44 protein-coding genes and 10 pseudogenes (2 of these 54 cut by a window edge) are annotated in these 57,671 nt (G+C 61.6%); 33 read left to right on the top strand and 21 right to left on the bottom strand.

Translation table 11 applies throughout. The features are described from left to right. A protein-coding gene (locus ACZ1J6_RS22805) for a tyrosine-type recombinase/integrase (protein ID WP_465127147.1) crosses the window boundary here: on the bottom strand, window positions 1–284 show its beginning. The gene continues 619 nt to the left of window position 1, outside the view; only the first 284 of its 903 coding nucleotides appear in the window; its start codon is at window positions 282–284; its stop codon lies beyond the left edge, outside the window. A 741-nt stretch (window positions 285–1,025) separates the two neighbouring features. Here ACZ1J6_RS22805 and ACZ1J6_RS22810 point away from each other — a divergent pair. After that, window positions 1,026–2,157: pseudogene (locus tag ACZ1J6_RS22810) on the top strand (IS3 family transposase); the annotation flags it as partial. Window positions 2,158–2,376: 219 nt separating this feature from the next. On the opposite strand, the pseudogene ACZ1J6_RS22815 reads toward ACZ1J6_RS22810, so the two are convergent. Further along, a pseudogene (locus tag ACZ1J6_RS22815) lies at window positions 2,377–2,814 on the bottom strand (IS110 family transposase); the annotation flags it as partial. Window positions 2,815–3,431: 617 nt separating this feature from the next. On the opposite strand from ACZ1J6_RS22815, the gene ACZ1J6_RS22820 reads away from it, so the two are divergent. The 5 genes from ACZ1J6_RS22820 to ACZ1J6_RS22840 all read left to right on the top strand — a co-directional run bounded on the left by ACZ1J6_RS22820 (window position 3,432) and on the right by ACZ1J6_RS22840 (window position 9,099). Beyond that, window positions 3,432–4,022 carry a hypothetical protein gene (locus ACZ1J6_RS22820; RefSeq protein ID WP_465128609.1) on the top strand — a complete coding sequence of 197 codons (591 nt, stop codon included), beginning with the start codon at window positions 3,432–3,434 and terminating at the stop codon, window positions 4,020–4,022. Between the two features lie 155 nt (window positions 4,023–4,177). Beyond that, window positions 4,178–4,792, top strand: coding sequence for a hypothetical protein (locus tag ACZ1J6_RS22825; protein ID WP_132269814.1), 615 nt, complete (start codon window positions 4,178–4,180; stop codon window positions 4,790–4,792). Between the two features lie 80 nt (window positions 4,793–4,872). Continuing rightward, window positions 4,873–5,643 carry a fimbrial biogenesis chaperone gene (locus tag ACZ1J6_RS22830; RefSeq protein WP_465128610.1) on the top strand — a complete coding sequence of 257 codons (771 nt, stop codon included), beginning with the start codon at window positions 4,873–4,875 and terminating at the stop codon, window positions 5,641–5,643. Between the two features lie 4 nt (window positions 5,644–5,647). Further along, complete coding sequence (locus tag ACZ1J6_RS22835; RefSeq protein WP_465128611.1) at window positions 5,648–8,143, top strand: fimbria/pilus outer membrane usher protein; 2,496 nt, start codon at window positions 5,648–5,650, stop codon at window positions 8,141–8,143. Further along, on the top strand, window positions 8,140–9,099 hold the full coding sequence (locus tag ACZ1J6_RS22840; RefSeq protein ID WP_465128612.1) for a hypothetical protein: 960 nt from the start codon (window positions 8,140–8,142) through the stop codon (window positions 9,097–9,099). Before ACZ1J6_RS22835 ends, ACZ1J6_RS22840 begins: the two co-directional genes overlap by 4 nt. A 13-nt stretch (window positions 9,100–9,112) precedes the next feature. Here ACZ1J6_RS22840 and ACZ1J6_RS22845 read toward each other — a convergent pair whose 3' ends face one another. From ACZ1J6_RS22845 to ACZ1J6_RS22855, 3 genes and pseudogenes are all read right to left on the bottom strand, one after another. Further along, entirely contained in the window at window positions 9,113–9,547 is a 435-nt protein-coding gene (locus tag ACZ1J6_RS22845) for a hypothetical protein (RefSeq protein ID WP_442045117.1), read from the bottom strand. A 418-nt stretch (window positions 9,548–9,965) separates the two neighbouring features. Continuing rightward, window positions 9,966–10,283 (bottom strand): annotated as a pseudogene (locus ACZ1J6_RS22850) (tyrosine-type recombinase/integrase); the annotation flags it as partial. A gap of 6 nt (window positions 10,284–10,289) precedes the next feature. Beyond that, a pseudogene (locus ACZ1J6_RS22855) lies at window positions 10,290–10,496 on the bottom strand (type IV toxin-antitoxin system AbiEi family antitoxin domain-containing protein); the annotation flags it as partial. On the opposite strand from ACZ1J6_RS22855, the pseudogene ACZ1J6_RS22860 reads away from it, so the two are divergent. Beyond that, a pseudogene (locus tag ACZ1J6_RS22860) lies at window positions 10,431–10,912 on the top strand (integrase); the annotation flags it as partial. The pseudogenes ACZ1J6_RS22855 and ACZ1J6_RS22860 sit on opposite strands and share 66 nt — an antisense overlap. A gap of 276 nt (window positions 10,913–11,188) precedes the next feature. Here the strand turns inward: ACZ1J6_RS22860 and ACZ1J6_RS22865 are convergent. Further along, window positions 11,189–12,298, bottom strand: coding sequence for an ATP-binding protein (locus tag ACZ1J6_RS22865; RefSeq protein ID WP_465128832.1), 1,110 nt, complete (start codon window positions 12,296–12,298; stop codon window positions 11,189–11,191). 703 nt (window positions 12,299–13,001) lie between these two features. Between ACZ1J6_RS22865 and arsC the strand changes: the two are divergent. The 7 genes and pseudogenes from arsC (at window position 13,002) to ACZ1J6_RS22900 (ending at window position 21,725) form a co-directional block, all read left to right on the top strand. Then, window positions 13,002–13,416: pseudogene (arsC, locus tag ACZ1J6_RS22870) on the top strand (arsenate reductase (glutaredoxin)). Then, on the top strand, window positions 13,413–13,949 hold the full coding sequence (locus tag ACZ1J6_RS22875) for a GNAT family N-acetyltransferase (RefSeq protein ID WP_132269829.1): 537 nt from the start codon (window positions 13,413–13,415) through the stop codon (window positions 13,947–13,949). The pseudogene arsC and the gene ACZ1J6_RS22875 overlap by 4 nt, the downstream one beginning before the upstream one ends. A gap of 27 nt (window positions 13,950–13,976) precedes the next feature. After that, window positions 13,977–14,482, top strand: a pseudogene (locus ACZ1J6_RS22880) (NAD(P)H-dependent oxidoreductase); the annotation flags it as partial. A gap of 1,009 nt (window positions 14,483–15,491) precedes the next feature. Then, a complete protein-coding gene (locus tag ACZ1J6_RS22885) occupies window positions 15,492–18,251 on the top strand; it encodes a TonB-dependent receptor (RefSeq protein WP_465128833.1) in 2,760 nt (919 codons plus the stop codon). 23 nt (window positions 18,252–18,274) lie between these two features. Beyond that, window positions 18,275–18,814, top strand: coding sequence for a DUF6250 domain-containing protein (locus ACZ1J6_RS22890; RefSeq protein ID WP_465128613.1), 540 nt, complete (start codon window positions 18,275–18,277; stop codon window positions 18,812–18,814). After that, entirely contained in the window at window positions 18,778–18,966 is a 189-nt protein-coding gene (locus ACZ1J6_RS22895) for a DUF6250 domain-containing protein (protein ID WP_465128614.1), read from the top strand. The genes ACZ1J6_RS22890 and ACZ1J6_RS22895 overlap by 37 nt, the downstream gene beginning before the upstream one ends. A gap of 14 nt (window positions 18,967–18,980) precedes the next feature. Further along, a complete protein-coding gene (locus tag ACZ1J6_RS22900; protein ID WP_465128615.1) occupies window positions 18,981–21,725 on the top strand; it encodes an exo-rhamnogalacturonan lyase family protein in 2,745 nt (914 codons plus the stop codon). A gap of 63 nt (window positions 21,726–21,788) precedes the next feature. On the opposite strand, the gene ACZ1J6_RS22905 is transcribed toward ACZ1J6_RS22900, so the two are convergent. The 4 genes and pseudogenes from ACZ1J6_RS22905 to ACZ1J6_RS22920 all read right to left on the bottom strand — a co-directional run. Continuing rightward, window positions 21,789–22,607: a hypothetical protein gene (locus tag ACZ1J6_RS22905; RefSeq protein ID WP_465128616.1), complete on the bottom strand. Its 819-nt coding sequence runs from the start codon at window positions 22,605–22,607 to the stop codon at window positions 21,789–21,791. Continuing rightward, window positions 22,601–23,614 (bottom strand): hypothetical protein, encoded by a 1,014-nt coding sequence (locus tag ACZ1J6_RS22910; protein WP_465128617.1) that lies wholly within the window; start codon window positions 23,612–23,614, stop codon window positions 22,601–22,603. Before ACZ1J6_RS22910 ends, ACZ1J6_RS22905 begins: the two co-directional genes overlap by 7 nt. Before the next feature lie 967 nt (window positions 23,615–24,581). Next, window positions 24,582–24,921, bottom strand: a pseudogene (locus ACZ1J6_RS22915) (transposase); the annotation flags it as partial. Next, window positions 24,914–25,446 (bottom strand): annotated as a pseudogene (locus tag ACZ1J6_RS22920) (tyrosine-type recombinase/integrase); the annotation flags it as partial. The pseudogenes ACZ1J6_RS22915 and ACZ1J6_RS22920, both read right to left, overlap by 8 nt. Before the next feature lie 231 nt (window positions 25,447–25,677). Between ACZ1J6_RS22920 and ACZ1J6_RS22925 the strand changes: the two are divergent. From ACZ1J6_RS22925 to ACZ1J6_RS22960, 8 genes and pseudogenes are all read left to right on the top strand, one after another. Beyond that, a complete protein-coding gene (locus tag ACZ1J6_RS22925; protein ID WP_465128618.1) occupies window positions 25,678–26,658 on the top strand; it encodes a dipeptide epimerase in 981 nt (326 codons plus the stop codon). A gap of 91 nt (window positions 26,659–26,749) precedes the next feature. Further along, window positions 26,750–27,427 carry a helix-turn-helix domain-containing protein gene (locus ACZ1J6_RS22930; protein ID WP_465128619.1) on the top strand — a complete coding sequence of 226 codons (678 nt, stop codon included), beginning with the start codon at window positions 26,750–26,752 and terminating at the stop codon, window positions 27,425–27,427. Window positions 27,428–27,764: 337 nt separating this feature from the next. Then, a complete protein-coding gene (locus ACZ1J6_RS22935; RefSeq protein ID WP_465128620.1) occupies window positions 27,765–29,972 on the top strand; it encodes a TonB-dependent receptor in 2,208 nt (735 codons plus the stop codon). Window positions 29,973–30,064: 92 nt separating this feature from the next. Continuing rightward, complete coding sequence (locus ACZ1J6_RS22940) at window positions 30,065–31,369, top strand: MFS transporter (RefSeq protein WP_465128621.1); 1,305 nt, start codon at window positions 30,065–30,067, stop codon at window positions 31,367–31,369. Between the two features lie 37 nt (window positions 31,370–31,406). Beyond that, entirely contained in the window at window positions 31,407–32,987 is a 1,581-nt protein-coding gene (locus ACZ1J6_RS22945) for a serine hydrolase domain-containing protein (RefSeq protein WP_465128622.1), read from the top strand. Between the two features lie 418 nt (window positions 32,988–33,405). Then, window positions 33,406–33,663: pseudogene (locus tag ACZ1J6_RS22950) on the top strand (transposase); the annotation flags it as partial. A gap of 149 nt (window positions 33,664–33,812) precedes the next feature. Next, on the top strand, window positions 33,813–35,045 hold the full coding sequence (locus ACZ1J6_RS22955) for an FAD-dependent oxidoreductase (RefSeq protein ID WP_465128623.1): 1,233 nt from the start codon (window positions 33,813–33,815) through the stop codon (window positions 35,043–35,045). Then, on the top strand, window positions 35,042–35,446 hold the full coding sequence (locus ACZ1J6_RS22960; protein ID WP_465128624.1) for a thiol-disulfide oxidoreductase DCC family protein: 405 nt from the start codon (window positions 35,042–35,044) through the stop codon (window positions 35,444–35,446). The genes ACZ1J6_RS22955 and ACZ1J6_RS22960 overlap by 4 nt, the downstream gene beginning before the upstream one ends. A gap of 351 nt (window positions 35,447–35,797) precedes the next feature. Here ACZ1J6_RS22960 and ACZ1J6_RS22965 read toward each other — a convergent pair whose 3' ends face one another. Then, window positions 35,798–36,838 carry a cupin domain-containing protein gene (locus ACZ1J6_RS22965; protein ID WP_465128625.1) on the bottom strand — a complete coding sequence of 347 codons (1,041 nt, stop codon included), beginning with the start codon at window positions 36,836–36,838 and terminating at the stop codon, window positions 35,798–35,800. A gap of 170 nt (window positions 36,839–37,008) precedes the next feature. Here ACZ1J6_RS22965 and ACZ1J6_RS22970 point away from each other — a divergent pair, with 170 nt between their 5' ends. Continuing rightward, window positions 37,009–37,536: a Dps family protein gene (locus ACZ1J6_RS22970; RefSeq protein ID WP_132269848.1), complete on the top strand. Its 528-nt coding sequence runs from the start codon at window positions 37,009–37,011 to the stop codon at window positions 37,534–37,536. A gap of 107 nt (window positions 37,537–37,643) precedes the next feature. Here the strand turns inward: ACZ1J6_RS22970 and ACZ1J6_RS22975 are convergent, their stop codons facing one another. The 4 genes from ACZ1J6_RS22975 to ACZ1J6_RS22990 all read right to left on the bottom strand — a co-directional run bounded on the left by ACZ1J6_RS22975 (window position 37,644) and on the right by ACZ1J6_RS22990 (window position 40,981). Further along, the gene (locus ACZ1J6_RS22975; RefSeq protein ID WP_465128626.1) at window positions 37,644–38,006 is read right to left on the bottom strand and encodes a response regulator transcription factor; all 363 of its coding nucleotides are present in this window, start codon (window positions 38,004–38,006) and stop codon (window positions 37,644–37,646) included. A gap of 61 nt (window positions 38,007–38,067) precedes the next feature. Continuing rightward, window positions 38,068–38,694, bottom strand: a complete 627-nt coding sequence (locus ACZ1J6_RS22980; protein WP_465128627.1) for a response regulator transcription factor — start codon at window positions 38,692–38,694, stop codon at window positions 38,068–38,070. Next, a complete protein-coding gene (locus ACZ1J6_RS22985; protein ID WP_465128628.1) occupies window positions 38,691–40,244 on the bottom strand; it encodes a sensor histidine kinase in 1,554 nt (517 codons plus the stop codon). The genes ACZ1J6_RS22980 and ACZ1J6_RS22985 overlap by 4 nt, the downstream gene beginning before the upstream one ends. A gap of 77 nt (window positions 40,245–40,321) precedes the next feature. Then, the gene (locus ACZ1J6_RS22990; RefSeq protein ID WP_465128629.1) at window positions 40,322–40,981 is read right to left on the bottom strand and encodes a sensor histidine kinase; all 660 of its coding nucleotides are present in this window, start codon (window positions 40,979–40,981) and stop codon (window positions 40,322–40,324) included. A 185-nt stretch (window positions 40,982–41,166) separates the two neighbouring features. Here ACZ1J6_RS22990 and ACZ1J6_RS22995 point away from each other — a divergent pair, with 185 nt between their 5' ends. From ACZ1J6_RS22995 to ACZ1J6_RS23005, 3 genes are all read left to right on the top strand, one after another. Further along, window positions 41,167–42,003 carry an alpha/beta fold hydrolase gene (locus tag ACZ1J6_RS22995; RefSeq protein WP_465128630.1) on the top strand — a complete coding sequence of 279 codons (837 nt, stop codon included), beginning with the start codon at window positions 41,167–41,169 and terminating at the stop codon, window positions 42,001–42,003. 97 nt (window positions 42,004–42,100) lie between these two features. After that, window positions 42,101–43,738 carry an FAD-dependent oxidoreductase gene (locus tag ACZ1J6_RS23000; protein WP_465128631.1) on the top strand — a complete coding sequence of 546 codons (1,638 nt, stop codon included), beginning with the start codon at window positions 42,101–42,103 and terminating at the stop codon, window positions 43,736–43,738. A gap of 96 nt (window positions 43,739–43,834) precedes the next feature. Further along, window positions 43,835–43,927 carry a hypothetical protein gene (locus ACZ1J6_RS23005; protein WP_465128834.1) on the top strand — a complete coding sequence of 31 codons (93 nt, stop codon included), beginning with the start codon at window positions 43,835–43,837 and terminating at the stop codon, window positions 43,925–43,927. 325 nt (window positions 43,928–44,252) lie between these two features. On the opposite strand, the gene ACZ1J6_RS23010 is transcribed toward ACZ1J6_RS23005, so the two are convergent. After that, window positions 44,253–44,483, bottom strand: a complete 231-nt coding sequence (locus ACZ1J6_RS23010; RefSeq protein WP_465128632.1) for a hypothetical protein — start codon at window positions 44,481–44,483, stop codon at window positions 44,253–44,255. A gap of 329 nt (window positions 44,484–44,812) precedes the next feature. On the opposite strand from ACZ1J6_RS23010, the gene ACZ1J6_RS23015 reads away from it, so the two are divergent. Together ACZ1J6_RS23015 and ACZ1J6_RS23020 are read left to right on the top strand one after the other, a co-directional pair. Further along, window positions 44,813–45,802: a cation diffusion facilitator family transporter gene (locus tag ACZ1J6_RS23015; protein ID WP_465128633.1), complete on the top strand. Its 990-nt coding sequence runs from the start codon at window positions 44,813–44,815 to the stop codon at window positions 45,800–45,802. A 90-nt stretch (window positions 45,803–45,892) separates the two neighbouring features. Beyond that, entirely contained in the window at window positions 45,893–46,042 is a 150-nt protein-coding gene (locus ACZ1J6_RS23020) for a hypothetical protein (RefSeq protein ID WP_465128634.1), read from the top strand. A 529-nt stretch (window positions 46,043–46,571) separates the two neighbouring features. Here ACZ1J6_RS23020 and ACZ1J6_RS23025 read toward each other — a convergent pair. Then, window positions 46,572–49,949 (bottom strand): PAS domain S-box protein, encoded by a 3,378-nt coding sequence (locus tag ACZ1J6_RS23025; RefSeq protein ID WP_465128635.1) that lies wholly within the window; start codon window positions 49,947–49,949, stop codon window positions 46,572–46,574. 1 nt (window position 49,950) lies between these two features. After that, window positions 49,951–51,462, bottom strand: a complete 1,512-nt coding sequence (locus ACZ1J6_RS23030; protein ID WP_465128636.1) for an ATPase domain-containing protein — start codon at window positions 51,460–51,462, stop codon at window positions 49,951–49,953. A gap of 23 nt (window positions 51,463–51,485) precedes the next feature. Here ACZ1J6_RS23030 and ACZ1J6_RS23035 point away from each other — a divergent pair, with 23 nt between their 5' ends. Next, window positions 51,486–51,686: a hypothetical protein gene (locus tag ACZ1J6_RS23035; RefSeq protein ID WP_465128637.1), complete on the top strand. Its 201-nt coding sequence runs from the start codon at window positions 51,486–51,488 to the stop codon at window positions 51,684–51,686. A 76-nt stretch (window positions 51,687–51,762) separates the two neighbouring features. Here ACZ1J6_RS23035 and ACZ1J6_RS23040 read toward each other — a convergent pair whose 3' ends face one another. Beyond that, on the bottom strand, window positions 51,763–52,338 hold the full coding sequence (locus ACZ1J6_RS23040; RefSeq protein ID WP_465128638.1) for a DedA family protein: 576 nt from the start codon (window positions 52,336–52,338) through the stop codon (window positions 51,763–51,765). 720 nt (window positions 52,339–53,058) lie between these two features. Here ACZ1J6_RS23040 and ACZ1J6_RS23045 point away from each other — a divergent pair. Further along, window positions 53,059–53,334 (top strand): HU family DNA-binding protein, encoded by a 276-nt coding sequence (locus ACZ1J6_RS23045; protein ID WP_132269870.1) that lies wholly within the window; start codon window positions 53,059–53,061, stop codon window positions 53,332–53,334. A gap of 189 nt (window positions 53,335–53,523) precedes the next feature. On the opposite strand, the gene ACZ1J6_RS23050 is transcribed toward ACZ1J6_RS23045, so the two are convergent. Continuing rightward, window positions 53,524–53,724, bottom strand: coding sequence for a DUF6771 family protein (locus tag ACZ1J6_RS23050; protein WP_465128639.1), 201 nt, complete (start codon window positions 53,722–53,724; stop codon window positions 53,524–53,526). 169 nt (window positions 53,725–53,893) lie between these two features. On the opposite strand from ACZ1J6_RS23050, the gene ACZ1J6_RS23055 reads away from it, so the two are divergent. Together ACZ1J6_RS23055 and ACZ1J6_RS23060 are read left to right on the top strand one after the other, a co-directional pair. Further along, on the top strand, window positions 53,894–54,877 hold the full coding sequence (locus tag ACZ1J6_RS23055) for a sensor domain-containing diguanylate cyclase (RefSeq protein ID WP_465128640.1): 984 nt from the start codon (window positions 53,894–53,896) through the stop codon (window positions 54,875–54,877). 465 nt (window positions 54,878–55,342) lie between these two features. Continuing rightward, on the top strand, window positions 55,343–55,501 hold the full coding sequence (locus ACZ1J6_RS23060) for a hypothetical protein (protein WP_465128641.1): 159 nt from the start codon (window positions 55,343–55,345) through the stop codon (window positions 55,499–55,501). A gap of 182 nt (window positions 55,502–55,683) precedes the next feature. Here the strand turns inward: ACZ1J6_RS23060 and ACZ1J6_RS23065 are convergent, their stop codons facing one another. After that, the gene (locus tag ACZ1J6_RS23065; protein ID WP_465128642.1) at window positions 55,684–56,112 is read right to left on the bottom strand and encodes a twin-arginine translocation pathway signal protein; all 429 of its coding nucleotides are present in this window, start codon (window positions 56,110–56,112) and stop codon (window positions 55,684–55,686) included. 1,392 nt (window positions 56,113–57,504) lie between these two features. Between ACZ1J6_RS23065 and ACZ1J6_RS23070 the strand changes: the two genes are divergently transcribed. Beyond that, on the top strand, window positions 57,505–57,671 hold the 5' portion of the coding sequence (locus tag ACZ1J6_RS23070) for a hypothetical protein (protein WP_465128643.1). 106 nt of this gene lie beyond the right edge of the window; only the first 167 of its 273 coding nucleotides appear in the window; it begins with the start codon at window positions 57,505–57,507; its stop codon lies off the right edge, out of view.

Raw genomic sequence — 57,671 nt, forward strand, 5'->3', positions numbered from 1 at the left:
GCGAGCTCGGGTCGGTCGAGCGTGTGGGTGAAGAAGAACCGCAGCGCCGCGACGATGCTGTTCATGGTCGGCGCCGGAACGCCGGCGTCCTGCTGCTCGATCTGGAACCGCCGGACATCCTCGGCGGTCGCGGTGTGCGGCGAGCGCCCCAGCCAGGTCGCAAACCGCCCGACGTCGCGCAGGTAGTTGCGCTGCGTCTCGCGTGAGAACCGGCGCATCGTCATGTCGTCGATCAGCCGCTGGCGTAGCGGGCTGATCGGGCCAACCGGAACAAGCTCGTTCATCGTTCGACTCCTCATGTTGAAGGAGCCGAAAGGGTCCGCCCATTACGGGCACTGCTCAATCCAGGCGGGACGTTCTCGTTGTCACGGATAGCTCACCACGGGCACCACTCCCGCGCAGCGGGTTCGTGCACCGACCCTTTACGGACACTCAGCCCCCGATTTTCCGATCCCATCTGCCGCCCGTCCGCTTTCGCATCTTCGTTGCTCAAAAGGGCCGGGAGGCGAAAGTCAGGTTCCGAGAGATTGACCGTCACTTGGTGCCGTTTCCCGTAAATCAGATCGTACGGTCAGATTGCGGAGTATACCAAATGCCTGTAGGTCCCGAGCCAGGAGGTGAAGCCACAGTGCAAGACTTTGCAGACGTGATCACGAACATGGCATCTGCAATATTCTGTCTGTCGTTTTGCTTCCAGAATATCAGGACCACCGCAGACTGCGCCTCATGCGCTCCGGTTCTGCAATTTTAACTGCTGTATGGCTTCTGCTTGCGGTGGTTTACCCTGTACCAGTTATGATCGAAGCTCCAGAAGAGACTAGGGCGCTTGCGGTCTATGTAACGCGCGCGGCTTTTCTCGGCAGCATCATCGTTGTCGCTGCGATTGCAGGATGGCGTCGATTTCGAGCGATATTTAGCATTTTCGGCTAATGCCGGCTTTATAGCCCTCTTGCCTGTTGATTACCACTGAGAAGTGACCCCGGGGGGGATTCGGACGAAATCTTGGACCACCATGGAGGTAGTTCATGTATTCCTACGCAGACAGGATCCGGGCGGTTGAGTTGTATCTCAAGCTCGGCAAGCGGATTAGGGCGACCATTCGCCAGCTGGGTTATCCTACCAAGAATGCGCTTAAATGCTGGTGCCGAGAGTACGAGCAGCAGCAGGATTTGCGAGAGCGCTGCGCGCCTCGATCGCCGAAGTATTCCGAGGCTGACAAGCAGGCGGCGTTGGAGCACTACCGCACTCACGATCACTGCATTGCATCGACGATGAGAGCCTTGGGTTATCCCGGTCGTGGCACCTTAAAGGCGTGGGTTCGAGAGGCGTTTCCGGATGCGAGGGCATCCATGGTCGGTCGATCCTGGCGTCCCGCGTATCCCGAAGCCTTAAAGCAGGCCGGTGTCATCGCGTTATGCTGTGGAGACGAAAAGGCGCAAGAGGTAGCGGATCGTCTGGGCGTTTGCCGACCGACATTGTACAACCGGAAAAGCCAGTTACTGAGTCATGAGGCTCTGTCAGCTATGAAGCACCGCAATACCTCTCCGCCAGCGTCGGAGCGCGAGGCGCTTGAACGCCAACTCGAAGCCTTGCAACGCGATATCCATCAACTGCAACTTGAGCATGACCTCCTGAATAAGGCCAACGAACTCTTAAAAAAGGCCTGGGCGTCGATCTGCACCTCTTGGGAAATCGGGAGAAGACACAGCTGGTTGACGCCCTCAAAGATATCTATCGGCTGCCGGAGTTGCTCACCCAGATAGGTTTGGCGCGAAGCTCTTACTTCTACCATCACGCCCGGGTGAACCTCGCTGACAAGTATGATGTCATTCGGCGCCGCATTACCGCAATCTTCGAAGCCAATCACCGCTGCTACGGCTATTGCAGAGTACAGGCGTCGCTGGCCAAACAAAGCGTGACAATCTCGGAGAAGGTTGTGCAGCGGTTGATGAAGGAGGAATGCTTTTCGTCGCCAAGCCCAAACGGCGGCACTTTGGCTCGTACTTGGGCGAGATCAGTCCTGCGCCCGAGAACCTGATCAATCGCGATTTCCACGCGAAGCCGCCTAACGAAAAATGGCTCACCGACATTACGGAGTTCCAGATCCCGGCCGGCAAGGTATATCTCTCCCCCATCATCGATTGCTTCGATGGCATGAACGCTCATCAGCCGGGCGCAAACTTCATCCGCCTTTGCCCGGTCAGTGAGAAGGCGATTGTATGCCCGCAACTGCTCCTCGATCGTCTCCATGGACGCAATGAGCGGAGCAAACAGGGCCTTCAAATCGGGACGCTGTGCATAGAACGCCATCAGGCGTTCGGTACGCCGGCCCGGCGTTCTGGCGGTGCCCATACGCAGGCCGAACAGCTTCAGGAGGCCACGCAGCTGATTGGCCATGGATGTCCGTGCGTTGATGAGCTGGGCGAGGATACGCAGGGCCGCCCTGTCTGTATGCGTGGCCGACGCTTTCATGTGGACGCGTTTGTACCAGCCCGTGCGCGCCAGCTGGGCAAGCCCTTCCGCGTCATGGACATCGCTTTTGTTCACGCGGGCAGAAAGGACGCCCTTCGCGTGCCGGGCGCAGATACATTCTATCGCGACACCACGCTCGACCAGCCCATGATACAGGAACGTCGATAACGTTCCCGTCTCCAGCACCACGCGTGTCAGATCGCTGCAATGTTTGTTAAGCCATTTGGCCAGAACATCGGGATCGCTCTCGACAACATCTCGCCGCAACACTTTCCCGTCGACGTCGACCACGCAGATATGCGTCGTCTTGTCACTCACATCCAATCCTGCGTAGATCGACATCGGTCATCCTCCAGCATTGAAGCGCCAAGGCGACTTCGTACCATGCACGAGGGTGGCTAAATCAATTACGCGGTGTCCTAACCCAAGGCGTTGCGCGTTTGTCGAAACGACTCTTTGGCGCCATTCAGACGCTAAAATCCGAAGTCAATCTGCAGACGGTCCGGTATGCGGTGCGTGTCGGCTAAAGCCAGCTCATCTTATAACCTGCAGCGAATGTTGCCGTCGGGATAGGGTAATCGATTGGGTCAGGCAAATGCACAGAGGCCTTCCGGCTTCAACTCCGGGCCCCACGAGACTGGATGGTTTGGGCCAGCGTGAAAACGCGTAACGCAGGCGTGCATTTTAGCTAACATACCGCAGGGCGACGCGGGATTCGATCTCACCAGCGATCAGCCAAGAGTGGCGAAGCCGATGGATTTCGGCGCATATTCGCGAAACTCCCTTCATAGTCATCCTACAAACTGTCCCAAAATGAGCAAAGCTGTCGTTAACTAACATTTAGCAATTGCTTACGGTGCTTAGGCTTTCTAAGCCCCCGACGGCGCCCGGTGCGGGGCGTACTGATGTGGACGACAGGGGCTACTCATGCCGTTCACACATTAAGCGGGGGCTTGATGATGATTGACTATTCATGGCGGCTGTCGCTTGCCGCCATCAAGGCCGGCAGCTTATTGCTTGCCGCGTTGCTTGTCATCGAGCCAGCAAAGGCTGCCACGGAGTCCGTGGCGATCGATGTCGTTGCCCGCATCAAGGAACGGTGCGGCTTCGCCGCCAACGGTCCAGCCAGCATCACCGCGCCGCGCGATCTCGAAGGCGCCGCCAACTTCTCTCTGGCAGTTGGGCTCGACTGCAACACACCTTATGCCCTGGGCGTAACGTCGCAGCGCGGCGCGCTGACGAATGTCGATGCGAACGACGACGGCTCGGGCTTTTCCTTCAGCAAGCGCTACCGGGTTTCGGTCATGCTCGAAACCGACAAGGGCGCCGTTCGCAGTGCGCCCTGTGCGTCCGACGAGATGGCGGATGGCGGACGGTGCGCTTTCGCAAGCCTCGTTCCCGGACGCGGCCTCAAGTCCGGCGCCGGCATCAGTGTCGGTCGCAATGCCGTGATCTCGATCGACTGGGCGGCGCAAGCTCTGAACCAGCCCCGCCTTGCGGCGGGCCGCTACAAAGACACCCTCATTCTGGTGGTTGGGCCACGCGCATAATTGCAGTCCAGCCACACGGAGGGCGGAGCGTTGGGTCGACGCACCGCTCAACCATCGGCCGCCTGTCCCGGTAGCCGGTGCAAGTCGCAAGACCCGCGAAAGCGGTCTTCAATTCTCCGACGCGTTCCTGCGTCAAAATACTCAAGGAGTTGAATATGAAGCGTTCGATCCTCGCCGCCAGCGCGGCAGCCGTTTTCGCAGTCGCCGCCGGTTCGGCTAACGCCGCCGATACGCGCATCGACATCAATGCGCAGGTCGACAGCAAGTGCGGCATCTCTTCGCAGGCTTCGTCGATCACCCTGGGCGATCTGACCGATGCCAATGCCAAGGTCCGTTCGACCGTTACCGAAGAAATCGCACAGAAGCTGACCGACGCGCGCGTCGTTGCCTTCTGCAACAACGGCGGCAGCAACGTCCGCGTCGCCCGCGCCGTGCTCGCCCTTGACGGCGCTTCCGGCACCGGCCTCGCCCAGGGCGATTTCGCCCAGTTCATCCGTTACAACCTCGACACCTCAATCAACGGCCTGGCCCTCGACTCGACCTCGACCGACGAAGGCTCGACCGTGGCGCAGCGCTTCGGCGGCCACGACAGCCTCAGCTCGGCCGCTACCCGCGTCCAGTTCGTCAAGGCTGCCAGCCAGGGCGCCGCTGTCGCCTCGTCGAACGGCTCCAGCCGCACCGCCACCAACTGGTCGTCGCTGACCGATCGTCGGCTGGCTGCCGGCAACTACTCGGGTTACGTCTCGATCGAGCTGACCCCGGCTGCCTGATGTTGCTCGGAGGCGGACGCTTGCGTCCGCCTCCAGCTTCTCCTGCCCCTGCCCTTGGCCCTGCTTCCCGAGACCCGCTCATGACCACGCCTCTTCCCCGGCGCGCATTGCGCCCGCTGCTGTCGTTCCTCGCACTGATGGCGACCACCGTCCCCAGCCTGGCTTTGAACGTGCAGCCCGTCGTGGTCGACCTCCAGACGGCAGGTCGCCGGACTTCGGCCATCGTCACGTTGCAGAACACCTTCCCCGAAACCGTGCCCGTCGAAGTGACGGTCCACCCGGTCAATGTCGTGAATGGGGAACTGCGCGAAGCTGAGGACGTCGAAAGCGACGATGTCCTCGTGTTCCCCAGCCAAGCGACCCTTGGCGGCAACCAGTCCCAGGCGTTCCGCGTCCAGTGGATCGGTCAGCCGCTGGAAGGCGAAAGCCGTCATTTCTATGTGACCATCGCCCAGCTTCCGGTTGCCATGCCGGAAAGCCAGAACGCGATTCAGGTCCTCCACCGCTTCAAGGTGCTCGTCAGCGTCGGGACGAACGACGAAGTGCCTTCGCTCAAGATCGTCGAAGCCAAGGTCGGCACGGATGCGGCCGGGAAACCGCAGCCGGTCATCACGATCGCCAACGATGGTGCCAATTACGGCTACGTCGCCACTAACCGCATGACCCTGATCGAGCGGCGCGGGGACGGTTCCGAGGCTTATCGCAAGACTTTCGAACCCGAAGAGATCCGCGAGAGCATGGGCCTCGGACTGGTGCCTTCTAAAGCCAGTCGAATTTTCCCCATCAACGTCGAACTCCCGGATGCCGGCGGCACCCTTTCGGTCGAACTGAATTCAGCCGGAAGCAAATGACGCCGTGGCGAACCGCCGTTCCCTCTATCTCCTAGGCCTTGCGGGCCTGGCGCCGGGATTGACGCTGTTCGGTTCACTCGCTGCCTATGCGCAGACGAATGTGCCCTCGCGGGCCGAAAAACCGACAACGCCGGGCGAACACCCCGCCGTTTCCCCGGAGCGCCTCAACCGAACCGGGCGCGACATCCCCATGGGAGGGCCGCTGTCCGACAACGGCTTCGTCCTGGGCGAGGTGTCCTACACGCTGACCGCAGACGACCGTATATTAGTCGACACCAAGGAGCTGCTTGCCCTGCTGCGCGGCGTCCTCTCCACCGAGGCGTGGACAAGGGTTGCCGCCGGCATCGAAAGCAAGGCTGCAATCTCTACCGGCGACATGCAGGCGCTAGGCATCGGTCTCGCTTACGACCAGGCCAGCCTCGGCCTGCTCATGACGCTGGACCCAACCCTTCGCGTGCGACAATCGATCCGCGTCATGGGCTACGACCCCGTGGCAGGGCCGATCCAGCCTGCTGAAGATGTTTCTGCCTATCTCACCGCCTTCGTTAACAGCGACTACGTGCACAAGGGAAGCCGGACCGGGTTCCAGACCCCGAACATCGTCTTCGACAGCGCGATACGGGTCAGCGGTTTCGTGCTCGAGAACGAAGGCAGTATCCAGGACAGCTTCCGGCGTGAAGGCACCCGTATCGTCTATGACGATGCGCGAGGCACCGCCAGATATACCGCAGGCGATCTGGAACCGGTATCGCGCGGGTTTTCCGGATCCAGCCCGATGGCTGGTCTCTCGCTTTCGCGGGTCTATGCCGACCTCGATCCGCAGCGCAACATCCAGCCGCGCGGTCAAAGGTCGTTCACCCTTACCCGTGCCTCCACGGTGGAAACGATCGTCAACGGGCAATCGGTGCAGGTGACCCGGCTCAATCCTGGTACTTACGACATTGGCGACTTTCCCTTCGCGCAAGGGTCCAACGACGTGAGGCTGATCGTCCGTGACGACAGCGGCCGCGAGAACGTGATCTCGTTTTCTATCAATTTCGATCGGACCCTGCTTGCCGCCGGCCTCAGCGAGTTCGGGCTCTATGGCGGCGTGAAAGCGCCGTTCGGTACAGGCGGCCGCCGCTACAGCGACGATCCGATCGCTTCCGGCTTCTATCGCCATGGCCTGACCGAGGAATTGACGGTCGGAGGAAACTTCCAGCTTCAGCGCCGGGGCGGCGTAGGCGGCGCCGAGGTTGTCTGGGCCTCGCCCGTCGGCACCCTGGCCCTCAACCTCGCCGGCTCGCATAACAAAGACGTCGGCAGCGGCTATGCCGTCAATGTCGGCTACGAGCTTTCGCGCGTTGGCACGGGCGGCAACGCCCGCTCGCTGACAGCTTCCATCCAGGCGACCAGCAGGAACTTCGCGCTGCCGGACAGCCTCTCCGCCAGCAACCCCTACGCTCTGGATCTGGGCGCAACGTACTCCCAATCCCTCGGCGCCGACCACTATTTCAGCCTCGACGGGTTCTATTCGGTTGCTCGCGGCGATCGGAAGGATCAGTCCACCGCCCGCGCCACGTACGGGTGGCGGCCCAACCAGCGTCTGCTGCTGACGGCGGAAGCATCCTACCAGAGCAGCGAACGAAGGTCCGGCCCGGGCGCCCGGGTTTCCCTGATCTACCGCTTCGACCGGAGCTCGAGCGTCACCGCCGATCTCGATAGCCAGCGCGAGCGTGCCCGCCTCAGTTACCAGCGCTCCAGCGGCACCGGCGTCGGATCCTACAATGCCTCGGCAAACATCGACCGGGTCGAGGATTCGGTAGGCGTTAATGCCGCTGCGAACGTGCTCCTCAACCGCGCGGAACTCGGCGCGGCCCACAACACATCGTTTTCGAACAGCGGCGCGATCATCGACCAGCGCACATCGCTGCGCACGGCCTTCTCGGTGGCCTATGCCGGCGGCAGTGTTGCCCTGTCCCGCCCGATCTACGACAGTTTCGCAATCGTGAAGCCCCATGCCTCACTGGAAGGCAAATCCGTCTACATCGATCCCCGCAAGGACGAGTACGTCGCCAGGTCGGGCACGTTCGGCGGCGCGGTCATGTCGCAGTTGACGTCTTATTCTCCCCGGCTGCTGACTTATGACGTGCCCGATGCGCCAGCCGGCTACGATATCGGATCGGGTATCGTCCAGTTCAGGCCGCCCTATCGCTCAGGCCATCTGGTAGAGATCGGGTCGGACTACTTCGTCACTTATACCGGCCAATTGCTGATGCCGAGCGGCGCGCCGCTCGAGTTGGTGGGCGGGAACGCTTTCGAACTCGCGGCGCCTGATCGCAAGCCGGTACAGATGTTCACCAACCGCAGCGGCCAATTCGCTGTGCAAGGTCTGCGTCCAGGCAAATGGCGCATCGAGATGCCCATGAACGATGGCAAGCTCGTCTACATGATCGACGTGACGACAACCGAAGCCGCATTGCAGCGCGGCGGTGCATTGAAGCCCGAGGGAACCCCATGAAGATCGCCGCCACGCTCCTGACCTGCGCCGTCCTCACCCTGGTTCTGCCTGGGGCGGCCAGGGCCAACTGCGCCGATTTCCGCGCCTCCGCGAGCGAACTCACCCTCGACTACGATCCGTTCAATCCGGCCGAAATCGAGCGGAACTTCACCATTCACGTCCGGCGCCTGGATCCGCGCGTCACAGCCGTGCGCCTCGTGCTTGCCAATCCCGGCGCGATCAATCGCGGCGCGGCGCTGGGGCAGAGGGATTCGGTACGCTACGATATCCGCTGGGTGCGCGATGCTGGCCGCATGGTCCTGATCTCCGGCGCGGAACAGCCCAACCCGACCAACGGGGCGGTTGTTCAGTTCGGTGCCGGCGCCAGCGGAGACAACGTCAACGAAAGCTTCCGCATCCAGATACCGGCCGGTCAGGGGATCGTCGCCGGAAACTACTATCAGCCGCTCGAACTGCGGTTCGTATGCCTTGCCGGCCGCGACGAACTTGACCGCGGCATGCAGCTTGGCAGCCAGGTCGCGGTAGATCTGACAGTGCCGGAACGTATCGCCACGTTCGTCGGATCGATGGGTACGCAGCGCGGACGTATTGATTTCGGAGATGTGGACGGCTCCAGCGGCAACGTCATCCGCGGTCTCACGGTGACTGCCCAGTCAACAGTGCCTTACGAAATCCAGGTGGACAAGGAGCGCGGCACCATGAAGCGCTTTGCCGGGGATGACGCCGCTCTTCCCTACGCGCTGAAGGTGTCGGGTTTCCCGGTGGCCGACCGCTCGATGATCGCTTGCAGCCAGACGCCGGCTCCGGGTGGGCGAAGCCATGGCGTGCAGGTGGAACTTGCCGGAAACGATTTGCATCGCCTGCCGGCAGGTCAGTATGCGGACGTCGTCACGCTCACGTTCTCACCCCGCCTTGGGCTTTCGGGGGGCGAGGGATGCTCGTCGGTCCGCCCCTGATAGGCCTTGCAGCTTAAAACACTGCGCCCTTGGGTTCGGCTTCGAGACTGAAGTCCATATCCACGGCCGGCGCCTGGTTCAGGACAAGCCGGAGTTGGCGCTCCCGATAGGCGGGGGTGCGATTATCGACGATTACCGTGTGCGTCTGCGTCGGTGAGAGCGGTACACGAACGCCGCCGACATCCACCCAGGCATCCACCAGTCCGGCAGGATGGTTGAGCGTGATTTTGTAGCCGGCGAGGCTGTTGCACAGTTCGCGCATCGTTCCGAGATCGTTGGCACCGGTTTGGATGGCATGCGCGGGCGGTGCGGAGATGCTGACCTGGCAGACCGTGGGTACGCGGCCGGTAACGGCAATCGAAGCGCCGTCGTAAGCGGTGGCGGAAGCTGCGGGAAAAAGCAGCAAAACTCCCACCAACGCGCAACGTTTCATTCCAGACGTGAGCATATTACCCTCCTGCTGAAATCGACAATCGCGTGCCGAACTGAAATCGACGTAAAGCGGCTTAGTTAACAAGTCCTTTTGGCTATCAAGTCCGCATCAGGGGCAACCTTGGCCGTTCGGGCAGCACAAAGTCCTGCCAAAGCTGCGCTCCGAGCCAGGAGCATCCTAATGCTCGTATGAACACGTTGCCACGAAAGGCGCTTCTGAAAGCTTGAGAGCGGCATCTCAGCACTTGCTTCGCCTTCTTCCTCCATCGGTCATTGCAGCGGCCAGATGAGCTTACACTCGGACCCATTTCAAGCGTCGCTGACTGTGGTCGGCAACGGAAAAACGTCCGCTGAAGGTCGTTTACGGGCGCAGATGCGCCTCCACCGGGTAGGGTCTGGCTCTTCGCTGTAGCGAGGAGCCAGATAGCTTCAGTTTCAGTGCCTTCTGCGAGCTTCAAAGCATCCTCCACGTCCACGCCCCGGTATCTGACCGTGCTTTCAATCTTCATGTGGCCAAGCAAAATCTGGACCGCCCGGAGATTTCCAGTCGCCTTGTAGATGATCGATGCCTTGGTTCGGCGCAAAGAGTGCGTGCCGTAATCTTCGCCGGACAAGCCGATACCGGTAACCCATTCGTCGACAAAGGAAGCATATCGGCGGGTGCTGATGTGGGCTGCGTGATCGGTGCGGCTAGGGAATGCAAAGTCCTCCAAGGATCCACCTCAGAATTCGAGCCATTTGAGTATGGTCAAGCAGGCTTCCAGGAGATGCGTCAGCAGCCTGGGCTTCCGTGTCGTCAGACACTCGAAGATCGTGTCGGCGTGATCAAATGTCGGGCTATTTGGTAGGCCTTCCAACATTTCGACCGTTGCCCGCTCCGCGCCGGCGATCCGTAGAAAATAATCCCACGGCTCACTATTAACGAATCCCTCATCACCGCGTTCCAGGCCGCACCCTCGCCGCACACGCTCTGCGCGCTTCGGTCCGACCTTGAGGCGGTTGACCTGTCGTGCCGGCGCACCCGCCGCATAACGCAGCCCGCCACGCCCGAGGTGATTGCGGACTATCTCGATGCGCGGGCAGAGGAGGGCAGCAAGCCGGCGTCGCTCTCGCGCTACAAGGCCTCGATCGCTCGGGTGCATAAGCTGCTTGGCATCGCCGACCGGACCCGGCGCCGCTGGTCAGGCTGCGGCTCGCAGCCATCAACAAAGCAAAGGGGGTGGCGCAGACCCAGGCGCGGCCGCTGCGAGTCAAGGGGCCGGTGCGGGACATTGCGAGTGATGCGCCGCGCGGGCTCAACATTATTGCACTGCTTGACAGCTGTCCCGACGATATTCCGGGGCTGCGCGACCGCGCGCTGCTGTTGGTGGCCTACGACACCGCTAGCGTTCCTATCCGCGTCTTCACCTGGACATAGAAGCGAACGTCGGCCGTCTGCAGCTCGGCGTCCTAATCGCTTTTCGCCACGACCGCTTCACGCCGGCCTCCCCGCGCGAAGGAGGCAATTGGCGACATAAAGGTGCTGATAGAGAAAGCCGCGATGGACGGATTCGATACGATTGAGTTGCCGCGGATCGAGCACGATCGGCCTTTCGCCTTGCGAGGGTGAAGCTTGCTCCATCGCTGGCTCGTCCCGGCTTTCGAGGTCAGGCATGGATTACCCTTGGCGGCGCATGAACTCGGCGAACAGCGGGACGCTGAAATCGAGATAGCCGTGATCGGTGCTGTAGATCATGCCCTTGGAGATGATGCTCGATCTGGCCGGTCCCAGGGATTTTTGAGTGCGGTCCATGGCTTGGGCAATGTCGGCCATCGCGTAGGGGCCATCGCCGAGTTGGGCCATCGCCTTTACGAACTGGACTTCCGCCTTGGTCAGGCGATCGATCCGCACTTTGAAGAAGCCTTCGTCTAACAGCGCCAGCGTTTCGGCGTAGGAGTGGTCGACATCGGCAAGAGTTATCTCTGGCCCATCCGCGTTGTTCCACACGACCGATGCCCATTCCTGGATGAAGAATGGATAGCCCTTGGTACGTTCAACGATGGCCTGCAGCGCTTCAGGGGCGATGCTGGCCTCTTCTTCGACGATCGGCTTTTCTATCGCCTGCCCGGCTGAGGGCGGATCGAGCGGCCCCACCGCAGGATATTGAAACAGCCGCTCGGCATAGGATTTTGCTTCGCCCGCCAGGCGGGCGATCTGCGGCAGGCCGGCGCCGACAAGAAGAACGGGCAAGCCTTCCTGCGACATTCGGTGCAGCGCGACGATGAGTGCCGAGAGGTCAGATTCGGAAAGATACTGAACTTCGTCGATCAACAGGACCCAGCCACGTTCTGCAGCCTGCGCCGCTTTCCCGATCAGCGTGAAGAGATCCGGCAGGCCGTACTGAAGGTCGCCGGTATCGGCGAGACCCGGCTCAGGATCGACGCCGACTTCGACGCCTGCTATCTCGATCTTGAAGATAGAGGCAAAGTTGCGCAGACCCTTGAGGCCGCGCGTTGCAAGCTGCTTGGCCGTTTCCACCCCGGAGAGCGAGCGCATGACCTTGCGCATCTCGGGATAAAGAAGGCGGGCAAGGCTTTCGCCTTCCGGCGATTCGACCCGCGAAATCAGGAGGCCTTCGCGTTCCGCGTTTCGGCCGATTTCATTGAGCAGCACGGTCTTTCCGGTGCCCCGCAAGCCCAGCAGCATGATCGACCGGGCACTTCGTCCCTTGATCGCTCGCCCAGAGGAAATCCGCGCTGCCTCCAGGATCGCGTCTCGGCCTGCCAGCTCGGGAGGACGGCTGCCGGCGCCGGGCGCAAACGGATTACGGTAGGGATCCGTGTTGTCTTTCGTCGGCTGTCAGAAGTGTCTAGCGCTTTATAGGGCCGACTATCAAAAATTGCTAGACTTTGATAGACATCGCTAGGAGGCCCGCCGTTGTGGCTTCCACTCAAATATGGGAGACGGATCGCACGGTCGGTCGGTGGCCATGCCGCCTGACCGCAAATCAGGTGCTCAGAGACGTCGCCAGGCAGGCGACGCAGCCTCCGTCGTTCCATTTGCGGCAATTGATGATGAATCGACCCCAGTGTCGCCATCGCGCTCCGTTCGTGTCATTCCCGCTGGATCGACGACAAGACGGAACTGGCGCGGCATGCCCGCAGGTGAGGTCAGCGCAAGTTGAGCATGGTCACTGCTGAGGGCGCGCGCGGACGGATACGCGCGTATCCTGCCGGGGGTGGGCGGGTGTGCTGCACTGCCACTGGATGAGGCGCAGATGGCCAGCGCACGAGAAACTTTCCGCCGAATGGCGACGATTACGGCCAAATCGGCTAAGGCGGAAGGCGCGATGCTGCTTTCCGCTGGCGAGTTATCCCGACAGCATGACGCTTGCTCGGCGGAACCTATCTGGCCAAGGATTGCTGCCAGGGGCGCGCCGAACTGTGCGACCCGCTTCTGGCCGAACTTACCTGCTGCTTAAGAGGCAACGATGACCGATGTCGTGATCTACCATAACCCCCTTTTCCGGGACCTCTCGTAATGGCTCGGCCATGATCAGGAATGCGGGCATTGCGCCTCATGCCGTCAGGTACCTGCAGACGCCGCCAAACCGTTCGCTGCTGGTGGAACTCATTGAGCGGGCCGGCATTACGCCACCCGCTTTGCTGCGCGAGACGGGTACGCCCTGTGCCGAACCCGGCCTCGGCGACGAGACTTTGACGGACGAGGCCCTGATCGACGCGATGATGAAGCATTCGATTCTCATCAATCGGCCTCTGGTGGTGTCGCCGCTGGGCGTAGAGCTTTGCCGCCCTTCCGAAGAAGTGCCGGATATCCTGCCGACCGAGCAGCGCGGCACTTTCGTCAAGGGAGACTGCGAAGTTTTGGAAGCAAGCCGGCGATGAGCATCTTGGTTCGCCGGGCAACGGTCGACGATGCGCGCGCCATTGCCGCCATCTACGCGCATCATGTTCTGCACGGCACGGCGACGTACGAAGTCTTGCCGCCGACCGAGGGCGAGACCGTTGAGAAGATCTTGACGGTGTCCGGCCGGGGCTGGCCTTTCCTTGTCGCCTGCGATGGCGGTCAGGTGGTCGGCTATGCCTACGCCACGCAGTTCCGGGATCGACCGGCCTACGCCTATGCCTGCGAGAACAGCATCTACGTGGCGCACGACCGGCGCGGTGGCGGCATCGGCAAGCGGCTGCTCGAGGCCTTGCTGGAAGCCGCTGAGGCCCACGGGTTCCGGCGGATGGTTGCGGTCATCGGCGGGGCGGAGCCTGCCTCTGTAGCCCTCCATGGTTCCTGCGGTTTTGAGCACGCTGGACGCTTGACAGGCATGGGCTGGAAGGCGGGCCGCTGGCTCGACACGGTTTACATGCAGATCGCTTTGGGCAGCGGCATCGCGACCGGGCCCGGTGCTTCCGGCACGGACTGACGGCCATGTCGTTGTTCGAGCGTTATCCCCAGCGACCTGCCGCTGCCCGATCAAATAGCAAGAGACGATCACTCTGCTGTGCATGAATTGCGCGAGCACGCGCTCTGGTCGGAAGGCATGGTCTGGTGCAGCCCAGAGCGCCGCGGCTAAATCAGCGGCATCAAGAAGACGCAGAGTGATCATATGCCGCTCCAAATGTTCTGGATGCTGGCGACGCAGGGACGCTTGTTGTCATGCAGGTGTCCGGCGGCTCGCAATCGTTCAATGCGGTCAATTCGTGGCGCCTGCTAGGTCGCTGGATGCGAAAGTTTACGCCGCAACTAGTCCTCTATTGCGATGGCCTATAGGGAATTTGACGAAGCCAGACGGATGCGAGCGTCGAGTTATTACGAGCGCTGGAGGAACTGGTGCGCTTCACGGTGTCGATGCGGCCGCACTCGGGGCATCTCGTCGAACGCTGTTCCGAACGCAAGGAGGCTGGGCTTCCGGTCGATAGTGCAGCAGATCACTCCGCAATTGCAATCGCGCCTTAATCCTGATGGCCGGCCTGTGCCATCGAATGACCGGTCTGGATCTAAGCGCAATGGGGGTGAATATCTGAGATAAGGCCCAGAGCCGCCGCTCTGCTGTAATTCCGAGGTTCTTGCAACGGCAAGGACCCAGCGCAGTTTCAGATTTCAGTCCCCTCTGCGAGCGTCAACACGTCCACCTCGAGATATCTGACCGTCGCAACGGCAGAGATGGTGCCGTTGTCGCAAGTGAAGCTGCGGTGGAGCCCGCTTATTTCGTTGCAACTGTAGGTCGGGCATGCGGACTAGCGTTGCTTCGACGTCCGCAGGATGAATTCCGACATTAGCCGCACGAGATCGTTACCGCGCTCGTTCAACATGTTGTGGCCGCAGTTCGGCAAGCCGATCAGCCACGCACCCGGTCTCGACTTGGCGATGGCGAGCGCTTTCCTACACGGCGACCCTGAGCGCTGGACGCTCGACCGGAGATCGCGGTTTTCTGCCGTCCTCGGTTTGAAAAGCTATCTCGTTTCTCTAATCGGCCGCCTCCAAGTCTGCGACCGCCAGCAACTCAGTCCTAGATCGCGTTATCTCGGATTCAGAAGGACTTATTGGGGGACCGTCGTTCGGTACGATCGTGACAATCACACGGCGGCGACGGGTCCGAGCCAGTGTTCCGTCGTCCCTCAGGCTCAGGACAAAATGTGCCTCCCAAACCTTGTCGACCTGGGGCGCAGCTATCGGCAGTTCTGTCCCTTCGGGTCGTCTTCAGACTGCCGCTGGAACGGCTAGTGGGCAAAATCATACGCTTGGTACCCGCCGGAGAAACCGGACAAACCGGAGCGACAAGTTCGACAGGCGGTCGGCCACATTGTTGGGGCTTACGGCACTGGTCGGCGCGCCGAGCTCGTAAACTTTTCAGGGAAATAGCAAAACTTTATTGTCAACTAAATTGGTGGAGATTAGCCATGCTTTCCGCAGATTAGTCCGACAAAAAGGGGTGCGTGTTTTGAAACGTCTCACCGGAGCAGTTGTGCTCCTGCTCACCAGCACGTCCGCTTTGGCGCAGGAAGCGAATGTACAGAATTCCACAGAATCCCGCGAGGAAAGTCGCGAGAGCGCGGAGATTCTGGTCACTGGTATTCGTAAGAGCCTGGCAGATTCACTGGCGGTGAAGCGCGACTCTGCCCAAGTCGTTGACGCCATCTCGGCCGAGGATGTCGGTAAATTCCCCGACAAAAACATCGGCGAAGCGCTTCAGCGCGTGACCGGTGTGCAAATCACCCGAAGCGGCGGCGAAGGTTCGGCAATCACCATTCGCGGTGCAGATCCCTCGCTCAACCGCGTGGAGATCAACGGCCAGTCGGCGCTTTCCACCTCGATTGCGGCGGCAGCGGGGAACGGCAGCAACCGCGCGGTCGATTTCCGCGATCTGCCCGCCGAATTCGTCTCACGCCTCGAAGTGCTGAAGTCCGCAACGCCGGATATGACCGAAGGCGGACTTGGCGGGACCGTGCGCATCATCACCCGCCGCCCGTTCGACAGCAAGGATGGCTACCTCGCGGGCTCCGCTCAGGGGATCTACAACGAACTGGCGGACAAGGTCGACCCCAAGTTCGCACTGATCGGTTCCAAGCTCTTCGCCCATGACACCATCGGCGTGCTGCTTTCGGGCACGTACGAGAGTCGCACTATTCGCTACGATCAGGCTCGCACCACCGGTTGGCGACAGGTCGAGACCACACAGCCTGCGACGCCTGCCGCGCAGAACTGCCTTTCGGGTCGGAATCAGGCCCGCTGTGTCGATCTTGATGGTAGCGGTTTCGGTGATTTCTACCCCGACATCCCGCGCTACATCACCTCAACCGAACCGACCAAGCGCTATGCTCTGAACGGCATTATAGAATGGCGCCCGAGCGACGATTTTCGCGCCTACGTGGAAGGCACCTATACCCGCAGCGACACGACATCTGACGACCAATACCTGCAGCTCAGCACCACCCAGTCGGTGGCGAACGGCGGCATTGACCCCACCGGCGTCGTCATCCGCGACGAAACCGCGCAGACGGTGACCTTCGTCAACGGTTCCAACGCCGGCTCCGGCCCGAGCGTCAATTATCGCAGCGTGATCGGCAGCCTTAACCGGCGCACCTTCAACGGCATTCTTGGCGCCGAGTGGACCACCGGCAAGTTCAAGCTCTCGGCGCGCGGCACTTACGCGGCCTCGCGTGTCCTGAACGACGAGGTGGACGTCACCGCCTCGGTCTCCGGCAAGACCGCGCTGCCGTGGATCACGATCGACTACAACAACCCGCAGAACGCACCTAACATCATCCTGCCGATCGACACTACGACCACGCAGGGTATCAACAGCCTCGCGGTCGAGGCCCGCCCGCGCCTCAACAAGCAGCGCGAGACCGGCGCCAAGTTCGATGCCGAATACAAGCCCGACGAAAGCGGCGTCCTGACCTCGCTGAAGAGCGGCGTTGAGCTGAACCAGCTGGTCTCCAGCAGCCGCTTCCAGAACGCGGTCTATACGCTGAACGGCATCACCGGCCAGACCACGCTGACCCGCTCGGGCGTGACCGGCACCCAGGTCCTGGGCACGACGGCCCCGGCCGCACAGCTCACCAATATCCAGGACCTGTTGAACACCTACGGCGGCATGGGCGACGGCAGCTTCTTCAAGACCGGCGATCTCGGATTTTCCGGCATCGACCGGTGGTGGAACCTGGGCGACAATCTCGCCAAAGCCGTGGGCATTCCCGATCCCTACACCAGCATCTCGCCGCTCGACACCTACCGGGTTCGCGAGAGCACGATCGCGGGGTATTTCCAGGGTGCCTTCAAGGCCAATCTCGGCTTCGAGCTGACCGGCGTTGTCGGCGCGCGGCTCGTTCACACGCGCACCGTCTCAAGTGGTAGCCAGAGCACTGATGGCGTCATCACGCCCGCGCGGTACACCGGCGAATATACCGTATTGCTGCCCTCGCTGAACCTGCGCGCCGAAGTAATTCCCCGTAAGCTGGTGGTGCGCGCCACCGCATCTGATGTGCTGGCCCGCCCGGCACCGTCGCAGATGGCGCCCAACGTCAAGCTGGACTCGGTCGGCCTTACAGGATCACGTGGCAATCCGGCACTCAAGCCTTACCGCGCGTGGCAGTACGATCTCGGGTTTGAGTACTATATCTCGCGCACAAATTACGTGTCGATCACCGGCTTCCGCAAGGATATCAAGTCGTTCATCGACACTGCCAGCCAAGAGGAAGAGATCGACGGGCAGGTCTATACGATCAAGATGCCGATCAACGGCACCCAGCACGTCACCATCCAGGGCTTCGAGGCAGGCGCGCAGCTTGGGCTGGACTTCCTGCCGGGCCTGCTGGGCAATCTCGGTGTGACCGCGAACTACACGTTCAACACCGACAGCGGCTACGAAGGGAGGGACTACTTCACTGACGCTTCGCTGCCGTTCCCCGGTGTCTCCCGCAACAGCTACAACGCCTCGGTATTCTATGACGACGGGCACTTCGCCATTCGCGGGTCGTACAACTGGCGCAGCCGCTATCTGATCAACGCGGTCGATCGCGGCAACAACCCCTCGTTCGGCGAGGCCTTCGGTCAGTTCGACGCTTCGGCCAGCTACATCATCAACCCAAATGTCTCGGTGTTCCTGGAAGGCGTCAACCTCACCGATTCCACCCGGATCGAGAACGCCAACAGCGTCTATCGTCGCAACGTGATCGAGACCTATGGTCGCCGGATCTACTTCGGCGTGCGGGCCAAGCTGTGACGCAGCCGGGACTTTCCCGGCGCATGATGGTCGCGGGTCTGGCGGGAGCCTATCTCCTGCCGGCTCCGACTTTCGGGCGAAACAAAGGTCGCCGCCTGTTCACGGACACGTTCCGCCATGGCCTGGGTCAGTGGCGGATCGAGGCTGAGGCCCCCGCGCACGTCTCGGCGGAACGGGATGTGCTCGATATCGAGGCGCCTGCCGGGCTCACGCTCTGGTTCCTGCCGCGCCTCGAAGGCCGGATCGCCATCGAATACGAGGCGCAGGCCGTCTCGGCAGGCGGTGCGAACGACCGGGTAAGCGATCTCAACTGCTTCTGGATGGCGCAGGATCGAGCGGCTCCGGAGGGAAATGCGATCGCACGCCCGCGCTCGGGGAAGTTTGAGGACTACGACGATCTCGAAACCTACTACGTCGGTCTCGGCGGCAATGGCAATTCGACCACCCGCTTGCGCCGCTATGTCGGAAAGCCCGGCGTGCGGCCTTTGCTGCCTGAAAACGACCGGCGCGGCGCGGCGCGGCGGACATGCTGGTCGCCAACCGCTGGCAGCGCATTCGCCTGATCGCTGACGGCGCCCGGATCGGCTTCTTCCGCGACGACCGGCAACTCTTCGCTTTCGAAGACCCCGCGCCGCTGACGAGCGGCCATTTCGCCCTGCGAACCACTGCCAGCCATCTGCGCCTGCGCAATTTCGCCGTCTCCCGCCTCGCTTGAACTCAGGAATTTCCATGCCTCGCCCGATGCCCTGCTCACGTCGCGCCCTCCTGCGCGCCGGTCTTCTCGGCGGTGCCGCCATCTCTCTGCCGGGCCGCGTTCTCGCCGGGTCATCTCCGGCAGCGGGCAGCGACTTGCACTGGCTCGATGGCGCCGAACCTGCCTGGGATGGCGGGCAGAGCTTCGGCATGCCCTGGCCGCGCGGCGCCGTGCGCCATGTCGACCGCCTCGCCGCACATGCCGGAAACATAGCCCTGCCGATACAGAGCTGGCCGCTCGCCTACTGGCCCGACGGTTCGGTCAAGTGGAGCGGCCATGCCCTTGCCGCCGGAAAACATGCGGTGAACCGGGTGACGATCGCTGCAGGGCAACCTGCCACCCCGGCCGCCGCCCCAGCCGACTGCGTCACCGTCGACCAGCGCGCCGAAGCCATCGAGGTGAACGTCGGCCTCACGCGCTGGCGCGTTCCCCGGCAAGGTAGCGCCGTGATTGCCTCTGCCGAACGCGGCGGCCGCGTGCTGCTGCGCGATGTCTTACTAGTCGCCCGCGCGCAGGATGCCGCTTCAGCCGAGGAAGCGGACACGCTTTCCCAGCGCCGCTTCACCAGTAGGATCGAGAGCGTCACCGTCGAGCAATCCGGCCCGGTCCGCGCGGTGCTGAAAATCGACGGCACCCACGCAGGCGCTGCGCGCTCTTGGCTGCCGTTCAGCCTGCGCCTCTATTTCACCAGCGGCAGCGACGCGGTGCGGATCGTCCATAGCTTCATCTGGGACGGCGATTCCGCCCATGATTTCCTCTCCGGTCTGGGCATCCAGGCCACCGTACCGATGCGCGGGGAGCTGCATGACCGTCACGTCCGCCTCGCGACCGAGACCGGCCTGTTCTCCGAAGCCGTGCGTCCTCTGACCGGCCTGCGCCGCGATCCCGGCGAAGCGTTCCGGCAGGCGCAGATCGATGGCCGCGCCGTGCCCGATGTGGCCACCCTGCCCGAAAAGTTCGCGCCGCTGCTGGAAAGCATCCCCGCCTGGGGCGACTTCCGTCTCTTCCAAGGCACGTCGGAAGGCTTCGTGGTGACCAAGCGCACCGCGAAAGGCCGCGCTTCGATCCAGTCGATTGAGGGCCACCGCGCACGCGGACTGGCCTATGTCGGCTCCCCTCAGGGCGGCGCGGCGATCGGCATGGCGGACTTCTGGAAGCGTCATCCCGTCCAGCTCGACATTGTCGGGGCGAGCGGCGACGAGGCCCAGCTCACCGCATGGCTCTGGGCGCCCGATGCCCCGGCCATGGACATGCGCTCCTACCGCGGCGTTCTGGGCATGACCGACTACCCCGCGCAGAACCGGGGCCTCGACGTGACTTACGAGGACTACGAGCCGGGCTGGGATTCCGTACAGGGCATCGCACGCACTAACGAACTCTGGGTCTGGGCGCTGCCCGCGACGCCCGACGCGACCGAACTGGAAAGCTACGCCGCCCATGTCGCCCGCCCGCCACGCCTTCAGGCGAGCCCCGCGCAGATCCGCGCCGCCGGAGTGTTCGGAGACTGGGCACTGCCCATCGCCAGAGGCCCGGCGGCCGAGGCCGTGGAGCGCCAGAACGACCTCCTGCTGGGCCATTACCAGGGCGAGATCGAGCGTCGCCATTGGTACGGTTTCTGGAATCACGGCGACGTCATGCACACTTACGATGCCGACCGGCACCAATGGCGCTACGACATCGGCGGCTATGCTTGGGACAACAGCGAACTCTCGACCGACCTCTGGCTCTGGTACAGCTATTTGCGCACGGGCCGCGCCGACCTGTTCCGCATGGCCGAGGCGATGACGCGCCACACAGGTGAGGTCGACGTCTATCACGCCGGGCCATGGGCCGGGCTCGGAACCCGCCACGGCGTCCAACACTGGAGCGACAGTTCAAAACAGCCCCGCGTCTCCAACGCCGCCTATCGCCGCATCTATTACTACCTCACCGGCGACGAGCGCGTCGGCGACCTGATGCGAGCGCTTGTCCATTCCGACCGTGCGCTCCAGAAAGTCGATATCGGCCGCAAGGTGGCTGATCGCGCGCTGGAATCGCTGCCACCCGGCGGCATCGCGGCCGTCACGAAGCCGCAGGGCCTGCCCGAAGGCGTGATCCAGCTCCAGTTCGGCACCAGCTGGGGCAGCCTTGTTGCCGCGTGGTTCACCGAGTGGGAGCGTACCGGAGACGGCCGCTGGCGCGACCGCATCGTAGCAGGCATGGACAGCATCGTCAGTTTGCCGCGGCAGTGGTGGGCCGGCGGCGCGAATTTCGACCTCGCAAGCGGCCGCTTCGTGTCAGGCGGTGATCAGATCAGCGTCAGCCACCTCAATGCCGTGTTCGGCGTGGTCGAGATCATGGCCGAAGTCCTGCCGTTGATCGACGCGCCCCGCTACCGCGCAGTGTGGGTCGACTACTGCGCTTGGTACAACGCTCCCGCCGCCGATTGGCAGCGCCGCTTTGGAGAGCCTCCGCGCGGACACAACTTGCGACAGGCCCATTCGCGCCTCACCGCCTATGCTGCGCATGCGCTTGGCGATGCAGCCTTGGCGGAACGGGCGTGGCGGGAATTCCACGAAGGAGAATTTCCCGACACAGTGAGGGAACGGCGGGTCGGGGAGGGGCAAGTCGAGATAGATGGCCTTTCTACCAATAGTGCCGCACAATGGGGGTTGGCGGCTATTCAAAACCTGGCCCTTTTATCGCCGAGTGTTGTCGAGGCGATGGAGCACGGCGGGTAGCGGGGCTGCTGGTTTCCTAGAGCCCCCACACCGCGGAGTGCCTCCATCATTTCTGCGAAACCGTTACCGCTGAATGGTCCCACCGGCATAGGCATTTCCTGGTAATGCATCGACCGGGTAGTCACCTCTCGGGGGTCGACGGTGGTTCAGTCGATCGATCACGATGTCTTTCGTCATCGCAATACCGAACTGCTTGAGCTCGAAATCGTCCTGCGCGGCCAATCCTTCGACAAAGGCCTGCATGTCGGCCCTGATCGTATCCGGGAGATCATATCGTGCCTCCGGGCTCAGAAGCTGCAACATGCGCGCGACATCGTTGCGGTGCTTCTTCACATCACGGCTATCAACCTTTTCTCCCTCCGCCTGACGGCGGCTAAGATCGATCCAGGCGCGCGCCTTGAAGGGAATGATGCCGACTTCGTCCAAGACCGGAATGCCGTCCAGGGGCCGGGTCATCGTCTTGAGGAAAGCATAGTAATCCTCGTCCAGCAGGATCGCGGACAGGCTGGCCGCTTCCTCGGCAATGGGGATCGGCGTCAGGTGACTGCCGGGGGCCAGGTCGAAGCCATCCGGGACATTGGAGAATAGTTCCAGCATCGCGGGATAGCCTTCGGTTGCGGGTTTGGCGAAGCGATACAATATCCGCTCCCCTTCACCGCGCTGCTGGATTTCATAGGCACCCGCCTCTACAAAAGCCATGAAGGCCTCGGAAAACGCGGGATCGAGCGCCTCGACGATCAGCACGATATCCAAATCCCTGGTCGCGCGAAAATCGAGGCCGGCATCGTCCATGATCAATTCGCATGCCGCGCCGCCGATCAGGACATATTGATGTTCATGTTCAGCAAAATGGGCACGGAAGCGATCGACGCCAGTTACCATTCAAAGGGCTCCAGAAGTTGCTCGGCTGCCTGCGCGATCCGTTCGTCAGGGTCATGCCTCGTGCTCAGATACAGCGAGATCCGGTCAGCTGTTCCGTCCTCGCTCAGAAGCTGCGGATCATAGGCCCAGGTCTGAACCTCCTGGCTGCGCTCGTCATGATCCCAGCTGCTCTCAAGCTCGCAATCCTTGGCGATACGCTTCCAGGCGAATGCCGGCACGGCGCGGCATATGATCTTCGGCTCTGCCAGCATGGTATAGCGCGCAAGCGCGCTCTCGCCGGCCAGGACCGTGAGATCTTCTGGCAAGTCGCCTATGACGGAGCGGGATTTGCGCACCGGGGATTGCAGCAGATCTTCGACGGCGCGCCATAGCTGCGCACCATCCATGCGCAAGCGCAGGCGGCGCTGACGACCGACATGATGCCGTTGCGCCAGTTTTAACGCTTCCAGTTCATCGACGGCACGGCTGATGCTCATGATCGCGACACGATAGCGATCGGCAAGCTGGGTCATGTTGGCGTCGTTGATCTCATGACCCAGCAAGGCGGCCAGCACCAGAACCTGCGCTGTCGGCGACAATTGCTCGGATGGCGCGGCAGGTTGGCTGGAATAGACTTCGCGCAGGTCGAGAAGCGCCTCGGGTACATAGAATTGAGTACCCGGGGAGATGAAGGCCACGCGCTTTTCAACGAGGCGGCGGCGCAGCGCTGCGGTCACGCCTTCGAGGACCAGCACCAGCAGGCTGCTGTCGAGACGTCGCCGTATCTGGTCGCGATGTTTCAGATATTCCTCTACACCGCCGATCGAGCCATTTTGCGGAAGAATGAAGATGGCTGGGCCATCCAGCAGTTCTCCCGTCCAGAGGCTGTATCGATCCAACAGGTAGTGGGGCAAACCCAGCGGCTTAACGGGAACGAGGTGAAGTTGAACACCAAAGGCTTCACGGGCATAGGCCTCCGTTGCGCTTGCAAGCGCGCGCAACTGCGTATCTGGAAGCTCATCTAACATTAAATCGCCTATCTAACATCAATGGTGTTAAATATTTACCCTAGTGTTAGAAAGCCCGATATCGGGCGCGTATGCATAGGAGGTGGCTCTCGACCGGCTAGTTACCAAGGGCCTGGAAAGTAGGCGCAGTACTGCGGAACTGCCGCTCCATCGTCGCAGGGGGCAATCGAACCCAGGATGGGTCGGCCCGGGAGGGGGATGATCGGACTGGCTAGTTTCAACCGAGACCGATTTGCATACCCATACTTAGGCTGCGTCGGCCCGACCGATCCGATCTTCAGTGATACGGTCGAGGCCATTGCGGATAGCCAGCCCGACGATGACTCGCAGGCGTGTCACCGCATTCTCATGGGCATGCAGATAGGCGGCTTGACGCTCGCGGAGGCATCAGCGGATTCCTTGTCCAGGGAGAAGTCGGAGCTCCTGATCCCTTCATGGATCGGCATAATCCGAGCCTCGTTGCCGCGACCTTCGATGCGATATTCAGGACTGGAATGAAGCGGATCGGAGACCGACGACGTAATGCTGATGTATAGACCGTGGAATCATGTAAGCGCATATGTCTGGTCTACAATTTCCACGACCATATCGCCGCGCAATGCGGTCCAGGGCTTGTAGATAGTCGTGTGACAGCAGCCGATTGTGAAGCCAATAATCGTGGTCGATATCCACCTTTGGAAGGTCGCGGCTCCAGGGGGAATGGCCGGAGCGAAGACTGAAGGGCGCATGGAGAAAGGCGCCGAGGTTCGAGGGAAGCCGTCCATAAATGGCTGCATATTCTTCGGTCATCGCCCCCGCGCACGCGCTGTGGTGCACGAGCCGATGTTCTCCGGGGTCCCGGGGCAGCCGGGAGGCACGTGGAGGCGGTTCGCAGAGCGCCGCACCACGCAGCAGGAAGGTGAAGCGCGTGCGGGGTGTTGCCCAGCGCGTTGAGGCGCGGACCTGTAGAAGATCAAGCCATGCCGGGTCATGGCGCGGGTATCCGGATGGGCATGGTGGGTGGCGGCGGAGCGCGAGGTTGGCGCCAGCGGGGAAAGGCTTCGATGACGAGCATGTGCCCGCCGCAGCAGGGGCATGGCGGCCGATAGTCTTGCGTCTGCTCGGGCGGTGGTTCGCTCGGCGTGGCAACGTGGAGAAGGTGGCGGGCCAGGCCAAGCCAAGCCAAGCATGGCCTTGCGTGTGGAGCCGGCGAGCAGGCCGTAATGGCGGATGCGATGGAAGCCTCAAGGCAGGACGTGCGTCAGGAAGCAGCGGATGAACTCGTGGGTCGCGAGCGTCATCACGCGCTGACGTTCGGGGCGGCGATAGCATGGCGTTGCGATCGCGCGCGCCCTTGCCCTGTTCAACCCGGATCAACATGCGCTCGCTATCGATATCGTCGACCTAGAGATGGGCGACCTCAGAAACGCGCAGGCCTGCACCATAGGGAACGCCAAGCGCGGCTTTGTACTTGATGCCAGGTGCCGCTTCGAGCAACTGGGAGGCCTCCTCGACGCTGAGGACTTCGCGCATCTTGTCCGGGCGGCGTGTCGCGACCAGCGCGCGCGCCAGGTCTTAGCGCCGGGGCGTGACGGTGTAAAAGAAGCGCAGCGACGACACCGCGCCATTGATGGTGCCGGCGTCGGCGCCGCTCTCGCGCTGGTGGATCTGGAAATTACGCAGATCCTCGGCCGTTGCCATATCGGGCGGCGACCGAGGTAGGCCGCGAAACGCCGCACGTGCCTGATTTTCCGGTCCGGTCTACGTAGCAGCAGGCCGCGCATCATCATCATATCGTGCAGCATGCGCTGACGCCGCGGAGTGACGGCGGCTTCGGTCGATGGCGTAGGCATAGCAGGTTCCTCTCTTCGAAGGGAACTCCATGCTGGGACTACGACCATAGCCTACTGAAAATCCTACTCTACTCCGCGACGTCGCCCACGCGACCCGCCCGCGCGAGCGGATTCGTCCTACTCGGCGCGGGCATAACGTAAGAGCGATTGGAGATTTGCAAAAACAGATTTGCTTCAAATGCAAAATATGCTTCCATATTGCTCAATATGCAAAATATGGAGCGATGCGGCATGAAAATTTCGGCCCGAAAGAGGTTCATTGGGCTCGATCAGCCTTTCCGGGTCGCATTCGGCACGATTTCCGGGCTCGATGTGGTCGAGGTCGAAGCTTCCGACTGCGGAGTGATCGGGCGCGGAGAGTGTTGCCCGATGAGCATCTATAACCAGGATGCGGACTCGACGTTGGCCGAGATCGAGGCGATTGCCCCCCTGCTGGAAAACGGAGAATTGGATCGGCTGACCCTGCAGAGCGCTATGCCGGGGCGGTCGGCACGAAACGCGCTAGATTGCGCCCTGTGGGATCTGGAGGCGAAGAGATCGGGGCGCTCGGTTTGGGAAAACGCCGGGTTGCGTGCCCCGAGCAAGATTACTTCCGATGTCACCATCGGCATCATGGCGCCCGAGGCGACCGCCAAATTCGCGGCGACGCTTCGAGGCGCGTCGATGATCAAGCTGAAACTGGGCGGCGAAGCCGATCTGGAATGCGTGGCGGCTGTCCGTTCGGTGCTGCCTGATATTCCACTGTTCGTCGACGTCAACGCCGGATGGACGCTGGAGCGGCTGAACGCAATGGCTCCCCGCCTTGCCGATGCGGGGGTGTTCATGATCGAGCAGCCGTTGCCGCCGCAGGACGATCGTCTGCTCGACGAATACAATCGTGCCGTCAGGCTTTGCGCGGACGAATCCTGTCACGATCGCACTGACCTGGACCGGCTGGTTGACCGGTACGAATACGTCAACATCAAGCTGGACAAGACCGGCGGCCTTACCGAAGGCCTGGCGTTAGCCGATGCGGCACGGGCCAGAGGATTCCGCTTGATGGTGGGATGCATGCTGGGTTCCGGGCTGGCGATGGCGCCGGCCTATGTGGTCGCATCGCTTTGCGAAGTCGTCGATCTCGACGTGCCGCTCATCGTCAAGGACCGCGCTGATGCCGGCGTGCATCACGACGGCCGGTGCCTGCATCGCTTCACCCCCGAACTGTGGGGCTGATCGCCGCTGCTCCGATCTAGCCAAGCCCCGAGGCAGGGATTAACAGGCATACATGAACATCGTCAAAGACGGGCGCAGGCAGGCGGGCGAAATGCCGGACACGATCGGCGCATTGCTGCGTACCCTTCGAAAGCGACGGAAAATGACGCTTGAGCGTCTGTCCGAACTGACCGGCATATCGGTATCGTCGCTTTCGCGGATCGAGAATACCCAGCTGGGGTTGACGATCGAGAAGGTGGAGCTGCTTGCCAAGGCGCTTGAAATCGCGCCCGAGGATCTGGTCGCCCGCAAGGCCGCCCCGGATCGCGGTGGCGTTGATGGGGGCGGTGGCAAGAGCCCGCGCAGGATCAACGATCGGCGCCTTGCCGTCGATCGCGAGCGGACGCGCGGCAGCAAGGCAAGCAGCTACCGCGAACTTAATCTCAAGCATCTTTTCGAGCCCGACAGCAGCCGTGCGCTGGATTGCATGCAGGTCGCGATAGAATCGATCAGCATCTGGGAATCCGAGTTCGTGCGCCATCCCGGCGAAAAGATCATCTACGTACTGCGCGGCGACGTTCTGATATATTGCGAGGGGCATGCGCCGCTCGTTCTGGAAACCGGTGATGCGCTCTTCATGGATGGATCCATGTGGCACAGTACCGTCGCCGCACATGGCCCTCCGGCGGAGCTTCTGGTTACTTATTATCACGGCCCCGATGCAGACCAAGGGCTCTTCGAAACGCAGGTTTTCACGCCCGAAAGCTGGGCTGCGCTTCAAACCAACTGATCCTTTTCGGCCACAAGGCGGAGAAATAGCGCCAAGCTCTAGCTACCATCGTGCGCTTTCATAATTTGCTTGAAATGCAAGTTTGAAACATATATTGCACTTAGTGCAAAATATGTGGACAGGGCAGGCGCATTATGGCGCAATGGGGTTTCACGGTCGGTAGGGCAGAAACGCGGGGCAGCAGAACGGTCCGACCGTTCGGATCTGCCGTATCGAACTTCCCCCGACTTTACAGCGTCGCAGCCGGGGGTGACGACCGCATTCCCGAACGTTCCCGCGCCCACGCCGATCGAAATGCGGCGCAATCCGCCGTGCTTGCCAAACAAGGGGTATTCGCATGAGGACAATTTCGAGAGGCAATCTGCGACTTCTGCTCGTCGCCGGTACGGCGCTATCCTACATCCCTTCCGCATCCGCGCAGGATGCCAATTCTGGTGCATCCAACGGCGCATATCCGGGCGAGATCGTTGTTACCGCGCAAAAGCGCGCCGAACGCCTGATCGATACGCCCCAGTCGATCACTGCGCTTTCCTCGGATGACATATCGCGGATTGCCGCGCGGCAGTTTGTCGACTTCGCCAATACGGTTCCCGGGCTTCAATATACCTCGCAAGGCGCAGGTACGTCGCAGATCAGCATGCGCGGGGTTACCAGCGGTGCGGATGTGTCATCGACGGTCGGCATCTATGTCGACGAAGTGCCCTATGGTTCAAGTTCGGCATTCGCCAACGGCCCGCGCCGTGCGCTCGATGCCGGGCTTTTCGATATCGACCGTGTCGAAGTGCTGCGCGGACCGCAGGGCACTCTTTATGGCGCCAGTTCTATGGGCGGCGTTCTCAAGTATGTGATGGCCAAGCCGTCGCTGACCGAATTCGAGGCCAAGGCGCAGGCGGGCATCTCGACGACAGCGCATGGCGCAACCAGCTACGATGCGTCGGCCGTGGTCAATGCTCCGCTCGCCGCCGATAAAGCGGCAGTACGGGCGAGCGGCTACTATTCGCGTGACGGCGGCTACTTCGACAATGCCATGACCGGCGAAAAAAATGTCGATCGCGGCAAAGTCTATGGCGGAAGGATCGATGCGCTGTTCACGCCGGTTGAGGATCTGTCGATCCGGCTCACCGGCTTTGCGCAGAATATCCGGCGCGAGGGCGGCAGCTATGCCAATATCGGGCTGGATGGCGTGCCGGTTGCCGGATATCTCGACCAGGTGCATCCGCTGGATGAGCCTTTCCGGTCGAACTTCCGCCTTGGCAGCGCAACCATCGACTACGATTTTGGCGGCGCATCGCTGACGTCGGTGACCAGTTATCAGGAGAACAAGACGTACGCGTCGACCGACGGATCGGCCGTCTATGCGCCGTATCTCCAGATACTGGCCAATATCCCCGCCGAAGCGGTGGCGATCAACGAACTGGCAAGGACCCGCAAATTCGCGCAGGAAATCCGCCTGGCTTCGCCGACGGGCCGAACTTTCGAATGGCTGATCGGCGGATTCTACACGCGCGAAAAGAGCCTCTTGCAGCAGGTTGCCGATACATACGGCGCAGGCCTTGTTCCCATGCCGGAGGTGAACGCGGTAACGGCCGAGATTGACAGCACTTACGAGGAATATGCTGCCTTTGGAAACCTCACCTGGCACCTGACCGATGCTTTCGATGTCAGCGGCGGCATCCGTTATGCGCACAACCGGCAGAAATTCACGCAGGACGCCTCGGGCATCTTCGTCGTATCGGCGCCGGGGTCGAGTTCCAGCGAAAGCGTCGTCACCTATCTGGCCAACGCCCGCTACCGCTTCAGCCGCAACGTGACGGCCTATGCCCGTTTCGCTACGGGCTATCGACCGGGCGGCCCGAACTTCCGCGTAATAGACCCGACCACCGGGGAACCGTCGCCCGCCACTTTCGATTCGGATTCGCTGGATAGCTACGAACTGGGCATAAAGGCGGAGACTGCCGATCACAGCTTCGGCCTGGATCTGTCAGGCTATTACATCGACTGGAAGGATATCCAGCTTCTCAGCCCGGTTGCCGGCGTTAGCAATTTCACCAACGGGCCGGGCGCGCATATCAAGGGTGCCGAACTGGCGCTGACCGCACGTCCGGGGCCGGGCTTCGTCGCGGCGGCGAATTTTGCCTACAACGACGGTTATCTGACGCAGGACGTGCCGCTGCTCGGCGCCCGCAAGGGAGAACGCTTGCCGAATACGCCGCATTTCACGGCCGCGCTTAATGCCGACTATGTCCTGCCCGACAGCGATCTCAAGCCGGGGCTGGGCGCGACGTTGCGCTTTGCTTCCGACAGCACGGCAAGCTTCGACGCCAGCCCGGCGTTGCGGCAGTACGACGTGCCCGATTACGTAACCCTCGATCTGCGCGCGAGTATGGCCTTGGGACCCGTCGATGCGCAGATATATGTCCGCAATCTGTTCGATACACGGGGCCAACTGGCCGCGCAGACGGTCCTGTCCCAACTGGGTGGTCCCGCGCAAGTGCTGATCCTGCGGCCCCGCACGGTCGGACTGCAACTTAGCGCGCACTTCTAGGACCCACTCGCGAGACTGCCGGCGGTGGGGCGGCACCGCCGCACCTGCGGTTGATAGCCATCGTTCCCCGCGAGCCTTTCGAGGAAACGTGCATGTCTGCAGAGTTCAGCCAGACGGACTACCCCAGCCTAGCGAAGGCGCGCCGTTCGCAGGCCATTATCGTCGCCATCGCCTTCTTCACGGCTATGGACATCTACGTGATTTCGCTCCTGGTCGAACCAATCAAACATGAGCTTGGATTGACCGACATCGAGGTAGGTCTTGCCAACACCACTGTCCTCTATGGGGCCTATGCACTGTTCTGCATTCCTATGGGGCTGCTGGCGGACCGTTCGGACAGGGTGCGGATGATGGCGGCGGCGATGCTGCTATGGTGTCTTGGCCTGGTGCTCACTGCGCTTTCCAAGGGGGTATGGCTGCTGGTCGCTAGCAAGGCGGTGCTCGGGATCGCTAACGCAATCACGTTGCCCACGGCCATGTCGTTGCTTGCCGACTACTTTGCACCGGAACGACGGGCAATGGCGACGACCTCCTATGGCATCGGCCAGGGTATCGGTCAGGCCGGGGCGATCTTCTTCGGCGGTTTCGGTCTGGGCGCGCTGACCCATTTGGCTGCCAGTGGATCTCAGCTACTCTTTGGGTTTACTCCCTGGCGGCTGGTGTCGCTGGGCTTCGCCGCCGCAGGGCTGTTGCTCATTCCGGCGATCCTCTCACTCCGCGAACCGGATCGCATGGAAGTTCGGCGAGAAGGTGGCGGCAGCATCCGTGAACTGTGGGCGTACCGCCGTTTTCTTGTTCCGCTGCTTGCAGGAACGACGTTCCTCTCAGGGATGTCTACCGGGGTGGTAAGTTGGATGGCGCCGGCGCTCACGCGCATTTACGGTCAACAACCCGGCGATTTTGCCGGGTGGTTCGGCACGGTTTCGCTCATCTCGGTGCTGGTAGGAATGGTCGTGGGAGGCAGGTTGAGCGAGTATTTTCGCCACCGCGAAGGGCAGGGCAGTGTTATGCGACCGGCAGCCTTTGCAGCAGCCGCATGTGCGCCGGCCTCTTTTGTCGCGATGATGCCGAACCTCGTCTGGTTCGCCGTGGCGGCCATCTGCTTTACCGTTGCTTTCGCGGTCGCGATCACCATTCCGATGGTCGCCATAAGCTTCACGATTCCCAATGAGTTGCGGGGCGTCGTAATGGGCTTCTATGTCGTAACGGTTTCGCTGGGCGGTGCCTTTGCGGCGCCGCTTGTCGCCATGGCCAGCGCGGCGTTCGGCGGCGATGCGATGCTGGGCCATGGCATGGCGGCGGTGGGCGCTCCCTTCGCACTGATGGCTTCGGCCTGTTTCTGGTGGGCCTCTCGCGGAAGGAAATTTTCTGCGCAGCCAGTGCCTGCCGCAGCCTAGATGCCGCATCCGCAACCTCGTATCAGGGACAGAGCATATGACCCAAGGAACCGTTGCAACGCATTTCGAGGAAGCCCAGATTGATGCGATTTTCGCATCAATCGACCAATGCAGTCAGCCCGGCGCGGCGGTCGGTATCGCGATAAACGGCGTCCCCGTCTATCGCCGTGGCTTTGGCCTTGCCCATATGGAATTGCCGGTGGTTCTGGGGCCGGCCATGCGCATGCGGATCGGATCGACGACCAAGCATTTCACGGCGCTGGCGTATCTTCTCCTGTGCGAGGAGGGGAGCGCATCGCTCGACGATCCGATCGGTAAGCACGTCAATGAAATCAACGCTGCCAGCCGCCTAGTCACGATGCGCCAGTTGATGGGGCATACTTCGGGCATTCGCGATGCGATGACGGTGTCGATGCTGACCAATGGCGCGCTCACGAAAGTGACCGACGCGGATATCCTGGCCTACTACCGAACGATCGAGGACGTGGATTTCACGCCGGGAACGAGTTGGAGCTACAACAACGGCGGCTACGTCCTCCTGACCGCCGCGATCGAGCGGATCACTGGTGAGACGCTCGATACGGTGCTGCGAAAGCGGATATTTGAACCCGTGGGAATGTACGACACGATGCTCCGACGCTGGGACGACGGTTTCGTGCCCAACAGCGCCGCGCTGCATTTCCGCGCGACGGATGGTCGCTTCACGCGTGACTACATGGGTTCTGAAGTGAGCGGTGCCGGCGGCGTGGTCTCGACGATGGACGACATGTTGCGTTGGTTGAGGCATATGGACGCACCCCGTGTGGGATCCGCTGAAAGCTGGCGGCTGCTGAAAGAACCTCACCGTCTGGCGAACGGCACGTCCACGGGTTACGGTCTGGGGCTGGTCATCGGGAACTACCGCGGTGTCGAGACGATCTGTCACGCAGGCGGCGTGATAGCTGGTAACTCGCAGATGATCAAAGTGCCCGCCGCCGGGCTCGATATCTCGATCGCGGTGAACCGCGCCGATGTGAACGCTGCCGACCTTGCCAACAGGATTATCGACGCCTGCACTGAGGGACTTGATCCGGTGGTCGACATACCTTTCGAAAAATTGGACGGTGTCTTCGTGTCCCCCGCTGATGGACGCGTGATCGAACTGCAGTCCCTTGGGGAAATGCAGTTGATGGGGATAGATGGCGCGCCCGGTCTTCCGGTGACTGCGGATGAGGGAGGTAACCTGCGGCTTCCTGAGATCATGTCCTTCATCCGCCAGTCGGCAAGGAGTGAGGGGAGGTATCTGGTTTTTACCGATTTCGGCAATGAGGATCGGCTCGTTCCGGTTACGCCGAAACCGGATGCTCACGTCGGCGACCGGGTGGGACACTTCGCGGCGCCTTCCGCGGCGGCAACCGCAGCGATTATCGAAGAGGGCGACGTCTATCGCTTGAAAATCGAGGGGCGCCATGGACGGGCAGAATATGGCTTGTCTCCGATCACCGACACGACATGGAAGGCGGCGTCTCTGGGACCATTCGCAATGCTGGGCGGAATTTTGACTTTCGCCGACGATCGGTGCGGATTCGAGTTCGCGGCCGGGCGGATGAAAGGGATGCGCTTTACCCGCCTGCAATGAGCAGGCGGGCGGAAGGAGGAGCGCGGTGTCCCTAGTTCCTCCTTCCATTCGCGCAGTCTGTTTTTTTACGGCGAGCCTACAACAATTCACATCGCTCATCCGCGGATACCGTAGGGTTCAACGCCGAAAGAGACGGGCTTCGCAGACCACATCGTGACCGTATATAGGTTTCCAGAGGATGTTTGGTGAAAGACTGACCGCTTTTGCGCGGGCATTCTTTGACCGGTAACGGGGGGTGTGCCAGCGGAAATTCTCGGTGGGGCAGGCGTTATTGGCAGCTCGTCGCCCCATTGTCGACATTACTTACTGCGCGCCGGGATCGTGTCCCAGGACGTGGAGTAGCTGAAGGCTGAGGTGGTCACCGTGATTTTCGGGTAGGTTTGGTTTGCGAAGCTCAGACCTGACGGAAGGAATCACGATGACCGATCCGATGATGGACTTGCGTTCGCTCGTAGCAAAGGCCCGGGATGCAGATATTCTGCGCGAGATGATCTCGTTTGCCGCCGAGCGGCTGATGGAGACGGAGGTCGGCAACCTGGCCGGAGGCGGCCACGGCGAGAAATCTGCGACGAGGCTGGTCCAGCGCAACGGCTACCGTGAGCGCGACTGGCAGACGCGCGCCGGGACAGTTGAACTGCGCATCCCCAGGCTCAGGCAGGAAAGCTACTTCCCGGCTTCCTCGGTGGTCCCTTTCGGAGCGCTCAAATCCTCTCGCTCGGACATTTCATGGCCCCGGCCCGCTGGGCGCCGAACATCGCGGGCTTCTACGCGGCCATTTAAGCTCGCCCTATTGGACCGATCTCCATCATGGGCTAGGCAGCAGGGATGCGGGGGCTGAACATCGCGATTGCCGGCTGTGGGCCGTGCGGGCTGGCTGCAGCGCTGCTGCTTCACGAGGCGGGGCATCATGTCACCCTGTTCGAGCGGTTCGAGAAGCCCCAGCCTATCGGTTCCGGACTGATGATCCAGCCCACGGGGATGGCGGTTCTCGCCAAGCTCGGCCTGCTGGACGCAGTCCTGGTACGCGGCGCGCGCATCGATAAGTTGTTCGGCATGGCGGGCAAGCGGGTCGTGCTCGACGTGGAATATGCCTCGCTGGGCCGTCGGGACGCTTTCGGCATAGGGATACACCGCGCCAGTTTGTTTGCGGTTCTGCACGAGGCCGTGCTGCGGTCAGGCATTCCATTGCATTGCGGGCGCACACTGGTGGGAACTACGCTGCTGGGAACGAAACGTGCGTTGCGGTTTGCCGATGGACAGAAAAGCGATCGCTATGATCTCGTCGTGGACGCGCTCGGCACGCGGACACCACTCGCTCCGCCGGCGGGCCGGGAACTGGCATATGGAGCGCTATGGGCCAGCCTCTACTGGCCTGGGGGTGCCGGCTTCGATCCCCACGCCCTTGCGCAGCGTTACGATCGGGCAAGCATCATGGCCGGCGTTCTGCCCATCGGGACACCGCCCGGGGCAACCGTGCCCAAGGCAGCTTTCTTCTGGTCGCTCCGGGCAGACCGGCTGGACGACTGGCGCGAGGCTGGACTAACCGCCTGGAAGGCGCGGGTCGGCGCACTCTGGCCTGATTGCGCGGCGCTGCTCGACCAGATCACCGATCCAAGCCAGTTGACCTTCGCGCGTTATGCGCATCGCACCCTGGCTTCGCCGGCCGAACCGGCGCTCGTCCATATCGGCGATGCGTGGCATTCCGCCAGTCCGCAGCTGGGGCAAGGCGCCAACATGGCGCTACTCGATGCCTGGGCGCTGGCCCACAGTCTGGACCATGCGCGCAGCGTCGACGAGGGTGTTCGGCAGGGCATCCGGCTACGCCGTCGCCACGTTCTCACTTATCAATGGCTCACTGCGCTGTTCACCCCCGTCTATCAGTCCGACAGCCGCCTGCTGCCGCTGATCCGCGACCGGATTGTCGGCCCTCTATCCAAGCTATGGCCGGCCACCGCCATACAGGCATCGATGGTGAGCGGACTGGTCGGAAATCCGCTGCGACCGTTGGGGCTGGAGGGCGAGCGTCAGATGGCTCGACCCGTCGTGGAAGCGGCATGACCGCCGCTTCCGGACCTATCATCGTTTTCGACGCGATGTGCGTGCTCTGCTCCGCCAATGCCGCCTTCGTGCTGCGGCATGACAGGGCCGGGCGTTTCCGGCTGGCGTCGATGCAGGGTGAGGCCGGATTCGCGCTCTATCGCCGGTTCGGGATCGACCCGGCGAATCCGGAAACACTGATCGTCGTCGAGGGCGACAATCTCTTGCGGGACAGCGATGCGGTGTTGGCCATATGGGCGGGCCTCGATCGTCCTTGGAACGCCCTGGCGGCGCTGCGGATCGTACCGCGCAAGTTGCGTGATCCCATCTATCGCTGGGTGGCGCGGCATCGCTACCGCTTGTTCGGAAAGAGGTCCGCATGCTGGATACCGACGGCCGAGCACGCGGCTCGCATCCTGTGACACGCATCCTGCTCCTTGGCAGGGATGGCGGCCTCCTTGCGGCCGGTGCCATACTGGCGGGCGGCTAAGATCGTCTTTCATCGAGCGTTCGCCAGTTGACAACTGACAATGACGTTTCAGTTATGGGCAATCGGCGCATAAGTTAGTTTGAGTCTTGAGACCTGCCGCCCGATACCTGTTTCAATGATCGGCACACAAGCTGTCTCAGACATCTGCAGAATGCTCCGGCAAGCCGTGCCCCAAACATAAGCGGGGCAGCCTGCGGCAGCGGTGGCATCCAGATTGGAACGATCGTCCTGGGCAGGATATCGGCCGCCGTTGCATTCTCGTTCGGCGCGAAAAGGGACTTACTCACGACGGCCGATCCAGAGGATTCACGCGTTCCACGATGAGCGGATCATCAACTGTCGAAGGCAGTGTTGGAAGGGAGCCGGTTGTCACTCCGAACGTCGCGGCGAGAACTTCGCGCGAGATCGAAGACGTCGATGTGCGGTAGCCGATGTCCCCGGGCATCGGCTGGTCGAAGAAGACCAGAAAATGAATTTCCTCATCGCCAATTACCTCGATCTGATGAGGATAGGAACGTGGGATGAAATAAGCATCGCCCGCCTGCAGTTCGTAAGTGTCCACGCTGCCGTCCGGGTCCAGGATAGACATCCGCGCGCGGCCCTTGTGGACGTAGCCCATCTCCGCCGTGTTGGGGTGCCAGTGCGGCTCGCGCATGCCGTTTTCGGGGATCAGGATCGAATACATCGCCAAGTTCTTCAGAGCCGGCCAGAATTGTGAGCGCGCAACGCGCGCTGTGCCGTAGGGATGGTCGATCGGCGGAGTTTCGCTGGCGATGCCGAACTTGTGAGGATCCGGAAACGCCGCGCTTGCGGGCACCTTGGCAGGGCCGTTCCGGTGAACCAGCAGCGCGGACGAGGTATCGCGCTTGAGCGCTGCGAAGTCGGAAGAGGGCAGGGTGAACGTGTTGCCCAGGACTGCGTCGGTCATTGCCCCCAAGGCGCCATGCAGCGAGAACTCCTCGGGTCGTTCGTGGCTGAAGACGATGATAAGTTCGGCATCGACGTCGCCGACGTTCTCGATCGTGTGGAGCGAGCCGACGGTGATGTAAAACATCTCTCCCGCAGAGATCGTGAAAGCGCCGAAAACGTCGCCGGTATCGAGCACCGAGACCAGCAGGTCGCCCGATAGGCAGCACGCCAATTCATCGGCATTGGCGTGCCAGTGCGGCTCGCGGATCGCGCCGGGCGCCAGGACCAGGCGGCGCATCGACATGCCCTTCAGGATGGGAAAATCTTCGCCGTCCGCCCCTCGTACCGATCCGAGGCTGCCTTCGTAGCTTGGCGGTGTGGTGATCAGCGAACGGACATGGCGGGATGCGGTCATGGAACGGGTCCTTTCGGAGAAGTCGAACGCGTTCAAAAGCTATGGACTGGCATGCGCCGCGCCTATCCATACCAAGATATGCAAACCTTGGTGTGGATAGGCGGCGATGACGAGACGCGTAATTCTAGGGCATCGGACGGCGCTGTGCCGCCCCGACCTGGAGAAGCACGATGACCACTGACACCACCACCGTCTCGATCGCCGACCGGTTTCTTGGCACGCCGACCGATCTTGGGACCGACGCGACGCGTGACATTTCGGCCGGGCTGGCCGGGCTGCTCGCCGACGTGTTTGCACTCTACCTCAAGACCAAGAACTTTCACTGGCACATGAGCGGCCCGAACTTTCGGGACTATCATCTGCTGCTGGACGACCAGGGCGACCAGATTTTTGCCATGACGGATCCGATGGCCGAGCGCGCCCGCAAGATTGGCGGCACCACCATCCGCTCGATATCGGACATCGCCGCTCGCCAGCGCATCCTCGACAACAATGCGGCTTATGTGGAGCCCAAGGACATGCTCGCCGAACTGCACGGCGACAACAAGCAGCTGGTGGCCGAGATGCGCCGGGTCCATGAACTGTGCGACGAGTATTCCGACGTCGCCACCGCAAGCCTGCTCGAAGTGTGGATCGACGAAACCGAACGCCGCAGCTGGTTCCTGTACGAAAGCTGCCGTGGCCACGCTATCCGCTGAGGGATCGAGCGGCGCTCCATCCCCAGGGGCGCCGCCGTGCAAAGAAGTCCGTACCTGACTACAAGACGAGAAAGGCGCTACCTCGCGGTGGCGCCTTCCTTTTTTGTTCAGCGGATTGCCGCCTCGATGGCGTCGAGCAGTGAATCCGGATCGACCGGCTTGGTCAGGAATGCCCGCGCGCCGGCGCCCATCGCCTGTCTTCTGGCGGCATCGGTCGGAAAAGCAGTCATGACGATCAGTGGCACGGCCCAGCCGCGCCGCTGCATCTCGGCCTGCAGTTCGAGACCTGTCATTTCCGGCATGTGCAGGTCGGTCACGATGCACGCCAGAGCCTCATCTCCCGCTGCCAGCAATTCGCCGGCGCTGGCGAAGCTGCACGGGGTCATGCCGGTCGATCTTACAAGGCTGTCTATACTCCCTCGAACGCCGGGGTCGTCATCCACGATGGCGATGATGGGGGAAGCGGGCACGCACATTTCTCCTGGTTCACATCCCCCAGATGGGCCTGCACCGTGTGCCGCGCCATCATACTCAGATGTTAAAGCGGTGAATCGTGTCATCGCGAATGCCCAGTGTTTCGGCCATTCTCACCAGGTCCGCCAGCGACTGCGCTTCCATCTTGCGCATGACGTTGCCGCGATGGATCTTCACCGTGATCTCCGAAAGCTCCATCCGCGCCGCGACCTGCTTGTTCATCAGACCGGTCACGACGAGACTCATGACTTCGCGCTCCCTTGGCGTGAGCCGGTCGTAGCAAAGCTGGAGTGCGTCCGACCCGGCGGCCTGCTCGCGGCGCTCTTCGTCGCGCTCAAGCGCGCTGCCGACGGCGGCAAGCATCTGTTCCTCACTGAATGGCTTGGGCAGGAAGTCCACCGCACCGGCTTTCATCGCGCGCACGGTCATGGGGATATCGCCGTGCCCGGTAATGAGAACCACCGGAAGCGTTATTCCTTCCGCGACGAGGCGCTCCTGAAAGTCCAGACCGCTCTGCCCGCGAAGCCGCACGTCCAGGACGAGGCAGGACGCAGTGGTCGGTTTTTCTGCGGCCAGAAATTCCTCGGGGCTCTGGAATAGCGCCACATCCCGCCCGGTCGAGCGGAACAGGCTGCCCAGCGATCCCAGGATTTCGGGGTCGTCATCGATCACAAAGACGGTCATGCTGCCTCCCTCCCGGCCGCAATGACCGGAAGCGTGAACCGGAAAGTGGCGCCGAGTGCCGCATTGTTCGATGCGACGAGCGTGCCCCCGTGCCGCTCGACGATCGAGCGGCAGATCGACAGGCCCATTCCCAGGCCCGTACTCTTGGTCGTGAAAAATGGCGCGAACAGGCTTTCGGGATCGGCGGAAATGCCCGTCCCGCAGTCACGCACTTCCACGTTGACGGTTGCGCCGGCATGTACCGCCTTGACGCAGAGTTGTCTTTGATCGGCCGGGGTCTCGGCCATCGCCTGCTCGGCATTGAGCATCAGGTTCATGAGCACCTGCTGGATCTGCACCCAATCGCCTCGCACCAGCGGGAGGCTATCGCCGATGTCGAGCGTAATCGCGACGTCGTTCGTCTGGAGGTCCCGGCGGAGCAGCGCGACGGTCTCTTCGATCAGGGGGCCCAAGGCCAGCACGTCCTGGCGCGGCTCGACATTGCGGGCCAGGTCGCGGATGCGGGCGATCACGTCTGCTGCACGGGTGCCGTTCGATGCGATGTGGTCCAGACAGTCGCCAACCTCTTTCGCATCGGGAGCTTCGCGCGCCAGCCAGCGGCGACCGGATTTCGCATAAGTGATGATCGCGGAGAGCGGCTGATTGACTTCATGGGCGATCGATGCGGCCAGTTGCCCCAGCGTCGTTACGCGCGAAACATGGGTAAGTTCGGCCTGGGACTGGGCGAGCCGCGCCTGCGTTCGGTTTCGCTCGGTAACGTCGATGGCCATGATGAGTACCCGGCTCCAGCCATCGGCGCCGGGGGGAACGGTCACGCGCAGGACCACATCGATCGTCTCCCCCGAAGCGGCGAGAAACTGGGTTTCCTCCTCGATCGCCGGATCCCCGCGCACGAGTGCAGCGAGAATGCGGCCGAGCGTCGCCTCGGCGGCGGGCGTGTGGTGGGGAATGAGCGTGCCGCCGATCAACGCGCGGGCATCGGGCAGGCCGAACAGGCGTCCCGCAGCGTCATTGGCGGCGCGGATGGTCGCGGTACGGGCGATGTGATCGATCTGCTCCGGCGTTGCGGAGCCGCCATTTGCCAGCAGCGCATGCGCCGTCGACCAGTCGCCCTCCCAGATCGGCAGACCCGCCGCATTGAAGATCGTTCGGTAACGCTCCTCCGACTTGCGCTGCTGTTCGGCTACCGCGAGATTGCGGATGCTGAGCAGTGTGGCGATCAGGATCGCGATCAGGCTGACAGCAAGCCGCATGGCCGGCGAACCCAGCGGCTCTCCCCCATGGCTGATGAAGTAGCCCCCCACTGCCATCGCGAGCACGGCCGCACAGGTCGCCAGCATCACCCGGCGGTCATGGCTGCGCGAGGACATGACAATGGCAACCGTGTACAAGACGGCAACGGCACCCTGAAGCGGGCTCAGAACATCGAGGGCAAAGACGGCGAGCGCCAGCGCCGCAGCGCCGTGGAGTCTTCCCGTCAACCTTCTACCGCCCGCATCGTCGCGCATGATCGCCTCGCGTAGCCCCACGGCCCAGGCGACCGGGAGCATGGCCAAGCTGGACGAGAACGGCCATGATCGCAACGGGTAAGCTGGCATGCTTCGGGGGAGGCGGGCGCCCGACCGTATCAGGCACACAACGTGAAGCGCGTGCCGGGCCGCGCATCCGACCAGCCGTACCGGGCGCCCAGACGATGCGCCATCATGGAGATAAACTGACTGCCCAGTCCGCTTCCTTCCGGCGCCGCGCGCGCTGCGCGGCCTCGGCCCCGATCGACCACTTCCAGCACGAAGCCGCCCATCGGCCTCGCACAGAGGGAGATGTCAACCGCGCCGGGAGAGCCTAGCGGATAGGCGTACTTGCAAGCATTGCCGACCAGCTCAGAGACGATCACCCCGATCGAACTGGCCGTCTCGGCCGCGACAATCACGGGCTCCGCCGCGACGCGGATCTGGCGGCCGGCACCAGCATCGCCGCAACCCGTCTCAAGACCTGCGCCAAGCTGCTCCAGATATTCGCCCAGATCGACCTGCCCGGCCGACCGTTCCCGGCAGAGCTGACGGTGAACCCCGGCGATCGCCGCTATCCGCAGCGTCATCGCAGCCAGCACCGCAAGGGCCGCCGGGTCCGCGATCCGGCGCGCCTCAAGCGTCATCATGGCCGCTACAAGTTGCAGGCTGTTGGCTACGCGGTGATTGACCTCGTCCATCGCGCTTGGCTCGGGAACGGGGGGAAGCACGGCTACGGCTGCGGTTTCTGGGAAAGCGGCGTGATGCGCGGTGGTCATCGTCTCTTCCTCGATTGGGTGACCCGCTGATCCCCGATCGCAGTCCGCCGGGCCATCATACGCAGGTATGGGGGCGATCAGGGAGCACCCAAACCTGCGTATGATATCGGGGCATCCACGCCGCGCCGATATCGGAACGGTCGGACCGGCCCCCCGCCAGTCTCCGCCTGCCAATGGAGGACAACATGGCTACCATCACGACGAACGACGGCGTTGAAATCTTTTACAAGGACTGGGGCCCCAAGGACGCGCAGCCAATCGTGTTCCATCATGGCTGGCCGCTGAGCTCGGACGACTGGGATGCCCAGATGCTCTTCTTCCTGCAGCAGGGGTACCGCGTCGTCGCGCATGACCGCAGGGGCCATGGCCGCTCGGCGCAGGTCGGCGCCGGTCACGACATGGATCACTATGCATCGGACGCTTCCGCCGTGGCCGAGCATCTCGACTTGCGCGGTGCGGTCCACATCGGACATTCGACCGGCGGCGGCGAGGTCGCGCGCTACGTCGCGCGCTTCGGCCAGCCCCAGGGCCGGGTCGCCAAGGCCGTGCTGGTCAGCGCGGTTCCGCCGCTGATGCTGAAGACCCCGGAAAATCCCGGCGGTACCGATATCGCCGTGTTTGATGGTTTCCGCAGTGCCCTCGCCGCGAACCGCGCGGACTTTTTCCTCGATGTCGCATCGGGTCCGTTCTACGGCTTCAATCGTCCCGGCGCCGCAGTTTCGGACGCGGTCATCCGCAACTGGTGGCGCCAGGGCATGAGCGGCAGCGCGCTGGCGCACTATGAGGGCATCAAGGCGTTCTCGCAGACCGATCAAACCGAAGATCTCAAGGCCATAACCGTGCCCGCGCTTGTCCTCCAAGGCGATGACGATCAGGTCGTGCCCTATACGGATGCAGCCTTGCAGCAGATCAAATTGCTGCGGAACGGCACATTGAAAATCTATGCGGGCTATCCGCACGGAATGCTGACGACGCACGCCGACGTGATCAATCCCGATCTGCTGGCATTCGTCCGTAGTTGATCGTCGCGCCGGCGGCGCAATACTGCGCCGCCGGCGCGACGATCCTTGGATGACAAGGTGGGAGGCCGGGTTCTGGCCATTGCAAGCGAGACGCGACATGAACACGCTGGGTACCCGCGAACATCAGATGTTTCCCGTATTGGACGATGCGCAGATCGCGATTGCGCGCCGGTTTTGCAGCGGGCCGGAACGCCGCTTCGAGCCGCACGAGGAAGTCTATGCGATCGGCGCCGAGGGCGCACCGGCCTGGCTCGTGCTAGAGGGCACGATCGAGGTCGTGCAACGTGATGGTCTCAGCCACGAGGCGCCGATCACCACGCACGGTGTGGGGCAGTTCTCGGGAGAGGTGAACCAGCTTGCCGGACGGCCATCGATCGCCGCCGGATACGCAGGGCCGGACGGCTGCACGGCACTGCCGTTCGATGCCGCGCATCTCCGCGCACTCATGGTCGGCTCTGCCGATGTGGGCGAGACGGTGATGCGCGCGCTCATCCTGCGGCGGGTTGCGCTCATTGCCGAAGGGGGCGCCGGGACGATTCTGATCGGTGTGCCAGATAGCGCAGAGATCGTGCGGCTTCAGGGCTTCCTGACGCGTAGCGGCTATCCCAACCTTGTCTTGAATGCTGCATCCGATGAGGAGGGCAAGGCACTGGTGGAGCGGATCGGCGTATTGCCCGAAGAACTGCCGCTCGTCGTCTGTCCCAATGGAAACATGCTGCGCCGGCCCAGCGATGTGGAGGTTGCTGCGTGCCTGGGCATGACCCCCAATCTGGACCCTTCGACGGTCTACGATGTTGCGATTGTAGGCGCCGGCCCTGCGGGGCTTGCTGCAGCCGTCTACGCAGCCTCGGAAGGTCTGTCGACCATTGTGCTGGACGAGCGCGCGATGGGCGGGCAGGCCGGATCGTCAGCCAGGATCGAGAACTATCTTGGCTTCCCCACCGGGATTTCGGGGCAGGCGCTCGCCGGGCGTGCGTTCAACCAGGCGCTGAAATTCGGTGCAGAGATTGCCGTGCCGGTTGGCGTGCAGAAGTTGGACTGCTCTTCCGCTGTGCCGGCGCTGGAGCTTGCCGGCGATCGGCGCCTCCAGGCACGCACTGTCGTGATCGCGTCGGGCGCACGCTACCGCCGGCCGGACATTCCCGATCTTGCCGGTTTCGAGGGGCGCGGCGTGTCGTATTGGGCATCGCCGGTCGAAGCCCGGCTCTGTGCTGGAGAGGAAGTGGCGCTCGTCGGAGGCGGGAATTCGGCCGGACAGGCTATCGTCTTCCTGGCGCCGCAAGTGAAGCGGTTGCATTTGTTCGTCAGGCGGGACCTGTCGGAGACAATGTCCCGCTACTTGATCGAACGCATCGCGGCTCTGCCCAATGTCGAGATCCATGTGGGCAGCGAAGTGGTTGCGCTTTCAGGCGATGGGGAAGGGCTTGCCTCTGCGACCTTCAGGCAATTTGCGACCGGTACTCTCCACCGCCGTGACATCCGGCACCTGTTTCTGTTCATCGGCGCCGACCCGAATTCGGCATGGCTTGGCGGCTGCGTGGTGACTGATGCAAAAGGGTTTGTGGAGACCGGCAGCAGCGCCCTGCCGCTTGAAACCAGCCTTTCTGGCGTATTCGCGATTGGCGACGTTCGGAAGGGCTCGACGAAACGGGTTGCCGCGGCCGTCGGTGAAGGGGCCGCCGTCATCGCCCAGATCCACACAAAAATCGCTGAAATGAAGGGAGAGCGGCCATGACGTCGTGCAAGCAGCGAAGCGCCATATATCGCGTCACGCCCAGCGCGCGGCTGCGAGGAGGGCCTTCCAATCGGCAGCCTATGGCTGCGCCCGCGCATCTGCCTTAGCTGCGGCTCTGTCGGCAGCTGCGACCAGTCGCCGCACCGGCACGCGGCCGCCCATTTTCCTACAATGGCCACCCGAACATAGAAGGGTATGACCCGCCGGATGGGGCTGAGGCTACATAGACGACGAAATGATCGATTTGCCCGGCCGAACTCCGCAGCGCGGCCCAGTACCTCGCTATTACCAGTCCGAGCGATTTGCAGCCTCCGCCGCCCGGAGCTCCGCCGGAGCAAGGGGCAAAGGCGTCGTCTTCTGGTTGAAGCGGCCGTTCACCATTTTGAATTTAGGCGGCCGGATAAGCCTACGGTAGGCCGTTCAGGCTAACGCGTTCGGTGAACGGACAGCAACTGTCACGGCACCGAAATGCGCTGTTTTACCACCGCTCTGCCAGCGATTTATAGCATTGGGTTCAGCCGGCTACCACGATCGAATATTCAAGTCGCACGTCGTCGAGCAGTCGCTCGATCGCAGCGCGCTGCGTATCGGTCCCGCTAAGCCTGACATCCCAATTGCAATGGGGATGCGTTTTCGTGTCGCGCACGATGACCTTGCCAAGCGCCCGCCGCCACGATTGCGAAGAGCCACCTCTTTCCCGGACAAGGCGGGCGATAAGCAGCTGCTCGAGATCGGATGCGGTCATAGCCGCTGCTTAGCCTTTGTTGGCGGCCAATCAAGCTGTGCTTCTTGCGCTCGCTTGATGGATCACCGGCAGGCTTCGAGGATCCGCCGCGGAACAGTATACGCCGGCTCTGACGGCGTCGCCTGAACCGAGGCAGCGCGATTGCGGCGGGCTGCCACCAAATTCGGTAGTTTTTGACGAGGTCGAAAACGGGGAATTTTTCCAAAAGCTGCCCAACAATCCCGAATTGACGCTTTGTAGCCGATTTACAAACATCCCTGATAGGTGCTTGAAGCGGGCATCAGTGGTAGTGCTGGCGAGATGGGTTCATGTGGGCCATAGCGGCGATCATGTCCGCACACGCTTCCAAACGCACCCTATATGCAGCCCTTGCAGCTAACGCCGGGATCGCAATCGCCAAGTTCTGCGGAGCCGCCTACACCGGATCATCCGCTATGGCTTCGGAGGGCATTCACAGTCTCGTCGATACGGGTAATCAGGTATTGCTGCTCTACGGCATCAAGGATGCGAGCCGCCCGGCAGATGCGTCACACCCCTTCGGATATGGCCTGCGGCTCTATTTCTGGGGTTTTGTGGTGGCCATGGCCGTGTTTGCTCTGGGTTCAGGGGTTGCCATTTACGAGGGCGCCGAGAAGGTCGTTCATCCGACCTCGATCCAGAGCGCATGGGTCAACATCCTTATTCTGCTGGTCGCCATTGCCCTCGAAGGCTCTTCGCTTAGGGTCGCGCTTGGCGAAGTGCGGACTGACGCGAAGCGGCGCGGGCTGGGAATGTTGGAAACGATCCGGACGCACCGAGACCCCACGATCTTCGCTGTCGTCTACGAAGAGACTGCTGCCCTTGCCGGTCTTGGCGCAGCGCTTCTCGGCATCGGTTTGGCGGTTTTGCTCGACATGCCGGTCATCGACGGTTGGACGTCGATTGCAATCGGCGTGATCCTTGCGATCACGGCCTTGAGCCTGGCTCGGCGCTGCTATGTGCTGATGACCGGGCAATCGGCAGACCCGGCAATCGAAGAACGTCTTCGCGAAATCCTCGCAAGAGTGAAGCCGATTGAGCAGGTGAACGAGGTCCGCACGATGCATTTCGGGCCTTCCGAAGTCCTGGTACTGGCCTCGGCAGACTTCGTGGACGATACGCTTGCGGGCACCGTCGAACGGATCGTTTCCGACGTGGAAGATGGCATTCGAGAGGAGTTCCCCGAAGTCCGTCGTGTCTACATCGAGGCGCAGTCCACCATGCGTCACCGAGAAGCGCTGGAGGACATCGGCGAAGATGTCGACGCCCTCGAGCGGGAGGGTGATGAAGAAGAGGACTGAACTTGTCGGACTCCCGGTTCAGTCACTTCATCATTCCCGGTCCATCTTCAGAGCCTTCTCGAGGATGGATTTGACTTAGATTCGTTGGTCATGACGAACACGACGATCGTCAGCGGAGCAGCCATCGGCACCACCCGTGTTCAGCAGTTGCGCCACCAAGATAGCGGCAAGCGGGTTCCTGTGTCGCACGGCGTTGTGTTCGACAGGAACCATTTGCCGCTCTGCCCTAGCCTCATGTAAATGCGATGTTTGAAAGATTTATCGCTTGTATTCCAGATGACTAGAACGCACAGTCTGGGCGAGTAAGATAGCCGCGCAATAGATCGGCTACTCTCGCAATGTCTCCTAGGTCGCCAAAAATCGCTTTTTCTTTGCAGCAGCGATGCGGTCTTGCAGCTATGTCCAACGAAATAGAAAGGCGCATGGAGGTTCTCGAGCGCGCCATGATCGAGAGCGAAGGTGCGCAGTTTGCCATGCGCCACCTTCTGTCCGCACTTCTGACGAAAGTCTCCAGGCAAGAGGCGCAGCTGCGCCTAGACGAACTTGCGAAAGGAGCTCGGGCCCGAAGAGCCGAACTGGGCGATGGGCGTCTGCGCGGTTACCTGGACGAGCTTGGCGCTATTCGCGATTCAATCGATCCCTCTTTGCAGAGAGCCTCAAGTCAGCATCGGGTATGGACTGGTTCTTAAGAAAATCTGCAATGTTTTTGATTGGTGTGCCCCCATAATGCCGAACTGAGGCCACTCAATCGCCAAGCAGGTGTTGAGTTTTACTTTACGAGGAAAGCAAGGGTTGCTGCGAGTTCATCTTTCCGGAAGGGCTTGGTTAATCGAGGTAGTTTGGCATCTATGCCCTCTAGCTCGGCATAACCAGATACGAGCAAGATCGGCAATGCCGGTCGGGTAAGTCGCAAGTGTCGCGCGAGGTCTGTCCCTGTCATACCGGGCATAAGGTGGTCGGTAACCACAATGTCAACAGACTGGCCGCACTCCAGCACGGCCAAAGCGTCCTCTGCGGAATTGGCTTCCACGATAACATAACCAAGGTCCGCGAGCATATCTGCCGTGCTCATGCGGACGAGCTCTTCATCATCGACCAGCAGTGCCACGCCGCGATGTTCGGCCTCGAATGCCGGACGTTGGATGTCCGACGGTTCTTTGGCAATTTTCGTGCTGATTGGAAGCCACAGCTCTATATTAGTGCCGATCCCAACCCGACTGTTGATGGCAAGGCTGCCGCCGAGTTGCGAGGCAAGGCCATGCACCATGGATAGGCCAAGGCCAGTCCCTCTGCCCACGCCCTTCGTCGAAAAGAATGGTTCGATTGCACGAGCGAGCGTTGCGTCATCCATTCCGATGCCCGTGTCGGCGACAGAGATCCGGATATATTCACCAGGGGGCAGCCTGGAATGATGCCTGGCACTTATGCGTTCGGATATCGCTGAGATCCGCAGCGTCCCGCCATCCGGCATTGCATCACGTGCATTCACGGACAGATTGAGCAGTGCCATCTCAAGTTGATTTGGATCGGCCTTGGCAAGTGGCAAATCCTCCGCCACTTCCACCACGACCTTGATTTGCGGCCCGGTCGTGCTGGCGACGAGATCGCCCATGCCGGCAATCAGCTCACGGATATCGACAGGTACGGACTGGAGCGGCTGTCGCCGGGCAAACGCGAGAAGACGCTGCACCAGCGTTCGCGCGCGCTCCGCCGATTGCGCGGCGCCGGCAATCAGACGCTGCTCACGCTCGTTTCCGACGCCTCTACGCTGAAGCATATCGAGGGAGCCGACGATGGGTGTGAGCAGATTATTGAAATCGTGCGCAACGCCGCCGGTCAGTTGGCCCATTGCCTCCATCTTCTGGCTCTGGCGTAAGGCATCGTGCGCAGCTTCGCGTTCCGCAACAGCTTCCAGAACGCGGGACTCAAGCGTTGCATTCAGCTCCCGAAGTGCGTTCTCGGCCTCCTTGCGCGCCGTGATCTCGAGTGCGGTCCCGGCGACGCGCACGCATCGGCCCGAGGCATCGAACATACCTCGGCCCTTGGCAGCGACCCAGCGCACGACGCCGTCTTCTTTGCCGACAGTGCGGTAATCGACATCGTAGAGCGCACGCACCGAGGGATCGGCGGCTGCCAGATAGGCATCAATCGTGGCGGCGCGGTCATCGGGATGGAGACCGGCGTAGAAGTCTTCCATCGTGATGGGGACTTCGGTCGAGATGCCGAACATGGCCTTGGTCCGAGCCGGCCAGATGAGCCGGTCATTGACGACATCGACATCCCAGAAACCGATTTCGGCGTTTTCGACGGCCAGCCGCAGCCGCTCCTCGCTCTCTCGAAGACGCGCTTCGGCACCGACCCGCTCGACATGTGCCCAACAGCGCTCGGCAACTTCTCGGATCCACGCGATCTCGTTCGGCGCCCACTCTCGCGCCCGGTCCTGATGTACGGCCATCATCGCAGCCAGCCGGCCGTACTTGACCAGGGGACAGCAAACGATCGCCTCGATATCGATCGACTGGAACATCGCGCGACCCTGCTCGGGCTCGAGCTCATCTGCCACATTATTGATGACCAGCGTTTGCCCAAGCCGCATGTCGGCAGCGGCGCGTGGCCCGAAGAGATCGAGGCTATAGGTCCCGACCGAACTGTCCGTGCCGGGCGCGGTATAATCGTTCCGGATCCAGAAACGGTCGTTGTCAGCATCGACGTCAGCGTAGGCGCATCGTGAGGTGTGGATCTTTTGTCCCAGCATCTCGGCCGCCGCCCGCATCGCCTCGGTCGCCGTGGCGGCGCCGAACAGCCTTTCCTCCAACGTCCCAAAAAAGCGCAGACGCGCTTCGCTTTCCCGCAGCGCTGCCTCCGCTTCATGTTCCGCCGTGCGATCGCGGAAGATTTTAACGAAACCACGGTCACGTTGGGCGAGCGGCATGGTCAGGCCCGATCCCCAGAACCGTTGGCCGTCTTTGCGAACATGCCAGCGTTCGTTGACCGCCCGGCCCTGGGCAGCAGCCCTTTTCATCTCATCCGCCGGTGCATTGGCTGCCCGGTCTTCAGGGGTAAAGAACATGTCTCCGCGCCGACCAAGCGCTTCCTGCACGGCAAAGCCAATAATCCGCGTCGCCCCACTATTCCACCCGGTAATCACCCCTTCGGGGTCAAGCGTCACGATAGCGAAGTCCTCGGCGCCTTCGACAATCTGCCGATATCTTTCCTCGCTCGCGAGAAGTTTATCTTCGGTCCGCGCCCGCGCAATGACGATGCCGGCCGTACGGACCACGAAGTCGACAATGGCGAGGTCCGCTGCGATGGGCGCGCGCGGCTCGCGGTGGTACATCGCAAACGTGCCCAGAGTTTCGCCCTCCACAGAAGCAATCGGGAGAGACCAGCAAGCCCTAAGGCCGTGGGAAAGCGCCAGATCGCGGAAGTCCGCCCAAAGCGGGTCAGATGCTATATCCGCGACGAATACAGGTTCCTTACGGTAAACTGCGGTACCGCAGGAACCGATGGCAGGTCCGATCCCGATGCCGTCGATTGCCTCGTTATACGCATCCGGCAGGCTTGGGCCGGCGCCGTGGCGCAGGTGCCGGCCATCCTCATCCATCAGCAGGATCGAGGCGAGGACCCCTGATGTCGACAGAGCTTCCACTTCGAGCACGATGGCATTCAGAGTGGTCCTCAGCGGCGCCGCCTCGACCGCAAGCGCGAGGACCCGATTTTGTGCCGCACTCAGCCGCGCGGCATCGCGTATTTCGAACTGCCGGGCCCTGGCTTTCAACGAGGAGCGAATGGCGCCAAGCATAGCCTCGGCGTGAAGCGGTCGCTCCAGCAGGACGACGTTGCCCAATTCGGAAAGGCGATCGGCTGCTGCCACTGTCCGGGGCGACCGCGATCCGTTGGCAAGTACCACGAAGGGAATGTCCGACCAGCTTTCCTGCCCAGCGACCCAGCGCGCGATTTCGTGAGCGTTCGGTCCTACGAGCGCTTCCTCGGTGAGTAGGACGGCGCCTGCACCATCCTCCAGCCGACAAGCAAGCTCGCCCGCATCAGCGCAGACTTGCGCCGCGATCGAATGGCGTGCGAACAGATTGGCCGCGATCGCCGCATCGCGGCCGCGCGGCGCCAGGATCAGGACGAGCTGGCTCATCCTATCCCCGCGAACTGTCCGGATCCGTCTGGCTTGCCATCAGTGTCTTTGCCTCGCCCGAGAAGGTTGGCACGCCAGTCAGCACGCCTTGGAATTGCCGGAGCGGTTCGCCAAGTTGCAACCCGCTGCTGCCTATCTGAAACTCGCGTATCGTCCGTTCGTGCCTGGCGGTCCGCGTTTTGATGACGGAAATCGCCTGGCGGACTTCGCCGTGCGCTTCGAAATAGCGTAGCTGGACGACGGTGTCCGAGAGATAACTCAGATCGACATCCGAACGGATATCACCCGTCACGCCGTGCAAGCCAAGGATAAGGAGGCTCACCACACCTTTCTGGCCGAGGTAACTCAGCATTTCATGCATCTGCAAAATGAGGAACTGTTCGTTCGGCATTGACTGGAGATAAGCGTTGAGGCTGTCGATCACGACGACGCTGGCGCCGTGCTCCTCGACCGCTGCGCGAACCGATCCGGCGAATTCGCCAGGCGACATTTCTGCCGGATCAATCGACTGCAGCAGCAACTGCCCGTTTTCGAGATAGGGCTGAATGTCCATGCCGAGTGCCGCGCTTCGCGTCATTAGCGTGGGCACACGTTCATCGAACAGGAAATAGGCGGCTTTACTACCTCTCTCTAGCGCTGCCACCATGCATTGCACTGAGGTCGTCGTCTTGCCGACACCAGCGGGCCCCGTCAGCAAGGTGGCGGTACCGGGCACGAGCCCACCGCCGAGCAATCTGTCGAGCTCTGGCGAGCCGGTCGTCATCGTCGCCCCGCCGTCAACCGTGTCATGGTCTCCGGCGACCAGGCGGGGATAAACGCAAAGACCGCCGCGCTTGATTTCGAAGTCATGGTAGCCGCCACGGAACTTTACACCCCGCATCTTGACGACGTTGAGCCGCCGCCGCTGTCCACCGAACCCGGCCAGCGTCTGCTCCAGCGAGATGACGCCGTGCGCAATGCTATGCAACTGCAGATCGCTTCCGCTCGCACCGCGGTCGTCGAGCACCAGAACGGTGCACGCACGGGTCGAGAAAAAATGCTTGAGGGCCAGAATTTGACGCCGGTAGCGGATCGGACTTTGAGCAAGCAGACGCAGTTCGGAGAGACTGTCCAGTACGATCCGCGCAGGACGAACCTCATCGACCTTCGCCATGATGTTGCGAACGGTTTCGCCCAGCTCGACCTCGCTAGGATGAAGCAATGTCTGCTCATGTTCCTCGGCAAACTCGTCCGCTGGAACCATTTCGAACAGGTGCAACTGGTCGAGTGACCAGCCGTGCGACTTTCCAACGGCACGGAGTTCGACTTCGGTTTCGGCCAGCGTGATATAGAGGCCCAGCTCACCAACGGCGGCGCCCGAGAGCAGGAAGCCGAGGCCCAGCGTTGTCTTTCCAGTGCCGGGCGTACCTTCCACCAGGTACATGCGCTCAGGCGTTAGGCCGCCATTCAGTACAGCGTCGAGCCCGGAAATGCCTGTTGAGGCGAGAAGGGACGGCTGCTCATATGACGACACCTAAATCTCCTTGACTGCGACGCATGGACAAGACAACCCGCCGCCGCCGCATTTGTGCCAGCCGCCCTTTGGAGCGTTTGCTTCTCGCCACGGGTTTATTCCATCCTGTGGATCTTGGAAATCAGACATTTTTACGCATAGGAATCAAAGCATCGCAGCCTTTGGAAAAGCATCTGAGCCTGGAGGCAGGGGACGGTAGAGGAGCGGCGACCACCGAGCAATGAATGGATTTTATTCGGGCGCGGCAACGGTCCGCCAGCGCGCTCGGGCTACAGGAACCACGACCTCATTAGGTGGCTTTCAGGCCTTTCGAAACCGGATTATCCGGTAGAGGTAGGCGATGAGAATCGCGAGCATAATCGCGGTGCTCGCCGGACCCAGGTAACGGTCGATTTCATCGAACTTTCGGCCGAGGACATATCCGGCAGTGCCCAGCGCGCTCGTCCAAACGCTGGCGCCAAGCGCAGTGAGAAACAGGAAGCGGCCGAGGTCCATCCGAAAGATCCCCGCCGGAATGGAAATCAGCGTCCGAATGCCGGGAATAAGGTGGCCAAGCGGGACCGCCCAGCGGCTGTGGTGCTCAAAGCGCTGTTCGAGCTCGTCGATCTGCTTCGGCGACAACGTGATCCAGCGCCCATGCCTGCAGGCCCAGCGTTTCAGCCTTTCGTCTCCCAAGGTGCGCGCCACGACGTACCAGAAGCCGGCGCCGAGAAGAGTGCCAGCCTTTCCGGCAATAAGTACGCCGGGGAGGCTGAGCTTGCCCTCGCTTGCCGTAAAGCCGGCCATCGGCATGATGACCTCCGAGGGTAGCGGCGGAAACACGTTTTCCAGGAACATCAGAAGCGCGATGCCCAGATAACCCATGTCCTCGATCATTTGTGTTATCCACTCGGTCAACGATCTTGCTCCACGTTATTGGCCGCTCGCTCCGGCCATGATGTACTGAACGTCATTATCTCACGATCGGCTCCGCAGCGCCGATCTGGGCAAACGAGAATGGACCGGCGAAGCAGGATGCGGACCCAGGTCTGAGCTTTGCCATATCGGTTGGTTGGCGGCACCTGCGAGGTGTTGCTGGTAACATCGCGCCGCGGGGGCAAATGGGTCATGGACAAGGAAGATCGAGGCTGGAGAAACGGCTGCCGAACGTGCTGCTGCCGAGGCTTTCGAGGAAGGCGGCGTGATCCGCCATATCGCCAGGCGTCCCCTTCTTGCTCGCAGGCCTGCCGACCTCAGCCGACCCACAGTGTTTCCGCTTGAGGGCGTCGAGGAACGAGCCGCGCGGCCCGAGATGCGCGAGCGGCGGCGCGCGTGGCTGCCTGTAGCGGATGCGCGGGATCGGGTGATCGAGCGACGGCCTGCGACGGGTTCTGGACGCCCTGATGGCCCATCTTGAGTGCGAGCGGCGGGGCTAGCGGCATTGGGCGCGCTGTATCGCCGTTCCACGACAGGCTGTGGACAACCTGCGTTGAGCAAAGGTTTGGATGAAGTGTGCGGCTTTGAACGGTGAGGGGCTTGCGCCATGTTGGAACAGCGCCAATCCGGCCTTTGAATGGGTCGGGGTGCTAGAACAGACATCAGCAGGACGAACTTTTTATGAACAACAGCGATCTCGCCGACGCCATCGCTGCCGACCACGGCATCGCCAAGACAGACGCACGCAAGATCGTCGACGCAGTATTTGCGGCGATCGGCGAGGCAGCTGCAAAGGGCGAGGAAGTCTCGCTTAACGGTTTCGGCAAGTTCAAGGTCAAGGACAGCCCGGAGCGTGAAGGCCGTAATCCAGCGACGGGTGAAGCCATGACCATCAAGGCTTCGAAGAAGCTCACCTTCACCGTCGCCAAGGCGGTCAAGGACAAGCTTAACGGGTGATGGGAAGGGCGGCATCGGTTGAGCCGATGTCGCCCGGCTTCCATTTAGCCAGTTTGCCTTGTGAGCACTAAGTGAGTGGGCACCAACCGGAGCGTGGCAGGCGGCTGCAATCGGCTTGCCAATGCCGCGATCCGTCTCCAACGAGGCGGCGATGCTGGGCCAAGATCGCGGCACCATGAAGAGGCGGCTTCAACCCTCGCTATCGTTCCGTCCATCTTCATCTCTCCCGCCGGCACTGACAACAGCGCGTACGGCGCTGGAGATCATGGCCGCCAGGGTTTCTTCAGCGGGGCTGCGGAAGGGCAGGGTCTTTGCATTCAGGTCGCGGCGCGCCCATTGCGGGGCGCGCTCGATGGCATGCAGGATCGCGGCAGTCAGTGGGTCGTTCATAGCGGCGGCACGGCGTCTACCCGGCAGGTCGTCCAGCCCGTGTGCAAGGCAGCGCTTTTGTTGAAGCGGCCCGCAGCGAAGCACGACACAGCCGATCCGGACTGGAACTCGGCAATGATGCCCTTAGTTTGTAAGCCAGGATAAACCTGGAGATGAAGGAGACGAGGGCATGACGGGTGTGCCGATCCTCGAGGATGAGCCTGGACGGCTTGCGGCCCTGCAGCGCCTGGAGATACTCGACACGAAAGCGGAAGAGCCGTTCGAGCACATCGTCTCCCTGGTCCGCTCGATACTCAATGTCCCCATTGCCGCCGTGTCACTCATCGATGCCGATCGCCAGTGGTTCAAGGCCAGGGCCGGCCTCGATGCCAGCGAGACGCCGCGCAGCCTTTCGTTCTGCTCACACACGATCAAGGACACGCAGCCTTTCCTGATCGAGAACGCTCTCGACGATGCGCGCTTTGCAGGCAATGCCTTGGTGACCGGGGATCCCAACATCCGCAGTTATGCCGGCATTCCGCTGACAACGCCAGAAGGCTATAACGTCGGGGCGCTATGCGCCATCGACCAGCAGCCGAGACACTTCACCGAAACCGAAGTGACGATGCTGAAGAGCCTCGCGCGGATCGTCGAAACGCAGCTGGAACTGCGCCGGATCGCTGAGCGCGATGTCTTGACCGGGGCTCTTACCAGGCGAGCTTTTGCCGAGCGCGCGCTGGTGGAGGTCGACCGATTTCATCGCTTTGGCCGCCCTAGTACGCTGGTGCTGGCAGACCTCGATCACTTCAAGGCGGTAAACGACACACATGGCCACGCGGCGGGAGACTGCGTTCTGCGCGAAGTTGTCCGCCTTGTGACCGAACTGAAACGCGATGCGGATATCCTGGGACGGCTCGGCGGCGAGGAGTTTGCCGTGCTGCTGCCGGAAACGAACGTGGACGCGGCACATGTTGCAGTCGAACGGTTTCGCAAGAGGCTTGAAGATCACCCGATTTCGCTGCCGGGCGACAAGATGCTGATGGTCACCGCCAGTTTCGGGATCGCTGAGGTGGGGCCGGGCATATTGTCGGTCGAGGAGTGGCTCGCTGCCGCGGATAACCCGCTATACGCTGCGAAACGACTAGGACGAAATCGAAGTGAGATAGCTGGTTGAGTGTTTCCGCAGCATCCGATGCTGCCGATCAAAAAAAAGCTGGCACGAAGGCTGACTTATAGGCTTTTGGGAGAGGATGCCTGAAAGGCAAGGCCGATAAGGTAGGCCTGGTTCTCGCTCGCAAGGACAACAATCGCAACGGCGGTTTTCCAGTAGGCACGACGGTCCATTGTTGTTGGTAGGTGTACCGCCGCACGGACGCACGCTTGAGTCCAGGCCGCCTGATTTCGCATGATTTTGATCGTGAGAGCCAGCTCAGGACCGACCTAGGGTGGAACGCGGATTTCGGATTTCAAGCGTGGTCTGAGGACTGGGGACCTTCCACCCCGTCCGCCTGGCAGAACTCCAATGCCAGCCTGTTCCGCGTCCGCGCGGAGACGGGCCAGTTGGAACTGTTCCTGGACGGCGTTCCCAGTCCCAACGCCCTGGTGCTCAATACAGCGGAAAAGGGCGCCGTTCCTGGCAATGACCCGTGCAAACGCGCTCTTGCGCTGTCCCTTGTTGGATGATGGCGAGGTAGTGATTCACGTCATCTGCGACCGGATCGTCATCGATCATGGCGACCTCCTGCACCGCGTCGGCGAGATGTCCTTCCCGAACCGCACCGGCCGGGGGCGCCTCTAGCAGCGGCGCCCCCGGCCGGGGCGGCAAAGGCTGGAGCCCGAAGCAACGAACAGCTCCTGGTCACCGCATGCCGATGGCCGCCACCGGGAGTAGGTTGTGCGGTTAAAGTCGCACGATGTTCACTGACAGGTGGCCATGCTTCCCAATCGCCAGCGCGTGATCTTATGCGGCAGTTCGAGTCTTCAGGGTGTCTCAGTCTTCGACGCCGCTTTGTTCGCGGCGACCAGGGCATCCCAGGTCGCCCAATCGACGGCGCGTCCGGGATAGGCGACCGTTTTGAACGGCCAAGCCGTCTGGATCCAATCGGTCACCCATTTGTAAAGCTCCGCGTCAAAGCCTGCGTCGTAGTCGGCTTTCGTTACCCACATCCGGACAACGGCATCGTAACCGTTTACGGCGCTCGGCGCGATGTAGACACAACCGCGCTCGGCGCTGCCGTCCGGCGTAAGCACGGCGTAGGCAAACGATTGGCGGTTCTTAAATCGGGCCTCTTCATTTTCCATGTCACGCAGGGCATCGGCGCTCGAGATGCCCTTGTGAGGCCAGTTGGAACTGCGGCTGAAGGTTTTTTGCAGGTGCTCGATGGATGACATGTAGGCGTCGAAATCCATGCCCACCAAAGACGGACCGAGCGGAACAAGCTTGAAGCCCTCTGCCTCGGCTGAATGCGGGACCATGAAATCCGCTGGTACTAAGGGTGGCCTTACGTTTGGCGCCGCTCTGGCAGCCGAATCCGTTGGTGATGGGGCCGCGAGGGCCGGATATCCGGTCAGCGTCAGGGCCCAAAATGCCAGTGCCCGACCTGCGATCCCAAATCTCAATTTCTACTCCTCACCTTGTACCCTGGTAGCCGCTCGGCGGGAATGCCGGAGAAATTGCCCGTGGCCAGCCTGCATTTCAAAAGAGCGGCGGCTGGGCCAGTGGGAAAAGTCGTATGCAGTACATAGATGCCGCCGATGTACTGCGCTGAGCATACCGTTCGCCGCTGCGCTGGGCAGCTGACTGCCCCGTTTATGCCTTGCCTATGCCTCGCCCGGCCCCGTTGGAAGCGCGTCGTTAAGTTGATCCACGTCCATTCCGCATGCGACGGTTCATATGCCGGCCTGGAAATTGAAGTGGTCCCGGTTCACGCACCGGATGTTAAGCTAATCTGAGATGGTGGACCGTGCACATGCTACCTGGTTGGGCTAGACGACGCTGGGGTTTCGTTCGCTTGCGACTTCACCATTGAAGGCCCGGCATCACCTCACCCGGACTTTCGTAAAGCGGCGAGGGACCATACCAGTTCGATGGCGACAGGCAAATGGACAGGTGCTGACGGAGAATAAAGAATGATGCAGTTGGGCACCTACTCACCGTTCCCTCGAATTGATCCGTTCCGAAGTCGGCAGTGTCGGACAGTCCGGAATGTCTCCTTTCGAGAGCCGATCGTGCCCAAGCAGACATTCATTCATGCCTTTGCGGGAAACTGGTTGCAGCGAAGCAAGGTACCTCAGCCAATCTCTCCAATGCAAACTTAATCATTGTGTCCCGTAATAGGATAGTTCGTAGCGGAGCGCGCTATCCGGTGGTGCTTACCCAATCTTCTCCACAGTGTCGTAACTTAATTGAGAAATTTCCTCTAGAAATTTTAATTTCGATTCATCACGATCCATTCCAGAAGCAGGCTTTAGGTAGAGGACAGTGTGCAATTCCGTTTTCTGACAGCGATTGTCGTATTTATTGGTTCCTACCTGCCGCTTAGCCTAATCCTGCTAGCCCAGAATTTCGACTTTTCGGCGCTAGGTAGACGGTTGTGCTGGCCGATCGGAGGGCACGCATGCACGCTTCCAGTAAAGAGTCCGATATTTGCGATCGGTCTCTTTACTTTGACTCTCGTGTGTTTTGGTGTGACGTTAATATCTCTACGATTTGTTCGGCCATCAATAGATGTGGAGGTGACTGGAACTGAGTACGTGCCGACAGATCTGATGAATTACACGCTTCCATACGTCGTTTCGTTTATGAGCATCGACTACCAGGAGACGGGGAAATTCATCGGTTTTCTAGTTTTTCTTGCCTGGATGTTTTGGATAACGCATCGAGCAGGGCAGATTATCTTCAACCCGGTTCTCATTGCGATGGGGTGGAGGCTGTATACCATTAGTTACCGGTTTGCCGGTGGTCAGAA

This window comes from Novosphingobium sp. BL-S-21 (assembly GCF_055521655.1).

Bases quoted from the DNA above. Each gene is read 5' to 3' on its own strand.
- ACZ1J6_RS22825 (WP_132269814.1), top strand. From the start codon at position 4,178: ATGAAGCGTTCGATCCTCGCCGCCAGCGCGGCAGCCGTTTTCGCAGTC.
- ACZ1J6_RS22930 (WP_465128619.1), top strand. From the start codon at position 26,750: ATGCCGGACACGATCGGCGCATTGCTGCGTACCCTTCGAAAGCGACGG.
- ACZ1J6_RS23065 (WP_465128642.1), bottom strand. From the start codon at position 56,112: ATGGATTTCGACGCCTACATGTCATCCATCGAGCACCTGCAAAAAACC.
- ACZ1J6_RS22995 (WP_465128630.1), top strand. From the start codon at position 41,167: ATGGCTACCATCACGACGAACGACGGCGTTGAAATCTTTTACAAGGAC.
- ACZ1J6_RS22845 (WP_442045117.1), bottom strand. From the start codon at position 9,547: ATGCTCACGTCTGGAATGAAACGTTGCGCGTTGGTGGGAGTTTTGCTG.
- ACZ1J6_RS23020 (WP_465128634.1), top strand. From the start codon at position 45,893: ATGACGAACACGACGATCGTCAGCGGAGCAGCCATCGGCACCACCCGT.
- ACZ1J6_RS22960 (WP_465128624.1), top strand. From the start codon at position 35,042: ATGACCGCCGCTTCCGGACCTATCATCGTTTTCGACGCGATGTGCGTG.
- ACZ1J6_RS23010 (WP_465128632.1), bottom strand. From the start codon at position 44,483: ATGACCGCATCCGATCTCGAGCAGCTGCTTATCGCCCGCCTTGTCCGG.
- ACZ1J6_RS23050 (WP_465128639.1), bottom strand. From the start codon at position 53,724: ATGAACGACCCACTGACTGCCGCGATCCTGCATGCCATCGAGCGCGCC.
- ACZ1J6_RS22925 (WP_465128618.1), top strand. From the start codon at position 25,678: ATGAAAATTTCGGCCCGAAAGAGGTTCATTGGGCTCGATCAGCCTTTC.
- ACZ1J6_RS23045 (WP_132269870.1), top strand. From the start codon at position 53,059: ATGAACAACAGCGATCTCGCCGACGCCATCGCTGCCGACCACGGCATC.
- ACZ1J6_RS22875 (WP_132269829.1), top strand. From the start codon at position 13,413: ATGAGCATCTTGGTTCGCCGGGCAACGGTCGACGATGCGCGCGCCATT.
- ACZ1J6_RS23000 (WP_465128631.1), top strand. From the start codon at position 42,101: ATGAACACGCTGGGTACCCGCGAACATCAGATGTTTCCCGTATTGGAC.
- ACZ1J6_RS22965 (WP_465128625.1), bottom strand. From the start codon at position 36,838: ATGACCGCATCCCGCCATGTCCGTTCGCTGATCACCACACCGCCAAGC.
- ACZ1J6_RS22830 (WP_465128610.1), top strand. From the start codon at position 4,873: ATGACCACGCCTCTTCCCCGGCGCGCATTGCGCCCGCTGCTGTCGTTC.
- ACZ1J6_RS22900 (WP_465128615.1), top strand. From the start codon at position 18,981: ATGCCTCGCCCGATGCCCTGCTCACGTCGCGCCCTCCTGCGCGCCGGT.
- ACZ1J6_RS22970 (WP_132269848.1), top strand. From the start codon at position 37,009: ATGACCACTGACACCACCACCGTCTCGATCGCCGACCGGTTTCTTGGC.
- ACZ1J6_RS22955 (WP_465128623.1), top strand. From the start codon at position 33,813: ATGCGGGGGCTGAACATCGCGATTGCCGGCTGTGGGCCGTGCGGGCTG.
- ACZ1J6_RS22840 (WP_465128612.1), top strand. From the start codon at position 8,140: ATGAAGATCGCCGCCACGCTCCTGACCTGCGCCGTCCTCACCCTGGTT.
- ACZ1J6_RS22990 (WP_465128629.1), bottom strand. From the start codon at position 40,981: ATGACCACCGCGCATCACGCCGCTTTCCCAGAAACCGCAGCCGTAGCC.
- ACZ1J6_RS22980 (WP_465128627.1), bottom strand. From the start codon at position 38,694: ATGACCGTCTTTGTGATCGATGACGACCCCGAAATCCTGGGATCGCTG.
- ACZ1J6_RS22905 (WP_465128616.1), bottom strand. From the start codon at position 22,607: ATGGTAACTGGCGTCGATCGCTTCCGTGCCCATTTTGCTGAACATGAA.
- ACZ1J6_RS23015 (WP_465128633.1), top strand. From the start codon at position 44,813: ATGTCCGCACACGCTTCCAAACGCACCCTATATGCAGCCCTTGCAGCT.
- ACZ1J6_RS23025 (WP_465128635.1), bottom strand. From the start codon at position 49,949: ATGAGCCAGCTCGTCCTGATCCTGGCGCCGCGCGGCCGCGATGCGGCG.
- ACZ1J6_RS22820 (WP_465128609.1), top strand. From the start codon at position 3,432: ATGATTGACTATTCATGGCGGCTGTCGCTTGCCGCCATCAAGGCCGGC.
- ACZ1J6_RS23060 (WP_465128641.1), top strand. From the start codon at position 55,343: ATGACCCGTGCAAACGCGCTCTTGCGCTGTCCCTTGTTGGATGATGGC.
- ACZ1J6_RS22935 (WP_465128620.1), top strand. From the start codon at position 27,765: ATGAGGACAATTTCGAGAGGCAATCTGCGACTTCTGCTCGTCGCCGGT.
- ACZ1J6_RS22985 (WP_465128628.1), bottom strand. From the start codon at position 40,244: ATGCTCCCGGTCGCCTGGGCCGTGGGGCTACGCGAGGCGATCATGCGC.
- ACZ1J6_RS22945 (WP_465128622.1), top strand. From the start codon at position 31,407: ATGACCCAAGGAACCGTTGCAACGCATTTCGAGGAAGCCCAGATTGAT.
- ACZ1J6_RS23035 (WP_465128637.1), top strand. From the start codon at position 51,486: ATGGACAAGACAACCCGCCGCCGCCGCATTTGTGCCAGCCGCCCTTTG.
- ACZ1J6_RS22910 (WP_465128617.1), bottom strand. From the start codon at position 23,614: ATGTTAGATGAGCTTCCAGATACGCAGTTGCGCGCGCTTGCAAGCGCA.
- ACZ1J6_RS22940 (WP_465128621.1), top strand. From the start codon at position 30,065: ATGTCTGCAGAGTTCAGCCAGACGGACTACCCCAGCCTAGCGAAGGCG.
- ACZ1J6_RS23055 (WP_465128640.1), top strand. From the start codon at position 53,894: ATGACGGGTGTGCCGATCCTCGAGGATGAGCCTGGACGGCTTGCGGCC.
- ACZ1J6_RS23040 (WP_465128638.1), bottom strand. From the start codon at position 52,338: ATGATCGAGGACATGGGTTATCTGGGCATCGCGCTTCTGATGTTCCTG.
- ACZ1J6_RS22890 (WP_465128613.1), top strand. From the start codon at position 18,275: ATGATGGTCGCGGGTCTGGCGGGAGCCTATCTCCTGCCGGCTCCGACT.
- ACZ1J6_RS22895 (WP_465128614.1), top strand. From the start codon at position 18,778: ATGCTGGTCGCCAACCGCTGGCAGCGCATTCGCCTGATCGCTGACGGC.